The sequence below is a fragment of the Pseudoalteromonas carrageenovora IAM 12662 genome, from assembly GCF_900239935.1.
Classification (GTDB): domain Bacteria; phylum Pseudomonadota; class Gammaproteobacteria; order Enterobacterales; family Alteromonadaceae; genus Pseudoalteromonas; species Pseudoalteromonas carrageenovora.
The window spans coordinates 815,987-866,173 of the sequence record NZ_LT965928.1; the positions used below are offsets into that span (position 1 = coordinate 815,987).

Below are 50,187 nucleotides of genomic sequence, written 5' to 3' on the forward strand. Positions count from 1 at the left end.
GCTAAAAACATTAACGAAAAAGCGGCTATAAGTTGTTTCATAATCACATTCCTTATTTAATGAGTTATTGAATGAACTTTTTGAATTCGTTTAGCGACAACTGACCATCTTGGTTGGTGTCGATTTGCGAAAAATTCTCATGAAGCACTGCGTCTTCACCAGCTTCGGCTTCACTTAAAGTACCGTTGCTGTCTTTATCTAGTTCATTAAAAGTGGCTTGAACGTCCATTGCCAAGGCGCTTGCGCTTAAAAAGCCTAAAGCAGCTAATGATGAGATCACTAAAAAGCGGTTGTTCATAATTATTTCCTTATTAAATAAATTTAGATTAGCTACTACAAAAACAATGCCAATATTTATTTTTGTTAATAATCAATTGCTTATTTGTTTTTTGATCTTAAGGTAAGAAATTTTTACAGAGCTTTGTGTGATTTTTGCAACACTTTTAACTGCATTGCTTTGTATGGCTACTATATCAATAGCTTACGTTGTTGCCATTTGGCAACAGTTAAGGCGTAATAGGGCTTGAACGTATTAAATATAATTACTGATTCAGCTAGTGTATAAGGTAAAAGCCTGATAATAGATACTAAAAAGCAAAGGACTAAACACAATGCCTGCAACTATGGCTAAAAAGTACCATGCATTACTTAATTGGCGCCCTAACTTAATCGGACAGTTTGTAATAAGTATGTTGTTATCTTTATTACCACTTTCGTTAGTGGTAATTGTGTTTTTAAATGCACTTAATAAACAACTCGCCGTTACTCAGCAAATAGTCAGTGACAATTATCACGTTACCAAATCATTCAATACTTTAAAGCAAGAGCTCAATAGTTTAGAGCGTGCGACTCGGCAAAACTGGGTTTTAAAAAGTGAATCTCTTGATAATCTAATTGTAGATAAATGGCAAACATCGCTGCAAAGTATTGATGAGTTAACCCAATTTAGCTCATCAGCCGATTACAACGCTAATTGGCAACGCTTAGCACACACCTTACAAACTGCTCATACTCAATTAGTAGAAGAAAAACAGCAGCAAGCAGATTTATTTTTACCTATTAGTGACTTAGTTGCAGAGCTGACCATATGGCTTCGCGACGTAAATGCAGAGCAAATAAAGAACAATCAAAATGAGCTTTCTTCATTGCAGTCTTCATTTATAAATTGGCTGGTGGCACTTATTCCGCTAACTCTAATTGTGGGCGGCGGTTTTTTATGGCGTATTAGTAAGCGCCTTAAAGGCTTAACTTCAGTAATCGATAAATTAGGGCAAGGGCATTGGCAGCAAAAAATAGCCGTTCATGGCTCAGCAGAGTTAGTTGAACTTGGTAATAAGCTGCAGTGGGTGCAAGAGCAGCTGCATGTACTTGAACAGCAAAAAGACACTTTTTTACGCCATGTAACACATGAGCTAAAAACACCGCTTGCTTCAATGGTCGAAGGAACTGACCTTTTAAGTGATGAAATTGTCGGCCCTATAACCGACGAGCAAAAAGCAGTACTTGAACTGATTAGTCAGTCAATGGTGCGTCTGCGAACCATGATTGATAGCCTACTTAGTTACAATGCAATTCGTACCAGCAAAGATAGTTTAAGTGAAGTAGAGTTTAGCTATTTAATTAACAAAATTAATAGTCATTTTGAACATCGTTTAAGTGCCCGAAATCAAGCACTTCAGTGGCAAAATAACTTACCAAATAAACCGCTTGCTTTGCCTAGTGAATTAATAGAAATGATTTTAATACAGCTTATTTCAAATGGCTTAAAGTTTTCAGAGCAAGGGCAGCACGTAGCTATAGATTTAGCGCTTGAGCAAAGCCAGCTAAATATAAAAGTGATAGACCATGGCTGCGGTATTAAAGAGCAAGAAAAAACACAGATTTTCGGCGCATTTTACCAAGGTAAACATAATAAAGATGTTACGCTGCAAGGCAGTGGCTTAGGTTTAACCATAGTTAAAGAGTCAGTAGAGCAGTTAAGGGGTAAATTAAGCGTTGAGCATAATGAGCCTCATGGTTGCCAATTTTTAATAAAAATTCCCATAACAATAAATCAAGGAGTTAACTAGCATGCGCTCGCGTTTAATGGCTATTTTATGTGTGCTGAGCAGTACTATTATTTTATCTGGGTGTGAAACAAATAACGCACAACAACAAAGTGTGGTGTCCTCGCCTGCGCCAGTAGTTGATACCACCACAACAACAAAAAATAAAAGCACACTGCCTAGCCCAAAAGCACGCCCTAAAAGCGAACCAACCTATCCACCTGCAGAGCAAGTTATTGCTTGGCATGCTAATCAATGTGGCGGATTTAAAGTTGCGCCGGTTAAGCAAGCTTACTTAGGTGAGACAGAACTTAAACACTTTTTTAAATACATGTGCTTAAACGTAAATACTGATCCTAATGCGGTTATGAGTAAATTACTAAAGCTCGATTTAGCTTACTTTTGGCCTGACGATATAAAGCAATATTTATGGCTGCAAAAGCAGCAAGTAACAATGCAAATAAATGCTAAAAAAGAGCAACAAGCACTAAATGATAAAATGCAAGAAACCCTCTCGTCATTAGCAACTATAGAGCAGCAACTTTTATTGCGCGAAGATACCAAGGAGCAGTAATTATGGCCGAACAAAAGCCGCAAGGCGCAAAAGTATTATTAGTTGATGACGACGCCAGCTTATTAAAATTACTGGCTATTCGTATCGAGTCTAAAGGCTATGAAGTAACTACTTGCGAAAGTGGTATTACGGCACTGCAAATACTCAAAAACCAAGTGTTTGATGCGGTAATAACCGACTTGCGCATGGATGAAATGGATGGCATGACACTACATCGCCAACTGCAAAGCCGCTACCCAGCATTGCCCGTTATTATGATGACAGCTCATGGCTCTATTCCTGATGCGGTTGAAGCCACTAAACAAGGTATTTTTGCTTTTATAACAAAACCAGTAGATAAAGACGAGCTATTCGACAGCCTTGCAAAAGCTATAGAAATACATGGCGTTAACGCCGATGAAGTTATTCCAAAAAGTAATATTGTGACACGCAGCGGGGCTATGCTGCATTTGCTTGAGCAAGTAAAATTACTTGGGCCAACACAAGTTAATGTGCTGATCTCTGGTGCAAGCGGTACAGGTAAAGAGCTACTTGCACAGGCGATTCACCAACATAGTCATGTAAGCGAAGGGCCATTTGTGGCTATTAACTGCGGCGCTGTACCAGGGGAACTTTTAGAGTCTGAATTATTTGGCCATAAAAAAGGCTCATTTACAGGCGCTGTGAAAGATCACCAAGGTTTGTTTCAACAAGCGCAGGGCGGCACGTTATTTTTAGATGAAATTGGTGATATGCCACTTAACTTACAAGTTAAGTTACTGCGAGTACTTCAAGAAAAAACCATTCGGCCGGTGGGTTTTCAAGAAGAAATTCCTATTGATGTGCGAATCGTGTCTGCAACTCATAAAAACTTACCGGATGCGATTTTAAATCAGCAATTTAGGGAAGATTTATATTATCGCTTAAATGTTGTTAACTTAAAACTACCGCCACTTTATGAGCGCCGTGAAGACATAAGCTTACTTGCACAGCATTTTAGCGCAAGTATTGCCAAACGTATGAATCAAAGCGAAAAACGTTTTGCAAGCGATGCCATGCATGCACTTGTACGCTTCGATTGGCCAGGTAATATTCGCCAATTGCAAAACGTAGTAGAGCAAGTTGTTGCATTAACGCCAAGCGAAGTAATATCAGAACATTTAGTGTTGGCAGCCCTTAATAGTAACGAAAAAAATGTAGAGCCGTTATCACTTAACGACGCTAAAAAAGAGTTTGAACGCGACTACGTAATCAATACTTTAAAAATGGCCGGTGGCAATGTAGCCGAAGGCGCAAAGCTTGCTAAACGTAACCGTTCAGACTTTTATAAACTGATTAAAAAACACAATATTGATGTAGATAATTTATAAAGGTAAGCAAATGCAGTTATTTATGGTGTATTTAGGTGGGCGAATCCAAGGTTGCCACATAGAAATGCACGATATTCGCTTTGTAGTAGGGGAGAATATAGATCAAACCTACTCAAAGTTAAAAAGCCAATGGGTGGGCGATAAAAGTAGCGTCCATATGGATAGCTTTATGGCTATAAACCATATTGATGGCTTTAAAGTAGAAGTAGTTAATACCTATGTTGAGCAAAATAAGCAGCTTTATTTTGTTAATTTAGGCGCTTATAGAAGTGACTCTATGGCTGAGCAACACGACTTTGCACTGTATGTTGCAAGTAGTAGCAATGAGGCCAAACAACGTGCTAAAAGAGATTTGCTCGCAGGCCTTAGCCATATTCATAAAGATGATTTACACGATGTGGATGACTGCTTTGCCATTGACCTACTCGACAGCCAATTAAATATTAAACTGACCCCAAGCGGGCAAGCTCAAACAATAAAGCCAGACTGGTTTGGCTACCATGTACTTTAAATCAGCAAAGCAGGACTAAGAGTCCTGCTCGCTTTGCTCATCTTTTTCGTTTTTAGCTGCCATTTTAAATGCCACAATAACTAATCCAAACATTGCAAATGGCAGTGCTGCCAACATGTACTCAACCAAGTTGCTGTCTTGAAAGTTTGCTTGCAGTAAAAAATGACCCGCCACGCACATTAAAATAACCACTAATAAAATGGGGAGTAACATAAGTTCTTTTTTTGATGAATGGTTTTTCATTGAATGTGAGGCTGCAACTTAAAAATAATGCGCCATTGTAATGAGCTTACTCGAGCTTGGCAAACGCCGCAGAATTTTTTAAATAATGATATGATTAGTGTCAAACAATTGGGCAAGTGTTATTGGGAATAAAGTGAAAAGTAGCTTAAATAAGGTGTATCTTGTTGGCGGCGCAGTGCGCGATCAACTACTAAACATAGAATCAAAAGACAACGACTACGTAGTGATAGGTGAGACGCCACAAACTATGGAGACACTTGGTTTTGTGCCAATAGGTAGCGACTTTCCAGTTTATTTACACCCAAAAACAAAAGAAGAATATGCACTGGGCCGTACTGAGCGAAAAAGCGGTAAAGGCTATACCGGCTTTGTGGTTGATGCCAGCCCAAATGTAACCCTTGAAGAAGATTTAGCAAGGCGCGATTTAACCATTAACTCAATGGCACTTGACGAAAATGGCAGCATTATTGATCCATTTAATGGCCAAAGTGATTTACAAAACAAAATATTGCGCCACACCACACAAGCATTTGTAGAAGACCCTGTACGTGTATTACGCATTGCGCGTTTTTTGGCGCGCTATGGCAGCCAGTGGAGTATTCATCCAAGTACTTATGCATTAATGCGAGAGCTTAAAAATAAAGGTGAGCTTAATCATTTAGTGCCCGAACGCGTATGGCTTGAAACCGAAAAGGCCCTTGGCGAAAAACACCCAGAACTTTATTTTAAAGCATTGCATGGCTTAGGTATTTTTCCGGAAATAGAGGGAATGGAGGGTGTGCCGCAGCCAGCGAATCATCATCCAGAAGGCGATGTATTTATACATACCATGCTGGTTTTAAGGCGCGCTGCCGATTTGAATTTTAACCTTGAGACTCGTTTTGCTGCACTTACCCATGATTTTGGTAAAGCATTGAGTTTTAAAAAGCGCGGTAATTTACGTGGCCATGAGCGCGAAGGTGTAACTGTAGTTGAAGAATTTTGTGAGCGTTTAAAAGTACCCAACCGATTTCGTGATATTGGTGTTCTCACTAGCGACAATCATACTTTGTGTCACACGGTTGATCAGTTAAGGGCGCAAACTATTCATAAGTTAATCGTGACTAATTTAAACGCACTTGTGCACCCTGAGCGATTTATTGCATTTACTCAAGCTTGCCAATGCGATGCGCAAGGGCGCGGAGAAGCACTTGTTGATAAGCCATACCCGCAAGCAACTAAGCTGCGAGCAATTTTTAGCGAACTACAAAAAATGGATAAAAAGCAGATAGTGCAAAATGCACTTAAAAATGGCAAAAAAGGCCCAGAAATAGGCGAAGAGGTAAAGCTGGCAGAAATAAACTGTATAAAATCATTTTTACAAAATGAAAAACATGAAACGCGAGTGCTTTAATTATCTAAACTAAATACTGCGATATACCTTGGTTTTTAGCTGTTTCGGGTTTTCTTAAGTCTTTGTAATTAGCACTTTTTGGCTTAACGTTTTCAGATTCAGGCTTTTTAGAGGGCCTGTATAAGTCAAAAATAAAATCTAGTTCTTCACGCTCTAGTGATGGTTTCATGGGTAATCCTTAAATTTAATACTTTAATATGATGTAGGGTATGGTCATTCGACTGAATTAAAAGTGAATAGTTACATTTGAAGTTGTACTAAATTGTAATCGGTGTGCAAAAAATAAGGACGGCTTATAAAATAGCCGCCCTTATATGTATATCATCCTTGCAGCGGGAGGGTTACTTTAAATATTACGCCATCCCTCTGTTCGTTGTTTTGCGCAGTTACGCTGCCTTTATGGTAGTCACACACCAGCCTTACAATATAAAGCCCTAAACCTAAATGTGGTTGTTGCTGCATTTGCTGGCTTCGTACTGACACCATAGAATCAAAAATATGCTCAGTTAGCCCCTCTGGTAAGGCGGGGCCTATGTTACTTACCACTAATATGGCTTTATTTTCGCTCTGCTTAATACTTACATTAATAGCCGTATTTGCTTCACTGAACTCCAACGCATTATTAATTAGCTTATCTAGCAGTTGCGCAATAAACTCAGGAGCTCCTTGCATGGGCAGTGGGCTTTGGCATATATCGAGCTTAAACAATTGTTCAGGGTAGGTAAGTTGATAGCCTTGCATGCAGCCACTTATTACCTTTTGTAAATCAAATGGCTCGGGCTCATTACTTTGAATACTTTGTTCAAGGCGTGTGGCCTCGCTCATGGTGGTAATTATTTTACCTAAACGTTCAACGCCTTCGCTGGCACGCTCTAGGTATTTTTGGCTAAGCTCGTTTTGTGGCAAACTTTGTAAGTTTTCAAGTGATGAGCGCACCACGGCAACCGGTGTACGTAGCTCGTGCGATAACCTCGACGACATATTTTCTAAGTAGTCGGTATACCCTCCAAGTCGACTAACAATGTTTGAAAAACTACGAGAGAGGTCACCAATTTCATCATTAGCATCGCTGTAATTAATGCTGCCGGTTATACGGCCTTGGGCGTCAATTGCTTGCTCTGCGGTATCACGCAATCGCCTAATGCGGTTCGATATTCGAGAGGCAAAAAAGAACAAGGTTACGGTGCCTATGAGCATCACCGCTAAAATAACGTTAAAGAGTTTTTCGAGCGATTTATTACGTAGCGTGCGTACGCCATTTGTGGTTTCCTCAGCAATTACTGCGCCTATGACTTTATCGTCAATCCAAATAGGGTATGCTGCCGATAAAATAACGGCTTTGCTATCAGGCGTTAATCGCCACGATGATGCCGGCTGGCCTTTTAAGGCCTTTGCCAAATGGGTGCCTTGCATTGATGCTACATCGTGTAGGGTGTCTAAAAATTCGTTTTCTGGGCGGGTTAAAATTTTATAATACAATGGGTGTAAATAGCTTTGCTCAAAGCGCTGCCACCACGTTTTTGGTGCTTGATTTTTAAGGCCATCGGCCCATACGCCATCGGCATTTTGAATTGTTCCCGATTGTGCTAACACACGGTGGTGGTTGTCGACCACCCAAATACGGCTGCCACTGTGGCCCATACCTTTTAAAATGCGGTTAATTTCCGGAGACGGTACAAGCACTGAGCCTAAATCGCTTGGGTTATTTAAGTTTGAAGTCGACATAGTTTTAGGTGCTGCCAATGCATTTTTACTATCTACATCAACAATGGCAAAGCCAAGTTTATTACCAAGTAACTCTATAGGAAAGCGCAGCTCTACGTTATAACCTGATTTGGTACTTTCAAAATACCCCTGAATTTTTGTAAACGGTATTTTGGTGTTGGCATCAAACGCATTGATCCAGCCATCTTGGCGCGGCGCAATAATATATGTATTAAATTGGCCGTCAGGGGTTTTTAATCCAATTTTTAAATAATCGTTATTGGTAATGCTTAAGCTGTTTTTTGCACGGTAAATTAATGTGTTATCGGTTACTTTAAATAGCGCATATAAGTAATTATCAAACTTACCCACCATATGCTCAAACGATAAATCCTCAGCTTTATGCTCCTTGTTTGCTTTTTGTAAATAGCGTTTATCGTATTGCCAAAAGAGTGGTTGATAACTTTGCCAGTCGCCCAGTTTTCCATCAAGTTGAATTGGATTTTTAAGATTGTACGCATATAAGTCGCGCCCTTTTACTATTTGATCTAAAAAGTTGGTTTGCTCGTCAAAGAGTGCGGGGCGCTCATGCAGCGCGGTGGCAAGTGCGCGAGTAGTACCTACCAGAGTTTTTTCTTGGCCTTGGCGTAAAAACTTTTCCATTTCCCATACGTATTCGTAGCCAAGCCACGGCAGTAAAAACAAAAAGCACGAAAGTAATATAAATTTACTGCGCAGGCCAAATCGTAGCATTAGTGTTGTTCCCACCTGTAACCCATGCCGTACACGGTATCTATGCAGTCAAAGTGGCTATCAAGTGCCATAAACTTTTTGCGAATACGTTTTACGTGTGAGGTTATGGTGCTGTCATCTACATAAATTTTTGCATCGCTCATTAAATCGTTCCGGCTTTTAACATGCCCTGGTCGCTGCGCGAGTGAGTGCAACATCCAAAACTCAGTGACCGTTAAATCAACTAATTGCTGCTGCCAAAATACCTGCATACGTTGCGTGTCGAGCACCAGCTGCCCACGGGTTATAAGTGCATTGGCATCGGCAGGTTGCTCAAGGGCTTCCATTCTACGAAATAGCGCGCCAATACGCGCAGCTAAGTGTGCCAAGCTAATATCTTTTGTTAGGTAGTCGTCGGCGCCCATACGCAGGCCACATACTGTGTCTATTTCGCTATCGCGGGCGGTTAAAAAAATAATAGGCAGTGTTTTAGAAAGCGTACGCAAGGTTTGGCAAAGCAAAAAACCGCCATCTATTTCGTGGCCTAAGCCTATATCAACAATGGCTAAATCGGGTAGGGCGTCTTTAAATGCAATCTCTGCGCTGGCGCGATCTGCAAAGCCACTTACTTGGTAACCTTGTGCGCTAAGCATTTCAATATAGTTTTCGCGGATTGCAGTTTCATCTTCAATGATGGCTATTTTTTTCATTTCTATCATTATCCTATCTAACTTATTTTGCACTATATCGAAGTTTTTAAGCTGTGTACGGTTAAAAAGGCAATTGCCATTTTTTTGCCACAATTGCTCAGCGGTTTGCCATTTTTGCTCCCCTTTGTTGCCACTTGCGACTGTTTTAATACACCCATCAAAACAAAACATCACAAATTAAAACAAGTTCAAGAGGACTACCATGAAGAAGACATTAATCGCATTAACGCTAGTAGCCAGTGTTTGTTCACCTGCATTTGCATCAACTGCTAACACGCCTTCTAAAGAAGCACATAAAGAAACCGCCATTGGTTTAGGTGCGGGCGCTATTATTGGTGGTGTTGTTGGTGGGCCTGTTGGGGCATTTATTGGCGCATTTGCAGGGGGCTTAATTGGTGACTCTAAAGTAGCCGATGACAAAATAGCCCAGCAGCAACAAGCAATTACACTTATGCAGGAAAAAACCAGCGACTACATGCACGTGCTTAACCATAACAATAGGCTTGAGCAGCAGTTAGAAGTGCTTGCCAATCAAAATGAGCAATTAACCCAAGCACAAATAAAAAACCTACTTGCCATGACAGTGCAATTTAAAACGGGTTCAAGTGTTATAGCGCCGCACTTTGCACAGCAGCTTGATCAATTAGTCACACTTTTAAATAACCAGCCACAACTGGCGCTTGATTTAAGTGGTTTTGCTGATCAACGTGGCGACGAGCAAGCCAACTTATTATTGTCTAAAAAGCGTGTAAATGCAGTTCAAAGTTACTTAATAAAGCACGGTATTAGCCATAAACGTTTAAGCACACAAGCATTTGGCGAGCAGCAAACATTAGCTCGTAGCAACACAGTTGAAGACAACTTTTTTGATAGACGCGTAACGCTTACCACTCGCTCAATGAATATTGTAAATGGCCAAACGGCGAGTAACTAAACCAAACCGAATTTATGTAAAGCTAAGCGTTCGATGGAGTGATTTTATGTTGAGTAACCCAACCAAAATGCTTACTAAAGTAAGCATTTTTATTTTTTTAGTGAGTGTGCTGCTGGTAAGTTTTAATAGCCATGCACAATCACCCAAGCTTGAGCTTTTTGACAGTGGCGGCGCACCTTTAGCGCCAGCCATTATTTTAAAAAGTGACGCTAACATGACCCTAACAGGCTTAATTAACCATGTGGTAGTTAAGCAAACTTATCAAAACGAAAACCCGTTTGCGGTTAACGCCCGTTACGTTTTTCCGCTGCCTGATGAAAGTGCAGTACATGCTATGACCATGCACATTGGGGATCGCGTGATTAAAGGGCAAATAGATAAAAAAGTAGAGGCTGAAAAAAAATACCACGCAGCTAAAAAAGCAGGTAAACAAGCGGCTCTAGTACGCCAGCAACGCGCTAATATGTTTATTACTAACGTAGCAAATATTGGCCCTGGCGAGCAGGTTGTTGTTGAACTTGAGTATCAAGAGATAATTGATTATAGCGGCGGTACATTTGCGATTCGTTTTCCGACGACTATTACACCGCGTTATCACGCGATTAGTGGTGAAGTTGAGCAAAGTAATACCGAAAGAACAGCATTTAATTCGGCGCCAAACGGCTGGTTAAGCCCGGTTTATAGTATACAAAGCGCGGCGCAAAGCCACGGCGATACGCCTAATAGCAAATTTAGCTTAAATATAAATATAGACGTAGGTTTAGAGCTGGTGGATATAAACTCTAAATTTCATAACGTAGATATTCATAACCCTGCATTTGGCCAATATACCGTTGCATTAAATGAGCAAAATGCCATAAACCGCGACTTTGTACTTGAGTTTAAACCGCTTCAAAAAGAAAGCGCTCAGGCGGCATTTTTTACCCAGCAGTTTGAAAATGGCGACAGGTATGGGCTTGCAATGCTAATGCCGCCGGGGGATCACTTTGTACAAACGCAGCGCTTACCTCGTGAAATGGTATTTGTTGTAGATACGTCAGGCTCTATGCACGGGCAATCTATGGAACAAGCTAAAAAGGCCTTGTTTTATGCGCTTTCGTTACTCGATAGCGACGACAGTTTTAATATTATTGGCTTTGATAACGTGGTTACTCCAATGAGTGATAAGCCACTTATTGCCAGCGATTTTAATTTGCGCCGCGCAGAGCGCTTTATTTACAGCCTAGAGGCCGATGGTGGCACCGAAATACAAGGTGCGCTTAATGCAGTCCTTGATGGCAGTAGTTTTGAAGGCTTTGTACGCCAAGTCGTATTTTTAACTGATGGCAGCGTAAGTAACGAAGATGCTTTATTTAAAAACATTCAGCGTAAATTAGGCGATAGCCGTTTATTTACTGTAGGCATTGGCAGTGCACCTAATAGCTTTTTTATGCGCCGCGCTGCTGATATAGGCAAAGGATCATTTACTTTTATTGGCAGCAAAAATGAGGTGCAGCCTAAAATGCAGCAGCTATTTGATAAGCTCGCCCACCCGGCTATTACTAATTTAGCGCTAAGTGATGAAAGCGGTAATAGCTTAGATTTTTGGCCATCACCTTTACCCGATTTATACTTTGGTGAACCAATTATGGTGGCTATAAAGCTTGATAAAACAAACAATGTGGTACTTGCTGGGCAAACCGCACAAGGCCCATTAAGTATTAAATTAAGTGCACAAAATAGTGCAAATGCAAAAGGGATTGATAAGTTATGGGCGCGTCAAAAAATTAAGTCGCTGCTTTTATACAATGAGCAAAACGAAGTAAAGGACGAAGTACAAAGCCTGGCTCTCGCCCATCAATTACTGAGCCCGTTTACTGCTTTTATAGCTATTGAACACACTCAAATTAAAGACGTAGCAAAGCAAACCGCACTAGCTAAAAACACAGCGCCACAAGGCCTGGCTATGCGCTTACCACAAACCGATGGGCAAAGTAGGTTACATATATTACTCGGCTGTATTTTATTACTTAGCTGTGGCGCGCTTAAAATAAACCGAGGGCTTAATTTAAGTAAGGAACATAAATGAAAAAGTGGCTAAGTACAGGCTTATTAATTGCTGGGCTTGGATTATTTGGTCATGGTGTTTATATGCAAGCAAAGGCATGGCTTGCTCAAGTATTAATTGAGCAAGCATGGCAAGAAGCACTAAAGTCCCCAAGCGCTAAAGTAAAACCTTGGTTTTACGCCGACAACTTTGTAACTGCACAGCTTAATTGGCCTAAGCATAATAAAACGCTGACTGTATTGGCGGGGGCAAGCGGTCGAAATTTGGCATTTGCCCCAAGCCAATTTTTACCCGCCGGAGAGCTTGGTGGTAAAGCGCACGGTAATCCAAAAGGTGCGTTAATCGCGGGGCATAACGACACCCACTTTGCATTTTTGCAACACGCTAAAGTGGGTGAAATGTTCACTTTGCAATTGCAAAGCGCAGAAATACAAGTTTATAAAGTAACGGGGATAGAAGTGATTCATCAATCCCAACATGAGTTTTTACAAAAGTCGGGGCTTTATTTACTCACCTGTTACCCTTTTGATTCACTAGCTGCTGGTACTGATTTAAGGCTATTGGTTTCAGCTGAACTAATGCCAGATAAAGTAGTATCTGCATTAATATCTTCGCCAGATTCACTAAGTGGAATATCAACCACTAGTTCTTGATGACGCTGGCTTATCATTACACCAATAAACACGACAAAGATGCTTAGCCATTGCCAAACGTTAAGTACTTCTCCCAAAATAATGGCTGACAAAATAAGCGTAAATATAGGGATTAAATTAGAATATGCTGCCGCAGTTAATACTGACACTTTACTAATGGCGTAGTTATACATGCCGTAGCCTCCAAGGGTGACGCACGAGCCTAGATATAAAATACTCATAAGTGCGGTTAAGTCGTGTTGGTTTTCGCTTGGCAAGTCGATAAAAAATAAAAAGGGCGCAAAAAATAAACTACCGCTAATACCTTGAAGTGCAATAAGGGTAATGGGGGAGTACCGGTTTGCTAAATGTTTAATACTAACGGTATAAAAAGCAGCGCACACCATGGCCATGAGCTCTAAAAAATTACCGAGTAGTGGGTTAGGTGCTTGCTCGGAGTTAGGAGAGAGTAATGTAAGTAAAATACTGCCGCCAATACACAAGGTAAAACCGACAACAATGGCTTTACTTATGTACTCTTTAAGCATTAAAAACGCTAGTAACGCCACAATAATAGGCAAGCACGACACAATAACACCCGCCTGCGAGGCTGAGGTGTACTCCATTGCATGACCTTCAAATAAAAAGTATAAGCAAGGCTCAGCAAGCGACATTCCCAGTAAATATTTCCAGTCACCTTTTAAATATTCAAATCGAATAACGTAACGCCATAAACAGAGCGATAAAACTAACGTGGTCAGCATGCGCAAAAATATCACTAATGCGGGGTCGTAAATGGCAATAGCATACTTAAGTGCAATAAAAGAGCTGCCCCATAAAAAGGTGGCAATAATTAAACATAAACTGGCGGGCATAGCGGGTAATTTAAACAATAAAATATAATGCGATCCTAGCATGAATAATTTTAACTTGTTCAAAAATACCGAGCTGGTATAAGTTAAATTATCTAAAAATTTTAATAGTAAAAAATAATGCAAAGGGAACAGGTAATAGTTGTAAAGCTTGGTACAAGTGTACTTACTGGTGGCACCGATAAATTAGACAAAGCACACATGGTTGAACTTGTACGCCAGTGTAGTGAGCTTAAAAAACAAGGCCACCAAGTCATTTTAGTATCAAGCGGCGCTGTTGCAGCAGGTCGTGAGCAACTTATTAAACCCTGTGGCCGAAGCCTGATTGATAAGCAAATGTTAGCGGCAGTAGGGCAAGGCCAACTTATCCATATTTGGCAAAGCTTATTTGCTTTATATGGTATTAACGTAGGGCAAATGTTACTAACCCGAGCGGATGTAGATGATCGCGCTCGCTATTTAAATGCTCGCGATACACTCACCGCATTATTAAATTACGATGTAGTGCCCATTATTAACGAAAACGATGCAGTCGCTACAAGCGAAATTAAAGTGGGCGATAACGATAACTTATCGGCCCTTGTAGCTATTTTGGCTAATGCCAACAAGTTATTGCTACTTACCGACCAAGAAGGCTTATTTACCAGCGACCCGCGCACTAATGCTGATGCAAAGCTAATTGACGAAGTAACCCACATAAACGATGAACTTCGCCAACTTGCTGGTGGCAGTGGGACAAACTTAGGCACCGGCGGTATGGCCACAAAACTCCAAGCTGCCGATATAGCAAGGCGCGCAGGGGTTGAGGTTATTATTGCCAAAGGTGCTGGAAACAACGTTATTTTAAAATGCATGAGTGAGCAATTACCGGGGACGCGTTTTTTAAAGCTTAGTGCGCCAAAAGATGGCCGTAAAAAATGGCTAATGGCAGGGCCTAAAAGCACAGGCCAAATAATGATTGATGAAGGGGCCATTGCAGCACTGCAAAACAAAGGCGCAAGTTTACTCTCTAAAGGAGTTACAAGTGCATTTGGTCGCTTTGAGCGAGGCGACTTAATAGATCTAATTGATGTCGATAACCAAGTTATTGCACGTGGCCTAACACGCTTTAGCAGTGTTGAGGTAAATAAAATTAAAGGAGCGCATTCAAATCAAATAGGCAATTTACTCGATTACGATACAGGAGCAGAGGTATTACACCGAGACGATTTAGTCTTATTTTAAACCTACTTTAGTATGGGAATAAGGTGTTGCTAATAATTTAGCAAAACTGATAATTTTGTCTAAACTGTTGAGATAATAAACAGTTTAGGCATTTTTAATGAAGGCGAATAGTTGCGGGCATGAATGGATTGTTAAGCTTACACAGCAAGAAGAGGAAAGCGACTTAGACACTGCTCTTATTCAAATTATTGCCGATTTACTCGAAATCAAGCACTTTGCCATATACATAAATAAACATATTTCGAGGCCATTGCCTCCTACATTAATTAACACCAGCAGTAGCCTTAAAGCTTTATCTCCCACAGAAGCCTTATTGGTTCTTCATAAGGTTTCTCAGAATAAAATACGAGTAAGCCGCAGTAGCAACGTAATTAGAAGTTACTTACCTGTTTATCACTTAGGCGAAGTAATGGGGGTTTTATTAATAGAAACTCAGCATGCACTAAGTGAACGCATAACCGCGTTGGCTATTCATATTTTAAATATTTATGCTAATCAACTCGGGCTTTTGTATAAATCGCGCTTAGACCCGTTAACAGAGCTATTAAATAGGCAAACATTTGACAAAAAAGTAATTGAAATAGTTTCAGGTAATGGCTTTTTAAAACCACGAAGTGAGGTTTCAAATAAGCGTCGATGGTATTTAGCCATTGCCGACATTGATCTTTTTAAAAATGTAAATGATAACTACGGACATGTAATTGGCGATGAGGTTATTTTGTTAGTGGCAAGGCTTTTAAAAAATAACTTTAGATTAGAGGATTACGTATTTAGATACGGTGGTGAAGAGTTTGCGGTATTATTTCAAACTAAAACAGAGACCGAAGCGCGTGTTGCCCTTAACAGATTACGCTTAAATGTTGCAGAGTATCCTTTTCCGCAAGTAGGGCAGCTCACCATTAGCTGTGGTTTTTTAGAACTTGCCAGTATTGATACGGTTTCAAGCATTGTTAACCAAGCAGATTTAGCCCTATATCACTCTAAAAATAATGGCCGAAACAGAGTAACTTCTTATAATGAATTAGGCGTAAACTTCCAACAACAAGTAGATAACAGCATTGAGCTTTTTTGATTGTAAATTTGTGCTAAAATCTGGCTCCTTAAATTGTTGTAGGCAGAGCACAAAACATGAAATTCGTTCGTTGGTTTTTAGGTTGTATAATTTTATTCTTTAATTTTGTATTTACTCCTCGCAGTAAAAAGCGTGCAAGCGACGAGCAAGCAAAGCTTGATCTGCAAACCTCACAATTTAAACTTTATCAATTTAAATCATGCCCGTTTTGCGTAAAAGTGCGCCGTGCTATTAAGCGCGAAGGCTTAAAAGTAGAAACGCGTGATGCAAAAAATAATCAGCAATATCGTCAAGAGTTGTTAGAGCAAGGCGGCAAAATTAAAGTGCCATGCCTACGTATTGAAAAAGATGGCCAAGTACAATGGCTATACGAATCAAACGATATTATTGCTTACTTAAATAAAGTAGCAGCTTAAACGTAACCATATAATTTTTATCTCACTTATTTAAAGAGACATTACCATGACAATCCGTACTCGTGTTGCCCCGTCACCAACAGGTGACCCGCATCTTGGCACAGCTTACATTGCTTTATTTAACTACTGTTTTGCTAAACAGCAAGGCGGCGAGTTTGTTCTTCGTATTGAAGATACCGACCAAGTGCGCAGCACACCAGAATCAGAGCAAGCTATTATGGATAGCCTGCGTTGGTTAGGCCTTGAGTGGGATCATGGCCCTGACGTAGGTGGTGAATTTGGTCCTTACCGTCAATCTGAGCGTAGCGATTTATATAAAAAATACGCGCACCAGCTAGTTGAGCAAGGTAAAGCGTTTTACTGTTTTGCTACAAGCGAAGAGCTTGATCAAATGCGCGAAGAGCAAATGGCCGAAGGTCTGCGCCCTAAGTACGATGGTCGTGGTTTAAACCACACAGAAGACGAAATTAAAGCAAACCTAGCTGCTGGTAAGCCTTACGTTATACGTATGAAAATACCAAGCGAAGGCACCTTTAAATTTAACGACTACCTACGCGACGAAATTGAGATCCCCTGGGAAAACGTAGACATGCAAGTGCTATTAAAAGCCGATGGTTTCCCAACGTACTTTTTAGCAAACGTGGTAGATGATCACCACATGCAAATTAGCCATATTTTCCGTGGCGAAGAGTGGATTAACTCAGCACCTAAACTATTAAAACTTTACGAAGATTTTGGTTGGGAAGCGCCAGTATTAGGGCATTTACCATTATTGCGTAACCCAGATAAATCAAAGCTTTCTAAGCGTAAAAACCCAACCAGTATTAATTACTATAAAGAAATGGGTTACCTACCAGAAGCGGTGCTTAACTACTTAGGCCGTATGGGTTGGTCAATGCCTGATGAGCGTGAAAAATTCACCCTTAACGAGATGATTGAAAACTTCGACATGAAGCGAGTATCGCTTGGTGGCCCAGTATTTGACGTAGACAAGCTAAGCTGGTTAAACGGCACGTGGATCCGCGAAAACCTAACTGACGAAGAGCTTGTGCAGCGTTTTGTTGATTGGAAGTTTAACGGTGAAATGCTAGCTAAAGTATTACCAGAAGCTAAAACGCGTATTAATACGTTGTCGGATATGGTTGATTTAGCCGGTCACTTTGTTGGGGGGATTCCAACTTACGACCCAGCACTTTTAACTGCGGGCAAAGCTGACGAAAACGTAATACGCCAAGCGCTACAATTTTTTGTATGGCAATTAGAAGGCTTACGTAGCTTTGAAAAGCCAGCTATTTTTGCCATTGCAAAAGAAGTCGCTACATTCCATGAGCTTAAAATTAAAGACTTTTTAGAGCCAATATTTGTAGCAATCACAGGTAAAACATCATCTACCTCTGTGCTTGATGCAATGGAAATTTTGGGCTCTGATCTATCACGTGCGCGTATACGTGTAGCGCTTGCTCATTTAGGTATTTCTAAAAAGCAGGCTAAAAATATTGAGCGTGCGTACCGCACATACCCAAGTGCATAATCTTTAGTCTTACTTTATAAAAAGCCGAGCTTATTAATTAAGTTCGGCTTTTTTGTTTCAGGCTGTTTGGCTATATGTCATGGTATTTTGATATTGTTTAGCGCAAGCATTCGTAATTTACTAAATGCTATAATGCTGCATGTAAACCCAAAGGAGGCAGTATGATTGCACCTGTAAAAAACAAAGCCTTATTTAGCAGCAATACCTTTTCAATAAATTTAGTTACTTACCCTACAAACCACAGCGTAATGAACCATATTGACCCAGTGCAACAAGGTCGCTATTACAAGCTTAATTTTGTACTAGTAAAGCCTAAAACTGGCGGGGCATTTAAATGCTCTAAATGCATTATTAATTGGTTTAACCGCGTGTATTTATTTAGACCCGATAAGTATGAGCACAGTGTAACTAAAATAGAGTCGGGCAAGCGTGTACTACTTAGCTTTGCATTAAATATTTAGCCAGAGTTAAGGGTATTTAATTAATAGTCGTAGGCCTGTCCGGTGCATAAAACAGATAGGTCACAATACGATACTGAGGTTTCACTACAAGAATTGATAGTAAAGGCATTGCCGCCTCTGCGCATTGCATCCGCTTTAAGTGAATCAATCGCGTTTGATTTAGAGCGATTGTAGCTTATATTTTTATTGCCTCTACCGTCGCCATCGCAGCTTTCGCCTTCTATTCTCCCTAAAAGTGTTGCGCCACTTTCGTGTGCTTCTTGGTCGCTATAAAATTGCTGCAAATCTCTTTTATTAACGTAGGTGCCAATTTCTTGAGATAAAACGCCGTTGTCTATATCTGTATGATAAGTCATGCCAGAGCACCCAGCCAAAGTTGTTAGTACGCTTATTGTTGCTATAACACGTAGCATAATTATTAGTCCCTTATGTAGTTTGGAAAGTAAATTACTAACAAAAACAGAAGTGTGCAACATTTACTCTTAAGTTAATTGTAAGATTTAGTAAGTGATTCGACCTCTCTTTATTTTTTTTCTGGTAGTATGGATAGGTTATAAGCAGTTTAAGCAGTGAACAAACTATGTTAAGTCCTTATTTTCAGCAACATGCTGATTACGTTTCTATCTCTCGTGAGCAAGGTTGTCGTTTCGCAAAATGTGTTGCCGATGACTACAACCCACTTCATGACAAAGATGCTAAAAAGTTTTGCGCGCCAGGAGACTTACTTTTTTCTTTAGTGTTAGACCGCTATGGTATAAGTGAGCGAATGGAATTTACCTTTGCTGGTATGGTTGACGAAAACACTAAACTTAATTTCCCACAAGGGGATGACGAATTTGATGTAACCAACGGCGATAAAGTTATATTAAAGGTAAAACGCGAAGGTAAAACCAGCAAATGCCCAACACTTACTAATAGCCTAATAAAAAACTATGTTGAGTTTTCTGGTGCGGCTTTCCCGCATGTAATTATTCCACTAATGGGTAAGCAAGAGGTGATGATTAACCCTGCGCGCCCAATGGTTATTTACGAGTCGATGATTATTAACCTTGATAACATTGATATTCAAGAACCTACGCTTGAATTTGCTGAGCCAAGTTTTGAGTACGCCGGTAAACGCGGAAAAATTACTTTGCGCTTTAATTTACTAGAAAACGGCGAAAAAGTCGGTTTTGGTGAAAAGCACATGGTGGTGTCGGGTATTCGTGAATACTGCCAAGCAACGGTTGATGACTTAATCGCGTTTTATAATGACCGCAAAGCCACGTTAAAACCGGCTTAAAGCTTATTTTAAATAAAGGCGCTATTTATAGCGCCTTTTTTATTACTAAAGCTCAGGTATAATAGCGCTCTTTGTTATTTTAAAGCTAAGCCTATGTCTGCTACATCGTTCTCATCTCTTAAACTCGATTCGTTATTATTAACAGCGATTGAGCAAAATAATTACACTACGCCAACCGCAATTCAGGTTAAAACCATTCCGCCTATTTTAGCGGGCAACGATGTAATGGGCAGTGCACAAACAGGCACAGGTAAAACAGCAGCCTTTGTATTACCACTACTACATAAGCTTTTAAATACACCTAAAAAAGATGAGCCAGGCATTGCCCGAGTGGTCATTTTAACGCCAACGCGTGAGCTTGCTCAGCAAGTATTTGCAAGCTTTGAAAAGTACGCTCAAGGCAGTAATATTAATGGCGCTTTAGCGTATGGCGGTGCAAGTATTGGCCCGCAAATTAAAGCACTTAAAACGGCGCAAGTGATAGTGGCAACGCCAGGTCGTTTGCTCGATCATATAGTTAAAGGCAGTGTGGTGCTTTCAAGTGTTGATTCACTAGTATTCGATGAAGCAGACCGGATGCTCGACATGGGCTTTATTGACGAAATAAAACGTATTCTGCGCCACATTCCAGGCGATCGCCAAACTTTATTGTTCTCAGCAACATTTGACGATAGCGTGTTTGAGCTAAGTAAAAAGCTACTTAAAAACCCTGAGCTGATTGAAGTTGATAAACGCAATTCAGCCGCCGTTGAAGTCGAGCAAGTTATTTACTCGGTAGATGAAGACCGTAAACGCGAGTTGGTATCGCACATGATTGGTATGAAAAACTGGCGCCAAGTACTTATATTTACGCGCACCAAGCAAATGGCCGATAAACTTGCCAAAGAAATGTGTAAAGACGGTTTAAAAACAGAATCCATTCATGGCGATAAATCGCAAGGCGCGCGTGACCGTGCACTACAAAACTTTAAAGAAGGCACTACACGCGTATTAGTTGCCACCGATGTAGCAGCGCGTGGGCTCGATATACCTGCGCTTAAATATGTAATAAATTTTGAACTGCCATACATAGCAGAAGACTACGTACACCGCATTGGCCGTACAGGTCGCGCCGGTGAGCAAGGCCTTGCAATGTCGCTAGTAAGTATTGATGAGCAATGGCTACTTGAAGAAATAGAAGTCCTACTTGATACGCGTTTAGCGCCTCAATGGTTAGAAGGTTACGAGCCAGATTTAAACAAAAAGCCTAAAGATAATCGTAAAAACACCAATAAAGCGCGAAAAGATCGTGATAAAAAACGCATTACAGGTCAAAGAGCACCCAGTAGACGCCGTAAGTAATAGCTTTTGTTTCGCTTTTTTGCCTATACTTGAGCTAATAAATAGCTGAGGTAAAGTTATGTTTGAAACGGATCAATGGGCATTTTCGGGAGTCGATGGCCAAATATCACTGCACAAATGGCAAAAGACCATTGATCTTATTACGGGGCTGTTTTCGGCTCCGTCAGGTTATATAGTACAGGCAACTAGCAAAGGCTACCGGGTTGTAATTAGAAGTAATGAAGGCGGCTCTAACTTTGAAACCAACTCAATACTCCCTCCACAAACACCTCTTTTTTGCAGATACGTAGCGGAAAATAACAATATTTTATATGTTAACGATGCCTGCAATAATGAGCAATGGAATACCATGCCTGAGGTTGTTGAAGATGGCGTTCAATCATACCTAGGATTACCCATTCATTGGCCCGAAGGTGATGTGTTTGGCACGCTATGTTTAAAAGACACAAAACAAACTAGTTATACCGATGAGTATTTTGAGCTAATAGAGCAGCTTCGCGACTTGATTGAAGACGATTTAGCGCTTATTTATAGCTTTGAGCAAATGCGCGAAATAACCATGCTTGACCCACTTACAAACATTTATAACCGCCGCGCACTTACCTTGCTAGCTCAGCAAAAGCTTAACTTAGCACTGCGTTTAGGCTTTGACGTATGCTGCTTGTTTATTGATATAAACGATTTTAAAAAATTAAACGATACCTGCGGCCATGAAGTAGGCGACAAAGCGTTAATTATTTTGGCTAATACCCTAAAAACACATTTAAGAGATGCTGATATAGTAGGGCGTTTAGGCGGCGACGAGTTTATTGCTGTAATGCAGATAAGCGATAAAAGTAAGCTTAGCTATATTATTGATAAAATTACCACTGAGTATTCAAAAGCACTTATAAAAGAAAGTGTCTGTGATTTATCTCTTAGTATTGGCTATAGCTTTACAGATAAACAAAAGCAGCTATTTGATGCATTATTAAATAATGCAGACCAAGCCATGTATAAAAATAAACAAGCGTATAAGCAGGCAAAAAAACTTAACAATACAAGCAGTACACTTAATCATAGCGATAAAAAAGCAAGCCATTAGGCTTGCCAAGAAGGGTGTGAATTTAGTTTAACTTTTAAGCGATTTGTTTTTCGGCTAAGTTTAATTCCATAATCGCTTTTAATAAACGGTATAGGTTTATTGATGCGTCAATTTCTTCTTTACGGTTTGTTAAGCTTTCAATATTTAAGCCTAGTGGCACGTCTAGGTGCGCACAGCTTTTAAGTATTAAGTCGAGGTTTTCGCGGCAAATACGTACAGATTCACTTAATGTGTTTTCTGCATCAAGCATGCGCCATTTAGTGGCCTCTGGCACTGAGATACCCAGCCATTGCATAAACTCTAAGGTTTTTTCGCCGCCGCAGGGAGTAAACGTTAAAATAAGTCGTTTTGGTGCAATGCCTTGTGCTTTACAGGTACGCGCGTAGCTGGTGATTAAATCAATTGTGGCTTGTGCATCGTAAACAGCTTGCGATATAAAAAATTGGCAACCCTGTACTGTTTTTTCTATTAAGCGTTCATGCTCATTTCGTTTACTAGAATGGCGCTCTGCTATGGTAACGCCACCTAAAAAGAAGTCATCACTTCGCTCAGCCAGTGCTTTATAGGCATCGGGTAAGCTTAGCTTTATATCGCCTACCGATGATGGGCTACCCACTAACACGACATTTTTTAAATCGTAGTCGTTTTTAGTTTCGCTTAGCCAATCTTTAAATTCGCCAACGCCACGCTGCGCTACACTTTTATAGGTAATTACATCTTGAGCAGATAAATTACGTAGTAAATGGCTGTACTCTCGCGGGTCTACAGTTTGCTTAAACGGAAATGGGCGAGCTTGATTAGTGCGGCTGCTTTCGTCTTGAATGTCGTAAATTATTACGCCATCGTATTCAATTTCGTGCAAGCGACCTAATAGCTTCTCTGCAATGGTTTTTAATTGCGCTTTATCGGTGCCAACTTTAGGCGGGGTAGTACCAATGAGATAAACACCTTGTTTGGTGTCTTCTATTTTCTCTTGAAGTGATAAAGCCATAATCCTCATTCCAGCTTAGTCCAATGTATGTAATTTAATATAGCAGCCATTTAGACGTCTAGATAGATTTATTTAATGAAAGTTTTTCAACTTAGGTGAGGAATATTCATACTGACAATTTAATAAACCGCCTGATTGACACAGTTGTTTACATAAAAAATGGGCTAAAGCTCTTACATTTACTCGCTTTAAGGCATAATCGAATGTGAGTTAGTAATAAACCTAACAATAAATTTGCTCAATTTAAAAAGGGACAATAATGAAATTTAAATTATTAGCAACAAGCTTAGCGGTATCACTAGCGCTAACTGGCTGCGTAACACAGCAAAGCGAAAACACCCAAACAGCACAACAGCAGCAAACAACAAAAGCTGACGAACGTGTATTTTCGCAAGAGTACTTAATTGAAGAGCTAGATAACGGCTTACGTGTAATGGTAGTTAAAACCGATTACCCAGATGTAGTTTCGCTGCAAATTCCGGTATCAGTTGGCTCGCGCAATGAAGTAAAAGAAGGTAAAACCGGTTTTGCTCACTTTTTTGAGCACATGATGTTTAAAGGCTCTAAAAAATTTCCGCAAGACGAATACACTGCTGTATTTAAAAATGCAGGCGTAGATAACCGTGCATACACCACTAACGATTACACTAACTATCATTTAAACTTCTCAAAGCAGCACCTTGATAAAGTACTTGAAATTGAAGCCGATATTTTTCAAAACCTAACTTACACCGAAGAGCAATTTAGAACCGAAGCGCTTACGGTTAAAGGTGAGTATTTAAAAAATAACGCCAGTCCAATTCGTAAATTATTAAGCGCTGTACGCGAAGAAGCCTTTGATAAACATACCTATAAACATACCACTATGGGCTTTTTTAAAGATATAGAAGCCATGCCAGATCAAATGGCATACGGTAAAGAGTTTTTTGATAAGTTTTATAAGCCTGAATATGTATCGCTAGTGATTGTAGGGGATGTTGACCCTAAAGCCACTATGGCAATGGTTAAAAAGCATTGGGGTGGTTGGGAAAAAGGCGATTACGTTGCCGATATTAAAGCTGAGCCAAAGCAGCAAGCACCTAAATATATACATGAACAAAACGAAGCCTTACCAGGGCATTGGTTACTTGTATCGTATAAAGGTGCGCCATGGGAGCCTGCTAAAAAAGACAGAGCTGCGCTTGATTTAATCTCACAGCTTTATTTTTCAAACAACTCTGACTTATACCAAGAGCTTGTTGTTGATAAACAAATAGCGAGTCAAATGTTTACCTACAATCCAGAGACAAAAGATCCTGGTTTATTACATGTATTTGTAAAAGTAGAAAACGAAGAAGATTTAGCAAAAGCACGTGATGCAATTAACCGCACTTACGCTAAAGCACGCACTGAACTTGTTGATGAGCAAAAGTTAAGCGATTTAAAATCTAACCTTAAATACAGCTTTATTAATGGCTTAGATTCATCTCAAGCGATTGCATCAACCCTTGTAAGTTACATGCATTTTGAGCGCGACCCAGAGGTTATTAACCAGCTTTATAAATCAGCCGACAACATCACAGCACAAGATATTAAAGCAGTGGCTAATAAATACTTTGTAGATGATTCGCGTACAACCGTGACCATGTCGGCACTTGATAAAGCGCCAGGGTTTGAGCAAGAGGCTAACTTAAGTGCAGCAGTTGCAAAGCTTGAACAAGCGCCAGAGGCACCTGTATTTAAAGTGCTTGATAAAACTAATAGTTCGCCGCTGATTGACGTAAACTTTTTATTCAATACAGGTGCAGCCGCAGACCCTCAAGGTAAAAAAGGTGTAGCCGCGCTCACCGCCGCTATGCTTGCTCAAGGTGGCTCACAAAGTACTAGTTATAAAGAAATTCAAAAAGCGCTTTATCCGCTTGCGGGTAGCTTTGGTTATCAAATAGATAAAGAAATGCTGTCGTTCCAAGGGCGTATTCATAAAGATAACGCTGAAACTTGGTATGCACTTGTAAGTGATCAGTTACTTAATCCAGGGTTTAGAGACGATGACTTTAAACGCCTTAAAAAAGAAATGATCGACGGTATTAAGTCGGGCTTAAAAGCCTCTAACGATGAAGAGCTTGGTAAAGAAGTGCTTTACAGTACGCTTTATAAAGGCCACCCATATGAGAGCTACAACTATGGTGATATTTCTGATTTAGAAGCACTTACCCTTGATGATGTTAAAGCATTCTATAACTCAGAGCTTACCCAATCTAAACTAACACTTGGTTTAATTGGCGCAGTGCCTAACGCACTTAAAGCAAATATTATGAGCGACTTAGCAACCTTACCTAAAGGTGAGCAAAGCCGTTTAAGTATTCCTGATGCGCCAGTGCTTAAAGGTCATCATGCAACAATTGTAGAAAAATCGGCGCAATCTACCGCGGTATCGTTTGGTTTCCCAATTGATACTATTCGCAGCAGCGAAGATTGGACTGCACTTTGGCTTGTGCGCTCGTACTTTGGTGAGCATCGTAGTTCTAACTCATACTTGTATGAGCGAATTCGTCAAACACGTGGTATGAACTACGGTGATTACTCGTACATTGAATACTTCCCGCGTGGCATGTTTCAAACTAAGCCTGATGCAAACTTAGGGCGCTCTGAGCAAATATTCCAAATTTGGTTACGCCCGCTGCGCTCTAATAACGATGCACACTTTGCAACGCGTACTGCGTTGTTTGAACTTGATAAACTCATTAAAAATGGCTTAACCGAAAAAGACTTTGAAGCAACTCGTAACTTTTTAATAAACTACGTGCCGCAGTTAGTAGCAAGTCAAAACCGTCAGTTAGGGTATGCACTTGATAGCGAATTTTATAACACAGAGTCGTTTGTAAAATACGTGACAAGTAAACTTGAAAAGCTAACGCTTGCTGATGTTAATCGCGTGATTAAAGATAACCTTCAAACAGAAAACGTACAGTACGTGTTTATTACCGGTGACGGCGAAGACATGAAAAAACGTTTAGTGTCAGAGCAAACCTCACCAATGGTTTACAACACAGAAAAACCAGCAGCGCTTGTTGCTGAGGATAAAGTCATTGCCGATTACACATTAGCTATTCCAGCTAACAACATTGAAGTAATGGCTGTTGAAAAAGTGTTTCAGTAATTAATCTCTTTTTCTAACATATAAAAAATGCCCCAGTGCTTATAGCCTGGGGCATTTTTATTTAATTAGTGTTATTGAAGCGTAATATTAGTTAGTCGCTAAAAGCACTGAGCCTGCGCCTAGAGCAAAGCTTATTAAGGAGCTAATAACAACCCCCGCTAAAAAGCTTTTAGTTGGCGTACTTTTAACGTCATTATTTATAGGCTCATCAAGTTTAATTAGCTCGCCTTGGCGTACTTCAAGTACCGCGCAAAGCGCCATAGTGGTTTCTTTAGAAGCGGCGCCTTCTTTTTCTACCCGTTGAATGGTCCGCAAACTTACATCGCAGGCATCTGCGAGCTGTTGCTGCGTCCAATCTAACTTACTTCTAAGCGATTTAACTGTTGTAGGATTTAATTGCACGTTAAAGCTTCCCTACAAATAGTTCAACAATTGTTGCCGTTGTATAGCCAAACACCGCGCCACCTAATGTACAACCAGCAAGAAAAAATGCTGCCTTTTTAGGATCGTCTGAAAGACTACTTTGAACTTGTTTGTCTATCACACTGCTATTTTTATAAAGAGTGCACTCCAGACGCCCTGTAAGTATATTAAGCATGTCAAATTTTACTTGGTACTGTGAGCCCTCAAAAGCAAAAGAGTGTGTGCTTGCACAGTAGATATTTCGTTTTTTACTGAATAGGTCATCGTTTACAAACACTTCCTCTTTACCGGTAAAGTAACTTCCAAAACAGGCTATTTGATTATCACCATCTTGAAAGTAAAATTTATAACCAAGTTTTTTAGTATTCAATACATCGTTTTTCATCATCGTTATCCTTGTTGAGTTTACGATGCTAATTTAGCGGTAATTATTATTTTTTACGCCGTCAGTAGTATGCCAGTACTTGTTTTGACGTATGACAGAAAGCCTGTCATACATCGTTACCTTTTGATTTTATTATAAAAATAACAAATTTAAATTTGGGTTAATTTAACAGGCTGTCATATAGTATATGCTTTGATTTAAGCATACTGAGCAAAATAATACCTAGAGTTATGCTGCTTAATAATTTTTTATTAAAAAAATGTTAATGACTATACTGATAAACAGAAAAATTAAAATGGAAAGCACGTGTTAGACGATAAAATATTTTTAAAGCAAGTTTTAGACACCACACCGGATCAGGTCGTCGTGATTAATGACTCTGGGGAGATTGTTTTTGTAAACAAGAGCTGGCAAAACTTTGGTGAGCAAAACGACTGTACTTGCTGTGATGTGTGGGAGCAAAAAAATTACTTAGTAGAATGCAAAAAAGCCGCAGATAATGGCGATGAGTTTGGCTTAAATGCGTATCAAGGTATTTTAGCGATAATAGAGCAACAGCAAAGTGATTTTTATTTAGAGTATCCTTGTCATAGCGAAAACGAAAAACGCTGGTTTATGATGCGTGTTGTGCCTTTTGAACTAAGTGATAAAAAATATTATGTTATTAGCCATCAAAATATTACCGAGCGTAAACTAGCTGAAGAGCAAGTACAAAAACTTGCCGCTATTGATGGCTTAACTGATATTGCTAACCGAGGCTTTTTTGATACCTTTTTAGAGCAAGAGTGGAATCGTTGTCAGCGTTTAGGTATGCCGCTGTCGTTGGCTATAATCGACATTGATGATTTTAAATTACTTAATGATACCTACGGGCACCAACAAGGCGATACATGCTTAAAAAAGGTGGCTAAAGTACTCAATGAATTTACTAAACGCCCAGGTGACTTATGTGCCCGTTTTGGTGGTGAAGAATTTGTATTAGTTTATGGAAATACAAGCTCAGATCAGGCCTTGTTAGTATTGAACGATATTTTAGAAAAATTAAAACATTTAAACATTGAAAATAAGCATTCTTTACCCAGCAGAACCCTTACTGTTAGTGTAGGGCTCACGACTATTACACCAAATAGTGACTTTACATGTGCTCATTTAATCAAAGAAGCAGACGATTTACTTTATAAAGCAAAAAATAAAGGAAAAGATGCTTTATGTGTGAGTGATTTAGCGTTCATATAACTTTTTTACTCTTAGTTATACCTAATAACCAGAACAAATAACTAAGGCGTTAACACCTTAGGCTTTAAATCCGTTAAACTTAGGAAAAGGCTCTTTTTATATCAATTTAAGGCAGTGTAGTATTATGCGTCATGAAATTTGGCAACAGCTTCGTAGTGAAGCAAATGAAGTAGTAACTCGCGAACCACTTTTAGCAAGTCATGTGTATTCATGCATTTTGAATCATGAGTGCTTAGGTTCGGCGTTAAGCTTTATTGTTGCTAATAAATTGGCAGATGCTGTGGTCTCTGCATTTACTATTCGTGAGCTGTTTGACCAAGCGTTTGTAAAATGTGACCGCATGCTTTCTTTTGTTGCCGAAGATATTAAAGCAGTGAAAGACCGCGACCCCGCTGCTGAAACTCACCTTACTGTAATGTTAAACCTAAAAGGTTTTCATGCTATTCAAGCGCATCGTTTGGCCAATTGCCTGTGGCAACAAAATCGCAGAGAGTTAGCGCGATTTATTCAAAGCCGTACTTCTGAAGTGTTTGGTGTAGATATTCACCCAGCATGTCAGGTTGGCAAAGGGATAATGTTTGACCACGCAACAGGTATTGTTATTGGTGAAACGGCGGTAATTGAAGATAACGTATCAATACTGCAATCGGTAACGCTTGGTGGTACGGGTAACGAGCAGGGCGACCGTCATCCTAAAATTAGAGCCGGTGTGCTAATTGGCGCAGGTGCTAAAGTGCTTGGTAATATTGAAGTGGGTGAGGGCGCACGTATTGGCGCAGGCTCAGTGGTACTAACAGCAGTGCCGCCACATACCACAGCTGTTGGCGTACCTGCTAAAATTATAGGTAAACCGGATTGTCCCTGTCCCGCGCAAAGTATGAACCAAAACTTTTTAGCGACACCCGAGCCTGAAAACGAATCACATACCAGTGCTATGCTGTGAGATGTAAGTAAAAAATAAAACTTAAAAGGAATTAAGATGAACAAGAATAGTTTGTTAACTCTAGGTATTGGATTTATTGCTGGTGTAGGTTTAACTTGGGGTTATTTTAATTTTACCCCAAATAATTTAGAGCCAGTTAAGTTACAGCAAAGTAATGCTCTTTTGCAAAAAACTCATGCTCAGCAGCCAAAAAGCAGTAAAGTAGTAGCAAATAAAGTTATACCAGCTGTAACTGAACAAGCCGTTAGTTTAGAGCAAAATGAAAATATTACTTCCACCGCTTTCGAACCTCAAGAAATTGATGAGTTACCTCTAGAAGAACAAGTTGTGCAACTTAAGCAACAACTTGCCGAGCAAAAGTCGACGCTTAAAAGTGTTTTAAAGCAAATGAGAGGCCCTTCAGATTTTGAGAAAGTCTTACGTGATAAATTTGACGAGCAAGTACGTGACGAAGAGTGGGCTTATCGTACTGAAATGGCATTACAAGATTTTTTATTAACCGCAGATTTGGCAATTATTCCTGATGTTGTTAGCGCTAAATGTAAAACGACGGTATGTGAATTTGAACTTGCCGCACCCGCTGATAACGATGCATTTGGGAGTGCTCAATGGCGTGAGTTAAACGACAAGTTGATGAAACAAGAGTTTTGGAAACAATTTGTAAGTTCTACATCTACATCAAGTGATACTAAGCTTAGCTTGTTACTAAGCACAGAGCTTTAAACTGTATCAGTATTAAGTAATAGGTATGACCTGCGATTCTACAGAGCCATCGGCAAGCTCTGTAATTAACACATCGCCTGTTTTAATTTGTCCCACCGATTTAACCACTTTTCCTTGTTGTGTTTTAGTGATGCTATAACCGCGCGCTAAAACATTAAGAGGGCTTACCGAGTCCAGCTTACTTGCTTGTAATGCTAGGCTATTATTGGCTTGCTGTAATTGTTGTTGTATAGCTTGGTTTAACCTTGCTTGTAACTGCGACAGTTGATGAGAGGCCTGCGCTAGCTTTTTATCGGGTGATTGACGCATTAAGCGCGGCGTTAAATTATTAAGCGCGCGCTCTTGCTGATATAAACGGTTTCGCATAGCTTGGTGCAGCGCAATGCTCAGCTCATCTAATCGCTGCGCCTTTTGATTTAGCTGATTGCGTGGATGGCACAAGTTAAGACGGTGCTGAAGTTGCGTGGCAAGCGCGCGCTTATCTGCAATATCGTGTTTAAATGCATTGTTTAAACGGTTAATGAGTTGCGTTACTTTGTTGTGTAGCTCTTGCGTGTTAGGGCTTACAAGCTCAGCAGCCGCTGATGGAGTAGCTGCACGAACATCGGCAACATAATCGCTAATGGTTGTGTCTATCTCGTGGCCTACCGCACTTACTATGGGTAATTCACTTTGATAAATAGCGCGCGCAAGTTGTTCGTGGTTAAAACACCATAAATCTTCAAGTGAACCGCCGCCGCGCCCTAAAATAAGTACCTCTACTTCATTACGTGCATTTGCCAGCTTTATTTGATTAATTAAATGTATGTGGGCTTCTTTACCTTGCACCATGGCTGGATAAATTATGACTTCTAATTGCGGCGCACGGCGTTTAAGTACAGTTAAAATATCTTTTATTGCAGCGCCGGTAGCAGAGGTAACCACACCGATACGGTTTATATTTTGTGGCAGAGGTTTTTTGTAGGCAGAGCTAAATAACCCCTCGGCGGCTAAGCGCATTTTCAATGCATCAAACTCTTGCTTAAGCTGACCTTCTCCAGCGGGCTCCATATGTTCAACAATAAGTTGGTAATCACCTCTAGGTTCATAAAGTGATACTCGTGCTTTTACGGTGACTTGTGCGCCATTGGCTGGGCGGTAGCTTTGGTTGCGATTATTCCCTCGCCACATAGCAGCCTTAATTTGCGCTTTATCGTCTTTTAACGAAAAATACCAATGCCCAGACGCAGGGGTAATAAAATTAGAAATTTCACCAGTGAGCACTAAAGATGCAAAGCCTTGCTCAAGCACTGTACGAATTTCTCTGTTAAGGCGCGAAACGGTGTAAACCGTCTGCGAAGGCTTTGAAAACATAAAAAACAACCTAAAACTATTTATGAGACAAGTTTATCATAAATATTTGCGAAATATTATTTACGAATGCCAACAACGCTGTTAAAATTTGGCCGCAATTCCTTATCTTAGATCCACATGTGAGAAGTTGCCAAAATGCTTAGAATTGCTAAAGAAGCTCTTACCTTTGATGACGTACTTTTAGTACCTGGTCATTCTACTGTTTTGCCACACACGGCAAATATTTCAACTCGCTTAACGCGTGGTATCAAACTTAACTTGCCGCTTATTTCAGCATCTATGGATACTGTTACAGAAGCACGTTTAGCTATTGCCCTTGCGCAGGAAGGCGGTCTTGGTTTTATCCACAAAAACATGACCATCGCAGAACAAGCGAAAAATGTTCGTAAAGTTAAAACCTACGAAGCGGGTATTGTATCTTACCCTGTAACAGTAACTGCAGATTTAACTATTGCAGACGCTGTTGAGCTTTCTCAGGAAAAGGGTTTTTCAGGCTTTCCTGTTACCGATAGCAACAATGTACTTGTTGGTATTGTAACAAGCCGTGACATGCGTTTTGAAACTAAGCTAGAGCAGCCAGTTTCTACTGTTATGACTAAAAAAGAAAAGCTTGTAACTGTTAAAGAGGGTGCCTCTCGCGAAGAGATTTTAGGTTTAATGCATGAACACCGCATTGAAAAAATCTTAGTCGTAGACGATGCGTTTAAACTCAAAGGCATGATCACCGTTAAAGATTACCAAAAAGCACAAGATAAACCAGATGCATGTAAAGATGACCAAGGTCGTTTACGTGTAGGTGCTGCGGTTGGTGTTGGCGCAGGCACTGATGAGCGTATTGCTGCATTAGTTGAAGCGGGTGTTGATGTTTTACTTATCGATACTTCTCATGGTCACTCTCAAGGTGTTATTGACCGTGTATCGCAAACTCGCCAAGCATACCCTGATTTACAAATTATTGCGGGTAATGTAGCGACAGCAGAAGGTGCTATTGCCCTTGCAGATGCAGGCGTTGATGCAGTAAAAGTAGGTATCGGCCCTGGTTCAATTTGTACTACACGTATTGTAACGGGTTGTGGTGTTCCACAAATTACTGCTATTTCTGATGCGGTTGAAGGCCTAAAGGGGCGCGACATTCCAGTAATTGCTGATGGTGGTATTCGTTTTTCTGGCGATATAGTTAAAGCCCTTGTTGCGGGTGCATCATGTGTGATGGTTGGCTCAATGCTTGCGGGTACTGAAGAAGCGCCTGGCGAAGTTGAGTTATATCAAGGTCGTTACTACAAATCATACCGTGGTATGGGTAGCTTAGGTGCGATGGATCAAAAAGAAGGTTCATCAGATCGTTACTTCCAAAAATCTAACCAAGCAGACAAGTTAGTACCAGAAGGTATTGAAGGTCGCGTAGCTTACAAAGGGCCTATTGCAACGATTATTCATCAGCAAGTAGGCGGTCTTCGTAGTGCAATGGGTTTAACCGGTTGTGCAACTATTGAAGAGCTTAATACAAAACCTCAGTTTGTACGTGTTACATCTGCTGGTATGGGTGAGTCGCACGTACATGATGTGCAAATTACCAAAGAAGCACCAAATTACCGCTTAGGCTAAGCGCGTAATTAACAATTTATTGGGCTTGCTTTGCAAGCCCTCTTTTTAGTCGTTTACATTAACAAACGGCATTTAGCATCTACTTTACGAGATACTCCATGAGCAAAGATATTCACGATTCACGAATTCTCATTTTAGACTTTGGTTCACAATACACTCAGCTAATTGCGCGTCGTATACGCGAAATTGGTGTTTATTGTGAGCTGTGGGCATGGGATGTGACTGAAGAGCAAATCCGCGAGTTTAACCCACAAGGTATCATTCTTTCTGGTGGCCCAGAATCAACAACACTTGAAAACAGCCCGCGCGCTCCTGAGTATGTGTTTAATGCAGGCGTTCCTGTATTAGGCATTTGTTACGGCATGCAAACAATGGCCGCTCAACTTGGCGGTAGCGTTCACAGCTCTGATAAAAAAGAGTTTGGTTACGCGCAAGTTGAAAAGGTAGGCAATTGTGCATTGTTTGATGCAATTGAAGATCATATTACCGATGGCGGCAACGGCGTTTTAGACGTATGGATGAGTCACGGCGATAAAGTTATGGAAGTACCAGCAAGCTTTAGCACAACAGCTAAAACACCAACGTGTCCGCATGCTGCTATGTCTAACGAAGAAAAGCGTTTTTACGGCGTACAGTTTCACCCAGAAGTAACTCACACTCACCAAGGGCAACGCTTACTTGAACGTTTTGCTATTGATATTTGTGGTTGTGAAAAACTGTGGACTCCTGCAAAAATTATTGATGATGCCATTGAGCGTATTAAAGACACAGTTGGCGATGATGAAGTTATTTTAGGCCTATCAGGTGGTGTTGATTCATCGGTTGTGGCTATGCTTATTCACCGCGCAATTGGCGATAGATTAACATGTGTATTTGTTGATAACGGTTTACTTCGTTTAAACGAAGGTCAGCAAGTAATGGACATGTTTGGTAATAAGTTTGGTCTAAACATTGTTAAGGTTGATGCTGAGGATCAGTTTTTAAATGACTTAGCAGGAAAATCAGACCCAGAAGATAAACGAAAAGCTATTGGCCACACGTTTATTAATGTATTTGATGAGCAATCTAAAAAGCTTAAAAACGCTAAATGGTTAGGCCAAGGTACTATTTACCCAGACGTTATTGAGTCAGCAGCATCTGCTACAGGTAAAGCACACGTTATCAAATCTCACCACAATGTGGGCGGATTACCAGATGACATGAAAATGGGTCTAGTTGAGCCACTTCGTGAGTTATTTAAAGATGAAGTACGTAAAATTGGTTTAGAGCTAGGTTTACCTTACGACATGCTTTACCGCCACCCATTCCCTGGTCCTGGTTTAGGTGTGCGTGTACTTGGTGAAATTAAAAAAGAGTACTGTGATTTACTTCGCCGTGCTGATGCTATTTTCATTGAAGAACTACACAAAGCTGATCTTTACCATAAAGTAAGCCAAGCGTTTACTGTGTTCTTACCTGTTAAATCGGTAGGGGTTATGGGTGATGCACGTAAATACGATTGGGTTGTTTCACTTCGTTGTGTTGAAACTATCGACTTTATGACGGCGCGTTGGTCACATTTACCCTATGAGTTTTTAGGCGTGGTATCTAACCGTATCATTAACGAAATTGATGGTATTTCACGTGTAGTTTACGATATTTCTGGTAAGCCACCAGCCACAATTGAGTGGGAATAATACCAAATAAGTAAGCTTACTCTGCTGAGCTTATTATCGCGCATTAAAAAGCCCGTTTTTTAAACGGGCTTTTTTACGCGCTAATTTTAGTTCTTAGCTTTTAATTTTTAATGTTTAGTTTTTGGCTCTAACTCAGTTAGTAGGCCTTTTACAAGGCTTACGCTGCCAAGCAGTAAAATAAACGTAAAAGGGAGCGCGGCAATAATAGTTATATACTGCAGTGCCTGAATAGACTCAGTACCGCCAATCCACAGCATTAGCATTGCAATTATGCCGGCAATGTTAGCCCATACTAGCTTTTGCTTTATTGGTACTTCAAGCTTCCCGCCTGATGTGAGGCTATCAATTACTATAGAGCCAGAATCAAGTGTGGTTACAAAAAATATAATTATTAATGCCACAGCTAAAAGTGAAAGCGCGGTACCAAAAGAGTACGCATCAAGCATATAAAACAAGCTAAGTGACACATCGGTAATCCCTTTATCGGCGCCCAGTACGCCAATTTCATTTATGACTTGATCAATAGCTACACCGCCAAACACCGACATCCACGCAGTGGTAACTAAAGTGGGGATAAGAAGTACATATACTAAAAATTCGCGTATGGTGCGCCCTTTAGAAATGCGCGCTACAAACATACCAAAACATGGTGCATAAGCCACCCACCAAGCCCAATAGAACACAGTCCAGCCGTGAAGCCACTGCGTATCTTCTCGACCGGTGCTAGAACTCAGCGGAATAATATTTTTAACATAACCTATTACTGCTGTGTAGGCCGAATCAAGTACAGTAGTAAAGTTTAAAACAAAAACAAGTGCCAAAAACACAATAGCAATGCCCATATTTATATTACTGAGCAATTTAACGCCGCCATCCATACCACGCACAATAGATAAAATAGCTAGGCCCATTATTAGTAAAATAATACCTTGTTGTAATAATAATGAATTTTCGAACCCTAACACATGGCTTATGCCACTAGCAGCTTGCGAGCCTCCTAGGCCTAGCGATGTAGCAAGACCAAAAAGAGTTACTAATACGGCCATTACATCTATAACATCACCGAGCTTGCCCCATACTCTATCGCCAAAAAGAGGGTAAAACACTGAGCGCATAGAAAGCGGTAAACCTTTGTTATAAACAAAGTACGCTAGGCATAATGCGGTCATGCCATAAATAGCCCATGCATGCAGACCCCAGTGAAATACCGTTGCACCTAAGGCCATTTCTCGCCCTTGTTCAGTAAAAGGCTCTGCGTTAAGCGGTGTACCAAACCAGTTAGTATAAAATGCGGTAGGTTCGGCCACGCCCCAAAAAATAAGCCCAATACCCATACCTGCCGCAAACAACATAGATATCCAAGAAAGGGTAGAGTAATCCGTTGTTGCTTTATCGCCACCTAACCTAATTTTACCAAGCGGTGAGGCCGCTATACCTATAGCAAATAGTAAAAGTATGTTTGCGCCCCACATAAATACGTAGTCAAAATTTGTTAGAGCTGCATTTTTTATGGTGTTAATAGCGTCTTTTGCTTCGCTAGGTGAAAGGGCAAGTAGAGTAATAATAAAAAGTAAAGATAATCCAACAGAAACAGAAAACACATTACTATGTATATCCATGCCCCATTTACTAACGTTATCTTGGCCTACTTGGTAATCGGTTGAGTCGATACTGTATTTTTTTGATTTAAACTTCATATAAGATGGCGTGACTACAGGCAAAAGCCAATAGTAAAGCTCCTCCATATTTGCATTGTGTATGATCCACGTAAATAAGATACATGATGAAATATGTAATTAGGTGATAAGGCGCGGATCCTCTAAGACAAAAAGTGTATCATAATTGATGCCAATGTTATTGATTTGTTTATGTGTTTAGCTCTGGCGCATTCTATGACTTGCAAAAATAAAAATGTGGTTGTTTTATGTTCTGTTTTTATTTTTATATTACTTATCACAACAAGTACGTAAAAATAATTGCAGTATAACGAGTTACTTTAATCTCAACATTACGTAATTTAAAGTGGCTACAAATAGCTAATTAGCATGCTATTTCATCGTTTTGTATGTTTTAAAAGCAGTTAAACTAAAAAAGTGATTTTTTACTTTACCTTTTCTCAAAGGTCTCTATAATTCGTCGACATTGCAGGGGCGTAGTTCCAATTGGTAGAACAGCGGTCTCCAAAACCGACGGTTGGGAGTTCGAATCTCTCCGCCCCTGCCATTTCTTCTTTACATCGTTTTTATTACTTCATATATTGTTCAAGTGTTTAATCTACTGAGTTGTTATGCATCCACGTTACGCAGCTATTTTTGGTATAGAAAACCTCGAACTAAATCAGCATTATCGTCCAAAAAATACTAATTCTTCGTCAGCGCCTATACAAAGCACTGAGGCTGAGCCTTTAACACTTAATAAGCAGTTATTTACTGATATAAAGCTAAGTGTTCAACCTATGGTCATTAATAGTGTTTTAAAAGGCAGTGAAATGCAGTTAACCGATGATAAGCTTATATTGCCAACCCAACAGCTCAGTGCAAATGATAAACGCGCTTTATGGGCTTTAATGAGTAAACACCTTGATAACCTTTAAAGAAGTAGATGAAAGCGCTATTGAGCAATTAATGGCAATTGAGACAGCATGCCATAGCCACCCTTGGACACTTAAAATAATGAGTTCATGTATGGGGGGGCGTTACTTTAACTTAGCGGCGTTTAATAAAAACACGTTAGTGGGTTTTTATATTGGTGAAAAAGCGGGGCCTGATTTTACACTTATGGATATTTGTGTAACGCCAAGCGAGCAAGGTAAGGGCATTGCTAAGCAGTTGCTTCGTCAGTTTATTGAATATGGCGAACAGCAAAACGCAGAAAACTTATTTTTAGAAGTCAGAGAGTCAAATACTCGCGCAATTGCCTTATACGAGCGTGCTGGCTTTATAGAAATGTCGGTGCGTAAGAACTATTACCCAAGTGATAACCCTGCTAAAAATGGTTTTGAAGATGCTATTTTAATGGGTATGGCTTTGAGCTTAGGTTTTTCGTAGCTAACAACGCTTCTCAAACCTATTTAACTTACTTTATCTTGTATAGCTTGCTCAATAGCGTTTATTAAATCACTTACTAACTCATCTCTGGGTACTTTATTATTACTTTTTAGGTTTTCTTCAAGTGCAGCTGCACTGTGATAAATTTCGTCAAAGTTAAAACACCCTGAACTACCTTTTATACTATGCGCTATTGTTCTTAATGCTTCCCAATCATCTGTGTATTGTAAAGCTTTAACCTCTTCAAGATGAGCGGGTAAATTAGCTAAGTAGTTGTCAGCAATCTGCTGAAATTTCTCACTTTTTAATAAGCTATCCCATTTATTTTGATTATCTTTTTCAAGATTTAGGTAACTTGCTAGTACGTTTTCTAGGGCGTCTTTGTCTATAGGTTTAGCAAGTGCTTTATCGCAACCAGCCTCTAGGTAAGTGCCTATGTCATGGTTCATTACATTAGCTGTAAGTGCAATAATAGGGCCGTCGTAAGCAGCATGGCGCAGCATCTTAGTGGCTTCTAAACCGCCCATTACCGGCATTTGCATGTCCATAATAATAAGCTGGTAGTCGTTAACTAGAGCCATTTCTACCGCTTGAGCTCCATTATTAGCTATATCGGGCTCAAGGCCCCAAGTTTGTAGTAGCAGTTTAATTAATAATTGGTTATCTGGGTTATCTTCCGCAACTAAAATATTGGCGTCAAAGCTGTTTGTAGCAAACGATAAAAACGGGTCTTTTTCTGGCACTAGTTGGCTTTGTTGAGTTAAAAACTCAAGCATTGGTTGATCGTCAGAGAGTTTACATGCCACGGTGATTGTAAAGCGGCTACCAACGCCCACCTCGCTTTCAAGCGTTACATCGCCGCCAAGTAGCTGCGCTAAGTTTTTAGAAATACATAAGCCTAACCCAGTGCCGCCAAATCGACGGGTCGTCGTGGCATCAGCTTGTTCAAACGGTTTAAATACTCGCTCTATTTGATGCTCAGACATACCAATACCGGTGTCGTTAATTACAAACTCAAGCTTTTGGCTAGCTTCTAAATAGTGCACACAAATAGATACGTTACCTTGCTCGGTAAATTTAACCGCGTTATTAGCAATGTTTATAAGTATTTGCTTTAAGCGAGTTACATCGCTGTAAATGGTACGTGGAAGTGGCAGATCGTATTTTACGTTTAGCGTTAGTTGTTTTTCTTGTGCTAAAGGCTCAATTATCGATTCAATGTCGTGCACTAGCTGCACTACATTTAATGCCGACTGATCAACAGCGAGCTTTTCAGCTTCAATTTTAGATAAATCAAGTATGTTATTTATAAGCTCTAATAGATGTTTTGAGTTTCGTAAAATAGTACTTAAATGCTGTTTATCGTTAGCTACTTTATCGTTATGTAATAGCTGCTCTGTAAAGCCCATAATAGCCGTAAGCGGAGTGCGTATTTCATGACTCATATTCGCTAAAAAGCGACTTTTAAGTTGGTTTGCTTGTTCGGCTTGCCCAATAGCAAGCTCTAATTGACTATTCATTGCCTCAAGCGCTTTAGTACGGCTTTCTACCTTGTCTTCAAGATGATGTTTATATTCTTCAAGCTGCTGCTGGTAATGCCTAATTTGATTAACCATGTGGTTAAAGTCGTTAAACAATACGCCTACTTCATCGTTGGTATGAGCAGGTAAATGCACTGATAAATCACCGTCACCTACGCGGTGGCTGGCAGCACCTAATAGCTCAATAGGGTTAAGTAATAAGTTACGCACTACTACAAAAATTAAAATAGGTAGGGTAATCACCGATATAATAACGATTAAGCCGGTAATAAGGCTTATGGCTTTACCCGATTGATAAAGTACGCCTTTAGGAATAGTAGAAACATAATAATAACCACCGGGCATTTGCACGGCAAAAATCATTCGCTCAATTTTATCAATGCTTGAAAGCTCAATAGTCGAAAGCATACCTATATCTGCCAAACTATGTACCTGTTCAAGCTCGTACTCACTAATATATTGGCCGCGCATGTTGTAGTCAGAGCTAAATAAAATCTTACCGTCTTTAGTCAACATTAAATTAAGGGTGTTGTTATATGGGGCTTCTAAAATACTGGTATTAAGTATTGAAGGCTCTACATGTATAACAATAAAACCAAGTTGTTGTGGGCGTTTTAAATAGTAATCAACACTATAAATTCGCTGTATAAAGTACAAACTTGTGGTGCCATCGTCCTTTTGAATCATAAACTGCTGCTTACTTAAATTACTTTGCAGCACTTTATTAAAAAAAGGGTAACTTTTAGGCGCAGTGGTTAGGTTATTAGAGTAATACGCATCACTTCTGCCACTGGCAGAGACCAAATTAATACTAATAATGTCAGGATAGGCTTCGCTGTAGCTGGCAAATACATCCATTAAAGCGCCAAGTCTGCGGGTATGATCGCCGTTAGCTCTAATATCATTTGTTAAAAAATCACTAAGTACTGGCGAGGTAGAAAGTAGCTTCGCTGTCGAGTGAAAAGAGTCAATGTAGTTAAATATTTTTTGCTGTTGCTGTTCAACAAAACGGCTCATTATTAAATCAGCTTGTTTTTGTGTTGAATTAGTTACATTGGTGAGCGTAAAGCCACCTAAAAAGAGCAAAGGTAAAATAACTAAAGGTGTTATATACCACAATAACCTGATACTTAACTTACTGGTTTTCATGACCAAACTACTTATCCTCCGTGCAATCTATCAATAATATGCGTTACGACTTTATTACACAAGCTTATAGCTGTCTTGATGGCTGAAATATAATCAGCTATAAAAGTTGGTTGCTTAATATATGGACTGTTTTATTTGTCGTAACATACTGAAAGTAAGTTATTAAATTAAAAACCCATAGCCAGCATTAGCTCAAATATTAATTAAAAAATGTTTAAATTATTACCTTTCACTTATTTTTAATCGTTCTCAAGTTGAATTAGCCATATCGGTTTCTTACAAAGCCAAGATATTTTTAAGTTAGATAGCACACTTTTATACCGACTCCTGTTACAATTGCCACTATTAAAAAATTAGCTATATGGCGTTAATTGTTGTCAATTTATTCATATTAAATTGCTCAAAGCCCAGTTAATAACGATCAACTTAACGGGTTGCCTTGCATACACCTAATGTTATGCATGTAACTTGGCATCAAACTAAAAGAACTTATTAATGGCAGACCAGAATATTATCAACGAAATTAGCAAGCGAAGGACTTTTGCAATCATATCGCATCCGGATGCTGGTAAAACCACCATCACCGAAAAAGTACTTTTGTTCGGACAAGCGATTCAAAAAGCCGGAACGGTAAAAGGCCGTGGCTCTAATCAGCATGCAAAGTCTGACTGGATGGAAATGGAAAAGGAGCGTGGTATATCGGTTACTACCTCTGTAATGCAATTTCCGTATAACAAAGCGCTGGTTAATTTACTTGATACCCCTGGACACGAAGACTTCTCAGAAGATACTTATCGTACTCTTACCGCAGTAGATTCGTGCTTAATGGTTATTGATGCCGCAAAAGGTGTAGAAGAACGTACTCGTAAACTTATGGAAGTTACGCGCCTACGTACTACCCCTATTGTTACCTTTATGAATAAGTGTGACCGTGATATTCGTGACCCAATGGAGCTACTCGATGAAGTAGAAACAGAGCTAAACATTGCCTGTGCGCCTATTACGTGGCCAATTGGTTGTGGTAAAGAGTTTAAAGGTGTTTACCACATTCATAACGACGAAGCGGTTTTATACAAAACAGGCCAAGGTCATACTATTCAAGAAGTACGTACTGTAAAAGGCCTTGATAACCCAGAGCTTGATACCGCCATTGGTGAAGAACTAGCTGAGCAACTACGTGAAGAGCTTGAACTTGTAATTGGTGCTTCAAACGAGTTTGATCTTGAACTATTTTTAGCGGGTGAACTTTCGCCAGTGTACTTTGGTACCGCCCTTGGTAACTTTGGTGTTGACCACGTACTTGATGGTTTAACGCAGTGGGCGCCTACGCCATTACCACGTGAAACAGAAGACCGCCAAGTAGTTGCATCAGAAGAAAACTTTACTGGTTTTGTATTTAAAATACAGGCCAACATGGACCCTAAACACCGTGACCGTATTGCCTTTATGCGTATTGTGTCGGGTAAATACAGCCAAGGCATGAAAATGAACCATGTACGCCTTGGTAAACAGGTAAGTATTTCTGATGCGGTGACGTTTATGGCGGGCGATCGTGAGCGTGCAGCAGATGCATTCGCAGGTGACATTATAGGCCTACATAACCACGGTACCATTCAAATTGGTGATACCTTTACGCAAGGCGAAAAGCTTAAGTTTAGCGGTATTCCTAACTTTGCGCCTGAGCTGTTTCGTCGTATTCGTTTGCGCGATCCGCTTAAACAAAAGCAGTTATTAAAAGGTCTAGTACAACTTTCTGAAGAAGGTGCAGTACAAGTATTTAGACCGCTTATTAATAACGACTTAATTGTAGGCGCGGTAGGTGTACTACAGTTTGACGTGGTGGTAGCGCGTTTAAAAGCTGAGTACAACGTAGATGCTATTTACGAAGGTGTAAACGTCAATACAGCGCGCTGGGTAAGCAGTGATGACGTTAAAAAGTTTGAAGAGTTTAAACGTAAGTGCGAGAGCAACTTAGCACTTGATGGTGGCGATAATTTAACTTACATAGCACCGAGCCGTGTAAACCTTAATTTATCAACAGAGCGTTACCCAGAAGTAACCTTTAACCATACGCGCGAAAACTAGAATCAACTGACTACAGTTAACTGAAAGCCTGCTAAGGCGGGCTTACAAAGGTAAATAATATAATGAACATTCGTACTATTTTAGTAGAAAAAGCCATTGCAGCTATGACCGCAGCAGGCCTACCTGAAGATACAAACCCAGCGGTTACACAAAGCACACGCCCACAGTTTGGTGATTACCAAATTAATGGTGCAATGGGCGCCGCTAAAAAAATGAAAAGTAATCCACGTGAGCTTGCGCAAAAAATTATTGATCAGCTAGATGTAAGCGACATTGCTGAAAAAACTGAAATTGCTGGCCCTGGTTTTATTAATATTCATTTAAAGCCTGAGTTTTTAGCCAAAAGCGTAGAAGCGGCTAACAGCGATGCAAAGCTTGCCGTAAACGAGCACACTAAGCCACAAACTGTCGTGGTAGATTACTCATCGCCTAACCTTGCAAAAGAAATGCACGTAGGTCATTTACGCTCAACCATTATTGGTGATGCCATTGTACGCGCCCTTGAATTTAGAGGCGATAAAGTAATTCGTCAAAACCACATGGGCGATTGGGGCACACAATTTGGTATGCTGATTGCGCATTTAGAAGATCAAATTAGCCAAGGCGTAGACTTAGAGTCGGTAGCGCTTGCTGATTTAGAAACGTTTTACCGCGACGCTAAAAAACGCTTTGACGATGAAGAAGGTTTTGCAGATAAAGCCCGTGATTACGTCGTTAAACTACAAGGCGGCGATGCGCACTGTGAAAAACTATGGAAGCTATTTATAGCAACCTCTGTTAAGCACTCTGAAGAAGTTTACAAACGCCTAAATGTAACGCTTACTCAAGCTGATATTATGGCTGAAAGTGCTTACAACGCAGAGCTTAACGATATTATTAGCTTATTAAAAGATAAAAACATTGCTGTAGAGTCGCAAGGCGCACAAGTAGTATTTTTAGATGAGCTTGCAAATAAAGACGGTGAGCCATCTGCGTTTATCGTGCAAAAGTCAGGCGGTGGCTTTTTATATGCAACCACTGATTTAGCCGCGTGTGATTACCGCTCAAATAAATTGGGTGCTGAACGTATTTTAATATTTGTTGATGCACGCCAGAGCCTTCACTTTAACCAAGTAGAGCTTACAGCTCGTAAAGCAGGCCTTTTACGCGATGAAACAAGCTACGAGTTTTGCCCGTTTGGCACCATGATGGGCGCTGATGGTAAACCATTTAAAACCCGTACAGGTGGCACTGTTAAACTTGCTGATTTACTTGAAGAGTCAATTAGCCGTGCAGCAGCAAAATTAGCAGAGCGTGAATCTGACTTATCGGATCATGATCGCAGCGAAATTGCTCGTAAAGTAGGTATTGGTGCAGTTAAATATGCTGATCTTTCTAAGCACCGTACCAGCGATTACATATTCAACTGGGACAGCATGCTAAGCTTTGAAGGCGCTACAGCACCTTACTTACAATATGCTTATACTCGCGTGCGTAGTATTTTCCGTAAATCTGGTGTCGATGCCGCTACGCTAAATGCTGATGTAGCCATAGCTGAGCCGCAAGAAAAAGCACTCGCACTTAAACTGCTACAGCTTGAAGAAGTGCTTGATTTAATGATCAATGAGGCCACTCCGCACGTATTATGTGGTTACTTATACGAGCTAGCTAGCTTATACATGACATTCTACGAAGCCTGCCCAGTACTTAAAGAAGGCGTAGAGCCAAACGTACGTGACAGCCGTTTAGTGCTGTGTAATTTAGTGGCGGATACGCTAAAAACTGGATTGGATTTGCTTGGCATTGAAGTCATGGAGCAAATGTAATCACCGTCGTATTTTAACCTAATACTGCGTTATCCACCCCGACTTACCCTAATCACATACAAATCGTATGCTCATAGGGATAAGTAGGGGTGAATGCCTTGTCTTAGGCTAAACTACTTAGGTGAACCTTCTGTTTCGTGTAGTTCGCTTTAGCTGCGTTGGTAAAACTTTTTAGCTTAAGTCACATACAAACCGTATGCTCCTTGGCATAAATAGTTTACCGCCTTGCTAGCACTCCTACACTTGCAGATGATTTTAGGCTTTACTTGACGAACTTTTGTAAGTTAATCATTTTATAGCTGATAGCTGATAGCTGATAGCTGATAGCTGATAGCTGATAGCACCGTAGGTTGGGTTGAGTGAAACGAAACCCAACATTAACCAAGCACTAACCCAAAATATAAAATTGTTCTTATTACTGATTACTATTGATTGCCTGACCTTAACTTACCCACATACGCTTTAATAAACAGAGAAGGATTTGTTTATGAAACTCGAAGATATCCGTCGTGAATACCTGCAAGACGCGCTAAGCGAAGATAACTTGCAAGATGATCCATTCAAACAATTTGAAACGTGGCTTGAGCATGCTGTGGGCAGTAATGTGCCTGATCCAACGGCAATGGTTGTGGCAACGGTTGATGAAACTGGGCAGCCTTCACAGCGTATTGTATTGTTAAAACATTTAGATGATAACGGGTTTGTATTTTTTACTAATACGGGCTCTCGTAAAGCACAAGAGCTAAAAGGTAATAATAAAATATCGCTGCATTTTCCGTGGCACCATATGGAGCGCCAAGTAATTGTGTACGGCGAGGCTAAACCGTTGCCTACATCTGCCGTGGCAAAATACTTTTTATCACGCCCTAAAGAAAGCCAATTAGCGGCCTGGGCTTCAGCGCAAAGTAGGCCCGTGTCGTCGCGAAAAGTGCTTATGGAAACCTTTGCTAATATGAAGAGCAAGTTTGCCAAAGGTGAAATCCCATTGCCTGACTTTTGGGGCGGCTATTGCGTAGTGCCCACTAAAATAGAGTTTTGGCAAGGTGGCGCACACCGTTTACATGACCGCTTTATGTACCAGCGCCAGGATGATAATAGCTGGCAAGTTACACGTTTAAACCCTTAAACGGTTTACGCTGTGAAGTTTATAGACTCCCACTGCCACCTTGATTTTAATGAGTTTGACGCAGAGCGTGAATCACTTATAAAAGCATGTGTGGCAAAGGGCGTTGAGCGCTTTATAGTGCCAGGCATTAGCTTGGTGCAATCTAAACAGTTAATTGAGTTTAAAAGCAAATACCCACAAGTGCATATAGCTGCAGGGCTCCACCCTTACTTTTTAGATGCTCATAAAGAACTTCACTTAGCGCAGCTTTTTGATTTTGCAAAAGCAAATATTAACCAGCTGGTGGCAATTGGTGAGTGTGGGCTCGATAGAAGTATTGGAAACCTTGAAAAGCAAACGCGGTTATTTGAGAAACAAATTACCCTTGCTAATGAGCTGAATTTACCGCTTATTGTCCACCATCGGCAAAGCCATGATTTAATTGCGCAATCGTTTAAACGCTGCAAGCCAAAATGTGGTGGTGTAATACATGCGTTTTCGGGGTCACTACAGCAAGCGCACTATTATATTAAACAGGGCTTTAAATTAGGTGTAGGTGGGGTTATAACTTATGAGCGAGCAGCAAAAACTCGTAATGTAATTGCTCAAATTGAGCCACAACATTTAGTGCTCGAAACTGATTCGCCCTCAATGCCACTGAGCGGTCATCAGGGGGAAATTAATACGCCGCTACACATTCCAAATGTGTTCAACGTATTATGTAGTTTAAAACAAAGTAGTGATAAAGAGGCGCTTGCTAAAGCGCTTTATGACTCTTGCTTAGAAGTTTTTTGCATATAACGACTCACCTGCCAGCGTTTTAAACCGCGTCCTAATTGCCATGTAAAAATACATGCAATAACTAGCATTAATAAAACTTGCCTACCTAAATCATGAAAATGATTGTGGCTGTCTGATATAGCTGCACGCGTTAAATACGTTACCGACACAAAACCAATAGGGCGATCATCATCGCTTATTACGGGTTCCATAAAAGGTGTTTTTAGCTTGCTAATTCCTGGGGTGGAGTCAGGTAGTTGACCAAAAATATGGTGTGATTGCCAATTATCGCTACTGGCTATCAAAATACCTTGTTGATCGTAAATGGTGGCCGAAAGCACAAATTTATCTTTACTTATATCGTTACAAATAGCATTTAGCTGGGGTTTGTTTTTTTCAATAAGCGGGGTTTTAACGTTTAAAGCCATAAACTTAGTTAAGCTTTGTGCTGTGTTGTCGGCGCTGTCATATAATAACTGATGACTCTGAAAACTACTATTAACACCTACCCAGCTTAATAATACAAAACAGCCAGCCGCAAGTATTAAGCGTACGAGGCGTTTTCTTTGAGATGCGGATATAGGGTTTTTAATATGGTTATTTTTCATAGTCACCGTATATGCTACTGACAGCATTTTGATTTGATGTTACAACTACACTAACTATAACCTTAAACCCCACCTGATGGCGAATTTAGCGTTAATATTAGTTATTCAAGAAATGCCAAAAGTCAGGAAAATAAAAATAAACACGGAGACTCCATGTCGCAAACGAGCATGGCACAGCCAGCTGCTGAGCAGCCATTACAACTCTTAACTTTAAATAAGTGGTTTACTTACAGTAGTGGCAATTTTATACCGGTTAATGATATTCCAGATAAAAAGTTAGGGTTATTTAGCATTGCATTTGCGGGTGATTTCGAACACATCCATGTAACACAAATTATTGAGTTTTTAGCTAAATATAATCAAACAGTAACGGCTGTATGTCAGTATCAACCAGATTTAGGCTTAGCGCCTGCGTTGTGTTTTTATGCACAAAATGCAGAGCAAGCAATAAACCCGTTAGCGCTTCAAGAGTTTTCAAGCTCGCTTGATTGCCAACTAGTGCAAGTAGCCACGCCTCCTAACTTATACGAGCCTGGTTTGCTTGTTATGGATATGGACTCAACGGCTATTACTATTGAATGTATTGATGAAATAGCGCGTTTAGCCAATGTTTATGATGAAGTTGCGTCGGTAACAGCGCTCGCCATGGATGGCAAGCTTGATTTCAGCGAAAGTTTAAATCAGCGAGTAGCTAAGCTTGCAGGTATTGAAAAAAGCTTAATTGAGGACCTTAAAAGTGCGCTTCCTTTAATGCCGGGCATTAAAGCGTTGTGTCAAATTTTAAAACAACACCACTGGTATTTAGCTATTGCGTCCGGTGGTTTTGTGCCTTTTGCAGAGCGTGTTCAGGAGCTAATTAATTTAGATGAAGTGCATGCTAATGTGCTGGAATTTAAAGACGACAAGCTAACAGGTAAAGTACTTGGTACTATTGTGGATGCGCAGCAAAAAGCGGTGGTATTAAAGTCACTTCAACAAAAACTAGGCCTTGAAAAAGCACAAACGGTAGCAATTGGGGATGGTGCAAACGATTTAGTCATGATGGCTCAGGCTGGGCTTGGTGTTGCCGTACATGGCAAGCCTAAAGTGGTTGAGCAAGCCCAAGCTGCTATATGCCAAGGTTCGTTATTGCAGTTATTGTATATGCTAGCTATTCCGCTAAATGAAAAGCCAAACGCATAAGTAAAAGGTTAAACCGCTTAGCGTAAGCGGTTTAACCAAATTAACTTACGACGACCCATTTGTTCAACTTGTTCTTGTTTAAGCTCAAGGTGGCTTAAAGCTTCTTCTGTTATATCAACCATATCGCCCACACCAGCAACAGCCCACAAGGCTTCTTCTAAATCTTTTGCTTTATGCATGGCGTATTGGCTTACGTATTTTAGCTCGTTAGATAAGTAGTCGGTATCTGGTCGGCCCGTACGTGAAATATAAAGTCGCATTACAAATATAAGCTCCGACTTAATACCTTTGCTTATTTGCTTATTAAAGCTGGTGTAATCTTCACCTAATACACATTGGCTTACCACTGCATCTTCAATGCTACCCTTGCGCGGGTCAAAGTTAATTGCAAGTGTAAAAGCAAGAGGCGGGTCTTGTCTGCTGCGATCTTTAATATTAGGGGTGATCACATCAACTATTTGCTCTTGCGTTAAAATACTCGATAAGTCGGTTTTATTACTTAATAAGCCAAAGTTTTGTAAAATCACATGCATTGGACTTGCATATAAACCAAAGCCAATAGCACCTGTTTTAAAGTGCGCAGCCTCTTTGTGTAAGTAAAATGGGAATTGGCAAACACTTTTAGTGACCATATTTCTAAGAGCTGTAGAGAGGCCTTCTACTTTTGGTGCCTCTTCAGAAACTTTTAGCTTATCTTTATTCCCTTCTATTAACTGAGTAAAAAAGGTAACACCAGCATGAGGTAAATCAGCTACTCGATTAGCCTTTAAATTAATAGTAGTGAATGACTTACTAATTGCCATTACCTCATACTTTAACTCGCTGAGTTTATGTTTTTTTGTTATTTTTTGCAGCTCAGGAAAGGCTAGAAGTACAACATCACCTTTTTTAAATGTAACGGGCTGTTCGCACTCAAGCTGTAAGCCCATGACTGAAAAATCCCGTGTATATCCATCATATACAGTTTCATTTACTGTAATACTGACTGGTGTTTTATATAAGTAGCGTTTGTGCGAGCGTAAGTTAACGTACTCAAGTGGCACTATGTCTAAATAGGGTGGCGATTTATGCTTAGCATGGCCAAAATGCTTGAGCTGGTTAACGAGTGCTTTGTCGTAAGAGAGCTGTTTGTAATCTTCTTGCTCAGCTTTATTGCCCATGCTTGTAAGTACAACCACGTATTTTACATCTTTAATAAGTCCTTTAACGCGTGGAGAAGGGGGCTTATTTAGTTTTTCAATATTAGAGCCGGCACTATTTGGTAGCGAAAGCGGAATAAAAGAGTCATCAGGGTGGCTTGGCATTATTTGTATTTTAAAACTTTGCCAGCTCTCTTTTTGGCTACCAAAACCTAAAAATAAATCTTTTAACTTAGGGTTGTTGTTTAACTCAGTTCTTGTTGCTGAGTAATAGTAAATCTTACCCGACGATACATGTGTAAACGTGTATAGGTAATCTTCTTTAACTGCTGTTATTTGCGTTAGAAGCTGCGTAACTCGTTGATGATTAAGTACGTTGTATAAACAAGGGACTTTTCTTTCATCGGTAAAGTATCGCTGAATAAAAATATTATTTTCGGTGGTTAAGCTTAAACTTGGGTAGAGCGTTTCGTCTTTTTTGCTTAAAAATACATATAAAGAGGTTACACGAGGAATATAATATTGCTCGTACCCCTTAGAAACTACAGCATCAAGGGTGTTATCCAAATTTACTTTGTAGCGGCGTTTATTTCCGTTTATAAAACTGTCTAAAAAGTCATCAAAAGCTTCGTTTTTTTCTATGTAGGTACGTTTTAAGCGAATGTGGTTATATTCACGAGATATATTTTCAACGGCAACAACTTCATATTGAATCCCGTTTTTTAAGCCTAGCTCAAAATCTTGCTCAAGCCCGACTAAACGCATGGCAAGTAGCTCGCCTTTTTTAATAGAGTAACGAGTACCTAGTTTTATTTTGCAGCCACTTAATGATATATCGGAGGTGCTAGCGGCAATGTTCTTTTTATCTTTATACTCAATAGTTACTTTTATCGAGTAGTTCATACGCTCTTCGCGGCGGCTTTCATACGAGGCGAATTTAATTACCTCAGTACTTAATTTATTCTCAAATTCTTGAAGTTCTGATTGCTCAGCTGCTTGCTTTTGCAAAACGCGGTGGTTATTTTCGGTATTCATAACCGCTTCGTATACAGCTAATGTGTATCCACCATGTTGTTCGAGGGCTTTTTCAAATACTTCAATGGCAGTGTCGTCCA

At 40.1% G+C, this 50,187-nt stretch carries 44 protein-coding genes, 1 tRNA gene and 1 pseudogene (1 of these 46 running past the window's edge); 30 read left to right on the forward strand and 16 right to left on the reverse strand.

What is annotated here, in order from left to right; translation table 11 throughout:
* Positions 1 to 41 carry the 5' portion of an EF-hand domain-containing protein gene (locus ALFOR1_RS03775; RefSeq protein ID WP_058547156.1) on the reverse strand. It extends 187 nt beyond the left edge of the window, so 41 of the gene's 228 nt are visible here — the first part of the coding sequence; it begins with the start codon at positions 39 to 41; its stop codon lies beyond the left edge, outside the window.
* A gap of 23 nt (positions 42 to 64) precedes the next feature.
* Positions 65 to 298 carry an EF-hand domain-containing protein gene (locus ALFOR1_RS03780; RefSeq protein WP_058547157.1) on the reverse strand — a complete coding sequence of 78 codons (234 nt, stop codon included), beginning with the start codon at positions 296 to 298 and terminating at the stop codon, positions 65 to 67.
* A gap of 313 nt (positions 299 to 611) precedes the next feature.
* On the opposite strand from ALFOR1_RS03780, the gene ALFOR1_RS03785 reads away from it, so the two are divergent.
* Genes ALFOR1_RS03785 through ALFOR1_RS03800 form a run of 4 tightly spaced genes read left to right on the forward strand, consistent with a single transcriptional unit; the run spans position 612 to position 4,479 of the window.
* A complete protein-coding gene (locus ALFOR1_RS03785; RefSeq protein ID WP_104642112.1) occupies positions 612 to 2,069 on the forward strand; it encodes a sensor histidine kinase in 1,458 nt (485 codons plus the stop codon).
* A gap of 1 nt (position 2,070) precedes the next feature.
* The gene (locus ALFOR1_RS03790) at positions 2,071 to 2,619 is read left to right on the forward strand and encodes a hypothetical protein (RefSeq protein ID WP_104642113.1); all 549 of its coding nucleotides are present in this window, start codon (positions 2,071 to 2,073) and stop codon (positions 2,617 to 2,619) included.
* A gap of 2 nt (positions 2,620 to 2,621) precedes the next feature.
* Positions 2,622 to 3,968 carry a sigma 54-interacting transcriptional regulator gene (locus ALFOR1_RS03795; protein ID WP_104642114.1) on the forward strand — a complete coding sequence of 449 codons (1,347 nt, stop codon included), beginning with the start codon at positions 2,622 to 2,624 and terminating at the stop codon, positions 3,966 to 3,968.
* A gap of 10 nt (positions 3,969 to 3,978) precedes the next feature.
* Positions 3,979 to 4,479, forward strand: a complete 501-nt coding sequence (locus ALFOR1_RS03800) for a DUF1543 domain-containing protein (protein WP_104642115.1) — start codon at positions 3,979 to 3,981, stop codon at positions 4,477 to 4,479.
* A 15-nt stretch (positions 4,480 to 4,494) separates the two neighbouring features.
* Here the strand turns inward: ALFOR1_RS03800 and ALFOR1_RS03805 are convergent, their stop codons facing one another.
* A complete protein-coding gene (locus ALFOR1_RS03805) occupies positions 4,495 to 4,722 on the reverse strand; it encodes a hypothetical protein (RefSeq protein ID WP_104642116.1) in 228 nt (75 codons plus the stop codon).
* A 133-nt stretch (positions 4,723 to 4,855) separates the two neighbouring features.
* Between ALFOR1_RS03805 and ALFOR1_RS03810 the strand changes: the two genes are divergently transcribed.
* Positions 4,856 to 6,115, forward strand: coding sequence for a multifunctional CCA addition/repair protein (locus ALFOR1_RS03810; RefSeq protein ID WP_104642117.1), 1,260 nt, complete (start codon positions 4,856 to 4,858; stop codon positions 6,113 to 6,115).
* A 4-nt stretch (positions 6,116 to 6,119) separates the two neighbouring features.
* Here the strand turns inward: ALFOR1_RS03810 and ALFOR1_RS03815 are convergent, their stop codons facing one another.
* The 3 genes from ALFOR1_RS03815 to pdsR form a co-directional block, all read right to left on the reverse strand.
* On the reverse strand, positions 6,120 to 6,284 hold the full coding sequence (locus ALFOR1_RS03815) for a hypothetical protein (RefSeq protein ID WP_165491309.1): 165 nt from the start codon (positions 6,282 to 6,284) through the stop codon (positions 6,120 to 6,122).
* A gap of 152 nt (positions 6,285 to 6,436) precedes the next feature.
* On the reverse strand, positions 6,437 to 8,572 hold the full coding sequence (pdsS, locus tag ALFOR1_RS03820; protein WP_104642118.1) for a proteobacterial dedicated sortase system histidine kinase: 2,136 nt from the start codon (positions 8,570 to 8,572) through the stop codon (positions 6,437 to 6,439).
* On the reverse strand, positions 8,572 to 9,261 hold the full coding sequence (gene pdsR, locus ALFOR1_RS03825) for a proteobacterial dedicated sortase system response regulator (protein ID WP_058547516.1): 690 nt from the start codon (positions 9,259 to 9,261) through the stop codon (positions 8,572 to 8,574). Before pdsR ends, pdsS begins: the two co-directional genes overlap by 1 nt.
* A 202-nt stretch (positions 9,262 to 9,463) precedes the next feature.
* On the opposite strand from pdsR, the gene pdsO reads away from it, so the two are divergent.
* The 3 genes and pseudogenes from pdsO to ALFOR1_RS20430 all read left to right on the forward strand — a co-directional run.
* On the forward strand, positions 9,464 to 10,195 hold the full coding sequence (gene pdsO, locus ALFOR1_RS03830; RefSeq protein WP_104642119.1) for a sortase-associated OmpA-like protein PdsO: 732 nt from the start codon (positions 9,464 to 9,466) through the stop codon (positions 10,193 to 10,195).
* A 46-nt stretch (positions 10,196 to 10,241) separates the two neighbouring features.
* Entirely contained in the window at positions 10,242 to 12,263 is a 2,022-nt protein-coding gene (locus tag ALFOR1_RS03835; protein ID WP_104642120.1) for a marine proteobacterial sortase target protein, read from the forward strand.
* Positions 12,264 to 12,325: 62 nt separating this feature from the next.
* A pseudogene (locus ALFOR1_RS20430) lies at positions 12,326 to 12,760 on the forward strand (class GN sortase); the annotation flags it as partial.
* On the opposite strand, the gene ALFOR1_RS03840 reads toward ALFOR1_RS20430, so the two are convergent.
* Positions 12,760 to 13,749 carry a DMT family transporter gene (locus ALFOR1_RS03840; protein WP_058547517.1) on the reverse strand — a complete coding sequence of 330 codons (990 nt, stop codon included), beginning with the start codon at positions 13,747 to 13,749 and terminating at the stop codon, positions 12,760 to 12,762. The pseudogene ALFOR1_RS20430 and the gene ALFOR1_RS03840 overlap by 1 nt on opposite strands.
* A gap of 117 nt (positions 13,750 to 13,866) precedes the next feature.
* Here ALFOR1_RS03840 and proB point away from each other — a divergent pair, with 117 nt between their 5' ends.
* From proB to ALFOR1_RS03865, 5 genes are all read left to right on the forward strand, one after another.
* Positions 13,867 to 14,970: a glutamate 5-kinase gene (gene proB / locus ALFOR1_RS03845; RefSeq protein WP_104642122.1), complete on the forward strand. Its 1,104-nt coding sequence runs from the start codon at positions 13,867 to 13,869 to the stop codon at positions 14,968 to 14,970.
* A 97-nt stretch (positions 14,971 to 15,067) separates the two neighbouring features.
* A complete protein-coding gene (locus ALFOR1_RS03850) occupies positions 15,068 to 16,042 on the forward strand; it encodes a GGDEF domain-containing protein (RefSeq protein ID WP_104642123.1) in 975 nt (324 codons plus the stop codon).
* A gap of 56 nt (positions 16,043 to 16,098) precedes the next feature.
* A complete protein-coding gene (locus ALFOR1_RS03855) occupies positions 16,099 to 16,458 on the forward strand; it encodes a glutaredoxin family protein (RefSeq protein ID WP_058547169.1) in 360 nt (119 codons plus the stop codon).
* A 46-nt stretch (positions 16,459 to 16,504) separates the two neighbouring features.
* Positions 16,505 to 17,989, forward strand: a complete 1,485-nt coding sequence (gene gltX, locus ALFOR1_RS03860) for a glutamate--tRNA ligase (protein WP_104642124.1) — start codon at positions 16,505 to 16,507, stop codon at positions 17,987 to 17,989.
* 161 nt (positions 17,990 to 18,150) lie between these two features.
* Positions 18,151 to 18,450 (forward strand): hypothetical protein, encoded by a 300-nt coding sequence (locus ALFOR1_RS03865; RefSeq protein WP_058547171.1) that lies wholly within the window; start codon positions 18,151 to 18,153, stop codon positions 18,448 to 18,450.
* Between the two features lie 20 nt (positions 18,451 to 18,470).
* Here ALFOR1_RS03865 and ALFOR1_RS03870 read toward each other — a convergent pair whose 3' ends face one another.
* Positions 18,471 to 18,863 (reverse strand): hypothetical protein, encoded by a 393-nt coding sequence (locus ALFOR1_RS03870; RefSeq protein WP_058547172.1) that lies wholly within the window; start codon positions 18,861 to 18,863, stop codon positions 18,471 to 18,473.
* Between the two features lie 167 nt (positions 18,864 to 19,030).
* Between ALFOR1_RS03870 and ALFOR1_RS03875 the strand changes: the two genes are divergently transcribed.
* The 3 genes from ALFOR1_RS03875 (at position 19,031) to ALFOR1_RS03885 (ending at position 22,157) form a co-directional block, all read left to right on the forward strand.
* The gene (locus ALFOR1_RS03875; protein ID WP_104642125.1) at positions 19,031 to 19,732 is read left to right on the forward strand and encodes a DUF3581 domain-containing protein; all 702 of its coding nucleotides are present in this window, start codon (positions 19,031 to 19,033) and stop codon (positions 19,730 to 19,732) included.
* A 93-nt stretch (positions 19,733 to 19,825) separates the two neighbouring features.
* Positions 19,826 to 21,073, forward strand: coding sequence for a DEAD/DEAH box helicase (locus ALFOR1_RS03880; protein ID WP_104642126.1), 1,248 nt, complete (start codon positions 19,826 to 19,828; stop codon positions 21,071 to 21,073).
* Positions 21,074 to 21,131: 58 nt separating this feature from the next.
* Positions 21,132 to 22,157, forward strand: coding sequence for a sensor domain-containing diguanylate cyclase (locus ALFOR1_RS03885; protein WP_104642127.1), 1,026 nt, complete (start codon positions 21,132 to 21,134; stop codon positions 22,155 to 22,157).
* Between the two features lie 34 nt (positions 22,158 to 22,191).
* On the opposite strand, the gene ALFOR1_RS03890 is transcribed toward ALFOR1_RS03885, so the two are convergent.
* Positions 22,192 to 23,148, reverse strand: a complete 957-nt coding sequence (locus ALFOR1_RS03890; RefSeq protein WP_104642128.1) for a methylenetetrahydrofolate reductase — start codon at positions 23,146 to 23,148, stop codon at positions 22,192 to 22,194.
* Positions 23,149 to 23,407: 259 nt separating this feature from the next.
* On the opposite strand from ALFOR1_RS03890, the gene ALFOR1_RS03895 reads away from it, so the two are divergent.
* Complete coding sequence (locus tag ALFOR1_RS03895) at positions 23,408 to 26,287, forward strand: M16 family metallopeptidase (RefSeq protein WP_104642129.1); 2,880 nt, start codon at positions 23,408 to 23,410, stop codon at positions 26,285 to 26,287.
* An 87-nt stretch (positions 26,288 to 26,374) separates the two neighbouring features.
* Here ALFOR1_RS03895 and ALFOR1_RS03900 read toward each other — a convergent pair whose 3' ends face one another.
* Both ALFOR1_RS03900 and ALFOR1_RS03905 read right to left on the reverse strand, forming a co-directional pair.
* Complete coding sequence (locus ALFOR1_RS03900; protein WP_054982750.1) at positions 26,375 to 26,689, reverse strand: helix-turn-helix transcriptional regulator; 315 nt, start codon at positions 26,687 to 26,689, stop codon at positions 26,375 to 26,377.
* Position 26,690: 1 nt separating this feature from the next.
* On the reverse strand, positions 26,691 to 27,098 hold the full coding sequence (locus tag ALFOR1_RS03905) for a hypothetical protein (RefSeq protein ID WP_058547178.1): 408 nt from the start codon (positions 27,096 to 27,098) through the stop codon (positions 26,691 to 26,693).
* Between the two features lie 303 nt (positions 27,099 to 27,401).
* Here ALFOR1_RS03905 and ALFOR1_RS03910 point away from each other — a divergent pair, with 303 nt between their 5' ends.
* The 3 genes from ALFOR1_RS03910 (at position 27,402) to ALFOR1_RS03920 (ending at position 29,997) form a co-directional block, all read left to right on the forward strand.
* A complete protein-coding gene (locus ALFOR1_RS03910) occupies positions 27,402 to 28,331 on the forward strand; it encodes a sensor domain-containing diguanylate cyclase (protein ID WP_104642130.1) in 930 nt (309 codons plus the stop codon).
* A 124-nt stretch (positions 28,332 to 28,455) separates the two neighbouring features.
* Positions 28,456 to 29,274: a serine O-acetyltransferase gene (cysE, locus tag ALFOR1_RS03915; protein WP_058547180.1), complete on the forward strand. Its 819-nt coding sequence runs from the start codon at positions 28,456 to 28,458 to the stop codon at positions 29,272 to 29,274.
* Between the two features lie 36 nt (positions 29,275 to 29,310).
* Entirely contained in the window at positions 29,311 to 29,997 is a 687-nt protein-coding gene (locus ALFOR1_RS03920; protein WP_104642131.1) for a hypothetical protein, read from the forward strand.
* Between the two features lie 12 nt (positions 29,998 to 30,009).
* Here ALFOR1_RS03920 and xseA read toward each other — a convergent pair whose 3' ends face one another.
* The gene (gene xseA, locus ALFOR1_RS03925; protein WP_104642132.1) at positions 30,010 to 31,350 is read right to left on the reverse strand and encodes an exodeoxyribonuclease VII large subunit; all 1,341 of its coding nucleotides are present in this window, start codon (positions 31,348 to 31,350) and stop codon (positions 30,010 to 30,012) included.
* Between the two features lie 135 nt (positions 31,351 to 31,485).
* Here xseA and guaB point away from each other — a divergent pair, with 135 nt between their 5' ends.
* Entirely contained in the window at positions 31,486 to 32,955 is a 1,470-nt protein-coding gene (gene guaB, locus ALFOR1_RS03930) for an IMP dehydrogenase (RefSeq protein ID WP_058547183.1), read from the forward strand.
* A 98-nt stretch (positions 32,956 to 33,053) separates the two neighbouring features.
* Complete coding sequence (gene guaA / locus ALFOR1_RS03935; protein ID WP_104642133.1) at positions 33,054 to 34,631, forward strand: glutamine-hydrolyzing GMP synthase; 1,578 nt, start codon at positions 33,054 to 33,056, stop codon at positions 34,629 to 34,631.
* A gap of 107 nt (positions 34,632 to 34,738) precedes the next feature.
* Here the strand turns inward: guaA and ALFOR1_RS03940 are convergent, their stop codons facing one another.
* Positions 34,739 to 36,328 (reverse strand): BCCT family transporter, encoded by a 1,590-nt coding sequence (locus tag ALFOR1_RS03940; RefSeq protein ID WP_104643619.1) that lies wholly within the window; start codon positions 36,326 to 36,328, stop codon positions 34,739 to 34,741.
* Between the two features lie 449 nt (positions 36,329 to 36,777).
* On the opposite strand from ALFOR1_RS03940, the gene ALFOR1_RS03945 reads away from it, so the two are divergent.
* From ALFOR1_RS03945 to rimI, 3 genes are all read left to right on the forward strand, one after another.
* Positions 36,778 to 36,854 (forward strand) — tRNA-Trp (locus ALFOR1_RS03945).
* 64 nt (positions 36,855 to 36,918) lie between these two features.
* The gene (locus tag ALFOR1_RS03950; RefSeq protein WP_058547185.1) at positions 36,919 to 37,224 is read left to right on the forward strand and encodes a hypothetical protein; all 306 of its coding nucleotides are present in this window, start codon (positions 36,919 to 36,921) and stop codon (positions 37,222 to 37,224) included.
* Positions 37,211 to 37,678: a ribosomal protein S18-alanine N-acetyltransferase gene (gene rimI / locus ALFOR1_RS03955; RefSeq protein ID WP_104642134.1), complete on the forward strand. Its 468-nt coding sequence runs from the start codon at positions 37,211 to 37,213 to the stop codon at positions 37,676 to 37,678. The genes ALFOR1_RS03950 and rimI overlap by 14 nt, the downstream gene beginning before the upstream one ends.
* Before the next feature lie 23 nt (positions 37,679 to 37,701).
* Here rimI and ALFOR1_RS03960 read toward each other — a convergent pair whose 3' ends face one another.
* A complete protein-coding gene (locus ALFOR1_RS03960) occupies positions 37,702 to 40,368 on the reverse strand; it encodes an ATP-binding protein (protein WP_104642135.1) in 2,667 nt (888 codons plus the stop codon).
* A 495-nt stretch (positions 40,369 to 40,863) separates the two neighbouring features.
* On the opposite strand from ALFOR1_RS03960, the gene prfC reads away from it, so the two are divergent.
* The 4 genes from prfC (at position 40,864) to ALFOR1_RS03980 (ending at position 46,164) form a co-directional block, all read left to right on the forward strand.
* Positions 40,864 to 42,453 (forward strand): peptide chain release factor 3, encoded by a 1,590-nt coding sequence (gene prfC / locus ALFOR1_RS03965; protein ID WP_058547188.1) that lies wholly within the window; start codon positions 40,864 to 40,866, stop codon positions 42,451 to 42,453.
* A gap of 62 nt (positions 42,454 to 42,515) precedes the next feature.
* A complete protein-coding gene (gene argS / locus ALFOR1_RS03970) occupies positions 42,516 to 44,258 on the forward strand; it encodes an arginine--tRNA ligase (RefSeq protein WP_104642136.1) in 1,743 nt (580 codons plus the stop codon).
* A gap of 487 nt (positions 44,259 to 44,745) precedes the next feature.
* The gene (gene pdxH / locus ALFOR1_RS03975) at positions 44,746 to 45,384 is read left to right on the forward strand and encodes a pyridoxamine 5'-phosphate oxidase (RefSeq protein WP_058547190.1); all 639 of its coding nucleotides are present in this window, start codon (positions 44,746 to 44,748) and stop codon (positions 45,382 to 45,384) included.
* A 12-nt stretch (positions 45,385 to 45,396) separates the two neighbouring features.
* A complete protein-coding gene (locus tag ALFOR1_RS03980) occupies positions 45,397 to 46,164 on the forward strand; it encodes a TatD family hydrolase (RefSeq protein ID WP_104642137.1) in 768 nt (255 codons plus the stop codon).
* On the opposite strand, the gene ALFOR1_RS03985 is transcribed toward ALFOR1_RS03980, so the two are convergent.
* The gene (locus ALFOR1_RS03985) at positions 46,131 to 46,751 is read right to left on the reverse strand and encodes an AhpA/YtjB family protein (RefSeq protein WP_104642138.1); all 621 of its coding nucleotides are present in this window, start codon (positions 46,749 to 46,751) and stop codon (positions 46,131 to 46,133) included. The two genes, ALFOR1_RS03980 and ALFOR1_RS03985, sit on opposite strands and share 34 nt — an antisense overlap.
* Before the next feature lie 153 nt (positions 46,752 to 46,904).
* On the opposite strand from ALFOR1_RS03985, the gene serB reads away from it, so the two are divergent.
* A complete protein-coding gene (serB, locus tag ALFOR1_RS03990; RefSeq protein WP_104642139.1) occupies positions 46,905 to 47,933 on the forward strand; it encodes a phosphoserine phosphatase SerB in 1,029 nt (342 codons plus the stop codon).
* A 17-nt stretch (positions 47,934 to 47,950) separates the two neighbouring features.
* Here serB and ALFOR1_RS03995 read toward each other — a convergent pair.
* Positions 47,951 to 50,187 (reverse strand): PilZ domain-containing protein (locus ALFOR1_RS03995; RefSeq protein WP_232007044.1); only part of this gene is annotated, 2,237 nt, incomplete at its 5' end.

Excerpts from the sequence above, each read along its gene's own strand:
- ALFOR1_RS03960 (WP_104642135.1), bottom strand. The coding sequence starts at position 40,368 with ATGAAAACCAGTAAGTTAAGTATCAGGTTATTGTGGTATATAACACCT.
- argS (WP_104642136.1), top strand. The coding sequence starts at position 42,516 with ATGAACATTCGTACTATTTTAGTAGAAAAAGCCATTGCAGCTATGACC.
- cysE (WP_058547180.1), top strand. The coding sequence starts at position 28,456 with ATGCGTCATGAAATTTGGCAACAGCTTCGTAGTGAAGCAAATGAAGTA.
- ALFOR1_RS03920 (WP_104642131.1), top strand. The coding sequence starts at position 29,311 with ATGAACAAGAATAGTTTGTTAACTCTAGGTATTGGATTTATTGCTGGT.
- ALFOR1_RS03985 (WP_104642138.1), bottom strand. The coding sequence starts at position 46,751 with ATGAAAAATAACCATATTAAAAACCCTATATCCGCATCTCAAAGAAAA.
- ALFOR1_RS03800 (WP_104642115.1), top strand. The coding sequence starts at position 3,979 with ATGCAGTTATTTATGGTGTATTTAGGTGGGCGAATCCAAGGTTGCCAC.
- ALFOR1_RS03875 (WP_104642125.1), top strand. The coding sequence starts at position 19,031 with ATGTTAAGTCCTTATTTTCAGCAACATGCTGATTACGTTTCTATCTCT.
- ALFOR1_RS03840 (WP_058547517.1), bottom strand. The coding sequence starts at position 13,749 with ATGCCCGCCAGTTTATGTTTAATTATTGCCACCTTTTTATGGGGCAGC.
- prfC (WP_058547188.1), top strand. The coding sequence starts at position 40,864 with ATGGCAGACCAGAATATTATCAACGAAATTAGCAAGCGAAGGACTTTT.
- ALFOR1_RS03815 (WP_165491309.1), bottom strand. The coding sequence starts at position 6,284 with ATGAAACCATCACTAGAGCGTGAAGAACTAGATTTTATTTTTGACTTA.
- pdxH (WP_058547190.1), top strand. The coding sequence starts at position 44,746 with ATGAAACTCGAAGATATCCGTCGTGAATACCTGCAAGACGCGCTAAGC.
- ALFOR1_RS03790 (WP_104642113.1), top strand. The coding sequence starts at position 2,071 with ATGCGCTCGCGTTTAATGGCTATTTTATGTGTGCTGAGCAGTACTATT.
- ALFOR1_RS03865 (WP_058547171.1), top strand. The coding sequence starts at position 18,151 with ATGATTGCACCTGTAAAAAACAAAGCCTTATTTAGCAGCAATACCTTT.
- ALFOR1_RS03905 (WP_058547178.1), bottom strand. The coding sequence starts at position 27,098 with ATGATGAAAAACGATGTATTGAATACTAAAAAACTTGGTTATAAATTT.
- ALFOR1_RS03785 (WP_104642112.1), top strand. The coding sequence starts at position 612 with ATGCCTGCAACTATGGCTAAAAAGTACCATGCATTACTTAATTGGCGC.
- ALFOR1_RS03895 (WP_104642129.1), top strand. The coding sequence starts at position 23,408 with ATGAAATTTAAATTATTAGCAACAAGCTTAGCGGTATCACTAGCGCTA.
- gltX (WP_104642124.1), top strand. The coding sequence starts at position 16,505 with ATGACAATCCGTACTCGTGTTGCCCCGTCACCAACAGGTGACCCGCAT.
- xseA (WP_104642132.1), bottom strand. The coding sequence starts at position 31,350 with ATGTTTTCAAAGCCTTCGCAGACGGTTTACACCGTTTCGCGCCTTAAC.
- ALFOR1_RS03950 (WP_058547185.1), top strand. The coding sequence starts at position 36,919 with ATGCATCCACGTTACGCAGCTATTTTTGGTATAGAAAACCTCGAACTA.
- ALFOR1_RS03795 (WP_104642114.1), top strand. The coding sequence starts at position 2,622 with ATGGCCGAACAAAAGCCGCAAGGCGCAAAAGTATTATTAGTTGATGAC.
- guaA (WP_104642133.1), top strand. The coding sequence starts at position 33,054 with ATGAGCAAAGATATTCACGATTCACGAATTCTCATTTTAGACTTTGGT.
- ALFOR1_RS03880 (WP_104642126.1), top strand. The coding sequence starts at position 19,826 with ATGTCTGCTACATCGTTCTCATCTCTTAAACTCGATTCGTTATTATTA.
- ALFOR1_RS03855 (WP_058547169.1), top strand. The coding sequence starts at position 16,099 with ATGAAATTCGTTCGTTGGTTTTTAGGTTGTATAATTTTATTCTTTAAT.
- guaB (WP_058547183.1), top strand. The coding sequence starts at position 31,486 with ATGCTTAGAATTGCTAAAGAAGCTCTTACCTTTGATGACGTACTTTTA.
- ALFOR1_RS03805 (WP_104642116.1), bottom strand. The coding sequence starts at position 4,722 with ATGAAAAACCATTCATCAAAAAAAGAACTTATGTTACTCCCCATTTTA.
- pdsS (WP_104642118.1), bottom strand. The coding sequence starts at position 8,572 with ATGCTACGATTTGGCCTGCGCAGTAAATTTATATTACTTTCGTGCTTT.
- ALFOR1_RS03780 (WP_058547157.1), bottom strand. The coding sequence starts at position 298 with ATGAACAACCGCTTTTTAGTGATCTCATCATTAGCTGCTTTAGGCTTT.
- serB (WP_104642139.1), top strand. The coding sequence starts at position 46,905 with ATGTCGCAAACGAGCATGGCACAGCCAGCTGCTGAGCAGCCATTACAA.
- pdsR (WP_058547516.1), bottom strand. The coding sequence starts at position 9,261 with ATGAAAAAAATAGCCATCATTGAAGATGAAACTGCAATCCGCGAAAAC.
- ALFOR1_RS03890 (WP_104642128.1), bottom strand. The coding sequence starts at position 23,148 with ATGGCTTTATCACTTCAAGAGAAAATAGAAGACACCAAACAAGGTGTT.
- proB (WP_104642122.1), top strand. The coding sequence starts at position 13,867 with ATGCAAAGGGAACAGGTAATAGTTGTAAAGCTTGGTACAAGTGTACTT.
- ALFOR1_RS03885 (WP_104642127.1), top strand. The coding sequence starts at position 21,132 with ATGTTTGAAACGGATCAATGGGCATTTTCGGGAGTCGATGGCCAAATA.
- ALFOR1_RS03850 (WP_104642123.1), top strand. The coding sequence starts at position 15,068 with ATGAAGGCGAATAGTTGCGGGCATGAATGGATTGTTAAGCTTACACAG.
- pdsO (WP_104642119.1), top strand. The coding sequence starts at position 9,464 with ATGAAGAAGACATTAATCGCATTAACGCTAGTAGCCAGTGTTTGTTCA.
- ALFOR1_RS03940 (WP_104643619.1), bottom strand. The coding sequence starts at position 36,328 with ATGAAGTTTAAATCAAAAAAATACAGTATCGACTCAACCGATTACCAA.
- ALFOR1_RS03835 (WP_104642120.1), top strand. The coding sequence starts at position 10,242 with ATGTTGAGTAACCCAACCAAAATGCTTACTAAAGTAAGCATTTTTATT.
- ALFOR1_RS03870 (WP_058547172.1), bottom strand. The coding sequence starts at position 18,863 with ATGCTACGTGTTATAGCAACAATAAGCGTACTAACAACTTTGGCTGGG.